The sequence below is a fragment of the Pseudomonas sp. P4_C4 genome, assembly GCF_056402055.1.
The window spans coordinates 1-56,005 of sequence record NZ_JBFUID010000037.1 but is presented as its reverse complement, the minus strand read 5'-3'; the positions used below and the strand labels follow the sequence as shown (position 1 = coordinate 56,005).

The 56,005-nt window shown below is 61.7% G+C and carries 53 protein-coding genes (1 of these 53 cut by a window edge); 25 read left to right on the top strand and 28 right to left on the bottom strand.

The genetic code is table 11. The features are described from left to right. Positions 1-190 carry the 3' end of an ATP-binding protein gene (locus AC1DXW_RS19615; RefSeq protein ID WP_477760345.1) on the top strand. The gene continues 1,295 nt to the left of window position 1, outside the view, so only the last 190 of its 1,485 coding nucleotides appear in the window; its start codon lies beyond the left edge, outside the window; it ends in the stop codon at positions 188-190. On the opposite strand, the gene AC1DXW_RS19610 is transcribed toward AC1DXW_RS19615, so the two are convergent. Further along, positions 155-2,959 carry an ATP-binding protein gene (locus AC1DXW_RS19610; RefSeq protein ID WP_477760344.1) on the bottom strand — a complete coding sequence of 935 codons (2,805 nt, stop codon included), beginning with the start codon at positions 2,957-2,959 and terminating at the stop codon, positions 155-157. The two genes, AC1DXW_RS19615 and AC1DXW_RS19610, sit on opposite strands and share 36 nt — an antisense overlap. Positions 2,960-3,244: 285 nt before the next feature. On the opposite strand from AC1DXW_RS19610, the gene AC1DXW_RS19605 reads away from it, so the two are divergent. Together AC1DXW_RS19605 and AC1DXW_RS19600 are read left to right on the top strand one after the other, a co-directional pair. Further along, positions 3,245-3,820 (top strand): flavodoxin family protein, encoded by a 576-nt coding sequence (locus tag AC1DXW_RS19605; protein ID WP_477756339.1) that lies wholly within the window; start codon positions 3,245-3,247, stop codon positions 3,818-3,820. Between the two features lie 35 nt (positions 3,821-3,855). Next, positions 3,856-4,680 (top strand): alpha/beta fold hydrolase, encoded by an 825-nt coding sequence (locus tag AC1DXW_RS19600; RefSeq protein ID WP_477756338.1) that lies wholly within the window; start codon positions 3,856-3,858, stop codon positions 4,678-4,680. Positions 4,681-4,716: 36 nt separating this feature from the next. On the opposite strand, the gene AC1DXW_RS19595 is transcribed toward AC1DXW_RS19600, so the two are convergent. Further along, positions 4,717-5,172: a helix-turn-helix domain-containing protein gene (locus AC1DXW_RS19595; protein ID WP_477756337.1), complete on the bottom strand. Its 456-nt coding sequence runs from the start codon at positions 5,170-5,172 to the stop codon at positions 4,717-4,719. Between the two features lie 261 nt (positions 5,173-5,433). On the opposite strand from AC1DXW_RS19595, the gene AC1DXW_RS19590 reads away from it, so the two are divergent. The 7 genes from AC1DXW_RS19590 (at position 5,434) to ycaC (ending at position 12,439) form a co-directional block, all read left to right on the top strand. After that, positions 5,434-6,423 (top strand): MBL fold metallo-hydrolase, encoded by a 990-nt coding sequence (locus AC1DXW_RS19590; protein WP_477760343.1) that lies wholly within the window; start codon positions 5,434-5,436, stop codon positions 6,421-6,423. Positions 6,424-6,470: 47 nt separating this feature from the next. Next, a complete protein-coding gene (locus tag AC1DXW_RS19585; RefSeq protein ID WP_477756851.1) occupies positions 6,471-7,388 on the top strand; it encodes a LysR family transcriptional regulator in 918 nt (305 codons plus the stop codon). A gap of 948 nt (positions 7,389-8,336) precedes the next feature. Beyond that, complete coding sequence (locus AC1DXW_RS19580) at positions 8,337-8,696, top strand: DUF6124 family protein (protein ID WP_477755081.1); 360 nt, start codon at positions 8,337-8,339, stop codon at positions 8,694-8,696. Positions 8,697-8,887: 191 nt separating this feature from the next. Beyond that, on the top strand, positions 8,888-9,304 hold the full coding sequence (locus AC1DXW_RS19575) for a DoxX family protein (RefSeq protein WP_477760342.1): 417 nt from the start codon (positions 8,888-8,890) through the stop codon (positions 9,302-9,304). Further along, a complete protein-coding gene (locus tag AC1DXW_RS19570; RefSeq protein WP_477755080.1) occupies positions 9,297-9,905 on the top strand; it encodes an antibiotic biosynthesis monooxygenase in 609 nt (202 codons plus the stop codon). Before AC1DXW_RS19575 ends, AC1DXW_RS19570 begins: the two co-directional genes overlap by 8 nt. Beyond that, entirely contained in the window at positions 9,905-11,743 is a 1,839-nt protein-coding gene (locus tag AC1DXW_RS19565) for an amidohydrolase (RefSeq protein WP_477755079.1), read from the top strand. The genes AC1DXW_RS19570 and AC1DXW_RS19565 overlap by 1 nt, the downstream gene beginning before the upstream one ends. 69 nt (positions 11,744-11,812) lie before the next feature. Next, positions 11,813-12,439, top strand: a complete 627-nt coding sequence (ycaC, locus tag AC1DXW_RS19560; protein WP_095942850.1) for an isochorismate family cysteine hydrolase YcaC — start codon at positions 11,813-11,815, stop codon at positions 12,437-12,439. Positions 12,440-12,574: 135 nt separating this feature from the next. Here ycaC and AC1DXW_RS19555 read toward each other — a convergent pair whose 3' ends face one another. Then, on the bottom strand, positions 12,575-14,548 hold the full coding sequence (locus tag AC1DXW_RS19555; protein ID WP_477755078.1) for an alkyl/aryl-sulfatase: 1,974 nt from the start codon (positions 14,546-14,548) through the stop codon (positions 12,575-12,577). A 137-nt stretch (positions 14,549-14,685) separates the two neighbouring features. On the opposite strand from AC1DXW_RS19555, the gene AC1DXW_RS19550 reads away from it, so the two are divergent. The 4 genes from AC1DXW_RS19550 (at position 14,686) to AC1DXW_RS19535 (ending at position 19,591) form a co-directional block, all read left to right on the top strand. Then, positions 14,686-15,354 carry an ABC transporter ATP-binding protein gene (locus tag AC1DXW_RS19550; protein ID WP_477755077.1) on the top strand — a complete coding sequence of 223 codons (669 nt, stop codon included), beginning with the start codon at positions 14,686-14,688 and terminating at the stop codon, positions 15,352-15,354. A 1-nt stretch (position 15,355) separates the two neighbouring features. Further along, on the top strand, positions 15,356-17,827 hold the full coding sequence (locus tag AC1DXW_RS19545; protein WP_477760341.1) for an ABC transporter permease: 2,472 nt from the start codon (positions 15,356-15,358) through the stop codon (positions 17,825-17,827). Next, on the top strand, positions 17,817-18,890 hold the full coding sequence (locus AC1DXW_RS19540) for a lipocalin-like domain-containing protein (RefSeq protein ID WP_477760340.1): 1,074 nt from the start codon (positions 17,817-17,819) through the stop codon (positions 18,888-18,890). The genes AC1DXW_RS19545 and AC1DXW_RS19540 overlap by 11 nt, the downstream gene beginning before the upstream one ends. Positions 18,891-19,012: 122 nt before the next feature. Next, entirely contained in the window at positions 19,013-19,591 is a 579-nt protein-coding gene (locus AC1DXW_RS19535; RefSeq protein ID WP_477755074.1) for a hypothetical protein, read from the top strand. A gap of 341 nt (positions 19,592-19,932) precedes the next feature. Here AC1DXW_RS19535 and hglS read toward each other — a convergent pair whose 3' ends face one another. The 3 genes from hglS to AC1DXW_RS19520 all read right to left on the bottom strand — a co-directional run bounded on the left by hglS (position 19,933) and on the right by AC1DXW_RS19520 (position 23,910). Continuing rightward, positions 19,933-21,339, bottom strand: coding sequence for a 2-oxoadipate dioxygenase/decarboxylase HglS (gene hglS, locus AC1DXW_RS19530; RefSeq protein WP_477760339.1), 1,407 nt, complete (start codon positions 21,337-21,339; stop codon positions 19,933-19,935). 137 nt (positions 21,340-21,476) lie between these two features. Beyond that, positions 21,477-22,433: an alpha/beta fold hydrolase gene (locus tag AC1DXW_RS19525; RefSeq protein WP_477756766.1), complete on the bottom strand. Its 957-nt coding sequence runs from the start codon at positions 22,431-22,433 to the stop codon at positions 21,477-21,479. Between the two features lie 22 nt (positions 22,434-22,455). After that, positions 22,456-23,910, bottom strand: coding sequence for a flavin-containing monooxygenase (locus AC1DXW_RS19520; protein ID WP_477760338.1), 1,455 nt, complete (start codon positions 23,908-23,910; stop codon positions 22,456-22,458). 198 nt (positions 23,911-24,108) lie between these two features. Here AC1DXW_RS19520 and AC1DXW_RS19515 point away from each other — a divergent pair, with 198 nt between their 5' ends. Further along, complete coding sequence (locus AC1DXW_RS19515; RefSeq protein ID WP_477760337.1) at positions 24,109-25,182, top strand: diguanylate cyclase; 1,074 nt, start codon at positions 24,109-24,111, stop codon at positions 25,180-25,182. Positions 25,183-25,393: 211 nt separating this feature from the next. On the opposite strand, the gene AC1DXW_RS19510 is transcribed toward AC1DXW_RS19515, so the two are convergent. The 3 genes from AC1DXW_RS19510 to AC1DXW_RS19500 form a co-directional block, all read right to left on the bottom strand. Then, the gene (locus AC1DXW_RS19510; RefSeq protein WP_477756347.1) at positions 25,394-26,263 is read right to left on the bottom strand and encodes an isocitrate lyase/PEP mutase family protein; all 870 of its coding nucleotides are present in this window, start codon (positions 26,261-26,263) and stop codon (positions 25,394-25,396) included. Positions 26,264-26,405: 142 nt separating this feature from the next. After that, positions 26,406-27,440 (bottom strand): arginine N-succinyltransferase, encoded by a 1,035-nt coding sequence (gene astA, locus AC1DXW_RS19505; protein ID WP_477756346.1) that lies wholly within the window; start codon positions 27,438-27,440, stop codon positions 26,406-26,408. A 52-nt stretch (positions 27,441-27,492) separates the two neighbouring features. Continuing rightward, positions 27,493-28,509 carry an arginine N-succinyltransferase gene (locus AC1DXW_RS19500; RefSeq protein WP_477760336.1) on the bottom strand — a complete coding sequence of 339 codons (1,017 nt, stop codon included), beginning with the start codon at positions 28,507-28,509 and terminating at the stop codon, positions 27,493-27,495. Between the two features lie 563 nt (positions 28,510-29,072). On the opposite strand from AC1DXW_RS19500, the gene AC1DXW_RS19495 reads away from it, so the two are divergent. Together AC1DXW_RS19495 and cobF are read left to right on the top strand one after the other, a co-directional pair. Beyond that, a complete protein-coding gene (locus AC1DXW_RS19495; protein WP_477756546.1) occupies positions 29,073-29,645 on the top strand; it encodes a histidine phosphatase family protein in 573 nt (190 codons plus the stop codon). After that, a complete protein-coding gene (cobF, locus tag AC1DXW_RS19490) occupies positions 29,645-30,400 on the top strand; it encodes a precorrin-6A synthase (deacetylating) (RefSeq protein ID WP_477756545.1) in 756 nt (251 codons plus the stop codon). The genes AC1DXW_RS19495 and cobF overlap by 1 nt, the downstream gene beginning before the upstream one ends. A 47-nt stretch (positions 30,401-30,447) precedes the next feature. Here the strand turns inward: cobF and ftrA are convergent, their stop codons facing one another. Next, positions 30,448-31,422, bottom strand: a complete 975-nt coding sequence (gene ftrA, locus AC1DXW_RS19485; protein ID WP_477760335.1) for a transcriptional regulator FtrA — start codon at positions 31,420-31,422, stop codon at positions 30,448-30,450. A 101-nt stretch (positions 31,423-31,523) separates the two neighbouring features. On the opposite strand from ftrA, the gene AC1DXW_RS19480 reads away from it, so the two are divergent. Further along, complete coding sequence (locus AC1DXW_RS19480) at positions 31,524-31,958, top strand: rhodanese-like domain-containing protein (RefSeq protein ID WP_477756973.1); 435 nt, start codon at positions 31,524-31,526, stop codon at positions 31,956-31,958. 92 nt (positions 31,959-32,050) lie between these two features. Here the strand turns inward: AC1DXW_RS19480 and AC1DXW_RS19475 are convergent, their stop codons facing one another. After that, on the bottom strand, positions 32,051-32,689 hold the full coding sequence (locus AC1DXW_RS19475; RefSeq protein WP_477756974.1) for a type 1 glutamine amidotransferase: 639 nt from the start codon (positions 32,687-32,689) through the stop codon (positions 32,051-32,053). 330 nt (positions 32,690-33,019) lie between these two features. Here AC1DXW_RS19475 and AC1DXW_RS19470 point away from each other — a divergent pair, with 330 nt between their 5' ends. The 3 genes from AC1DXW_RS19470 to AC1DXW_RS19460 all read left to right on the top strand — a co-directional run bounded on the left by AC1DXW_RS19470 (position 33,020) and on the right by AC1DXW_RS19460 (position 35,938). Then, on the top strand, positions 33,020-33,799 hold the full coding sequence (locus AC1DXW_RS19470) for an ABC transporter substrate-binding protein (protein WP_477760334.1): 780 nt from the start codon (positions 33,020-33,022) through the stop codon (positions 33,797-33,799). Positions 33,800-33,926: 127 nt separating this feature from the next. Further along, on the top strand, positions 33,927-35,039 hold the full coding sequence (locus AC1DXW_RS19465; protein ID WP_477756997.1) for a succinylglutamate desuccinylase/aspartoacylase family protein: 1,113 nt from the start codon (positions 33,927-33,929) through the stop codon (positions 35,037-35,039). Positions 35,040-35,221: 182 nt separating this feature from the next. Beyond that, positions 35,222-35,938: an alpha/beta hydrolase gene (locus tag AC1DXW_RS19460; RefSeq protein WP_477756906.1), complete on the top strand. Its 717-nt coding sequence runs from the start codon at positions 35,222-35,224 to the stop codon at positions 35,936-35,938. A gap of 3 nt (positions 35,939-35,941) precedes the next feature. On the opposite strand, the gene AC1DXW_RS19455 is transcribed toward AC1DXW_RS19460, so the two are convergent. From AC1DXW_RS19455 to AC1DXW_RS19435, 5 genes are all read right to left on the bottom strand, one after another. Then, positions 35,942-36,508, bottom strand: a complete 567-nt coding sequence (locus AC1DXW_RS19455; protein ID WP_477756905.1) for a DcrB/PsbP domain-containing protein — start codon at positions 36,506-36,508, stop codon at positions 35,942-35,944. 138 nt (positions 36,509-36,646) lie between these two features. Then, positions 36,647-37,441 (bottom strand): hypothetical protein, encoded by a 795-nt coding sequence (locus AC1DXW_RS19450; protein ID WP_477760333.1) that lies wholly within the window; start codon positions 37,439-37,441, stop codon positions 36,647-36,649. A 330-nt stretch (positions 37,442-37,771) separates the two neighbouring features. Next, entirely contained in the window at positions 37,772-38,953 is a 1,182-nt protein-coding gene (locus tag AC1DXW_RS19445; protein ID WP_477755921.1) for an acetyl-CoA C-acetyltransferase, read from the bottom strand. Between the two features lie 11 nt (positions 38,954-38,964). Beyond that, entirely contained in the window at positions 38,965-39,630 is a 666-nt protein-coding gene (locus AC1DXW_RS19440; RefSeq protein WP_008026717.1) for a CoA transferase subunit B, read from the bottom strand. Between the two features lie 36 nt (positions 39,631-39,666). After that, entirely contained in the window at positions 39,667-40,365 is a 699-nt protein-coding gene (locus AC1DXW_RS19435) for a CoA transferase subunit A (protein ID WP_046816298.1), read from the bottom strand. A gap of 210 nt (positions 40,366-40,575) precedes the next feature. Between AC1DXW_RS19435 and AC1DXW_RS19430 the strand changes: the two genes are divergently transcribed. Next, on the top strand, positions 40,576-41,472 hold the full coding sequence (locus tag AC1DXW_RS19430) for a LysR substrate-binding domain-containing protein (RefSeq protein WP_477755920.1): 897 nt from the start codon (positions 40,576-40,578) through the stop codon (positions 41,470-41,472). Positions 41,473-41,605: 133 nt separating this feature from the next. Here the strand turns inward: AC1DXW_RS19430 and AC1DXW_RS19425 are convergent, their stop codons facing one another. Next, on the bottom strand, positions 41,606-42,448 hold the full coding sequence (locus AC1DXW_RS19425) for an NAD-dependent protein deacetylase (protein ID WP_477760332.1): 843 nt from the start codon (positions 42,446-42,448) through the stop codon (positions 41,606-41,608). A gap of 140 nt (positions 42,449-42,588) precedes the next feature. Further along, entirely contained in the window at positions 42,589-43,635 is a 1,047-nt protein-coding gene (locus tag AC1DXW_RS19420) for a class I SAM-dependent methyltransferase (protein ID WP_477755918.1), read from the bottom strand. 434 nt (positions 43,636-44,069) lie between these two features. On the opposite strand from AC1DXW_RS19420, the gene AC1DXW_RS19415 reads away from it, so the two are divergent. Together AC1DXW_RS19415 and AC1DXW_RS19410 are read left to right on the top strand one after the other, a co-directional pair. After that, on the top strand, positions 44,070-44,900 hold the full coding sequence (locus tag AC1DXW_RS19415; protein ID WP_477755917.1) for an HvfB family MNIO-type RiPP peptide maturase: 831 nt from the start codon (positions 44,070-44,072) through the stop codon (positions 44,898-44,900). A 3-nt stretch (positions 44,901-44,903) separates the two neighbouring features. Continuing rightward, positions 44,904-45,659: an HvfC family RiPP maturation protein gene (locus AC1DXW_RS19410; RefSeq protein ID WP_477755916.1), complete on the top strand. Its 756-nt coding sequence runs from the start codon at positions 44,904-44,906 to the stop codon at positions 45,657-45,659. A 452-nt stretch (positions 45,660-46,111) separates the two neighbouring features. Here the strand turns inward: AC1DXW_RS19410 and AC1DXW_RS19405 are convergent, their stop codons facing one another. The 10 genes from AC1DXW_RS19405 to AC1DXW_RS19360 form a co-directional block, all read right to left on the bottom strand. Further along, the gene (locus AC1DXW_RS19405) at positions 46,112-46,675 is read right to left on the bottom strand and encodes an NUDIX hydrolase (protein ID WP_477755915.1); all 564 of its coding nucleotides are present in this window, start codon (positions 46,673-46,675) and stop codon (positions 46,112-46,114) included. 1 nt (position 46,676) lies between these two features. Then, positions 46,677-47,429, bottom strand: a complete 753-nt coding sequence (locus tag AC1DXW_RS19400; protein ID WP_477755914.1) for a GntR family transcriptional regulator — start codon at positions 47,427-47,429, stop codon at positions 46,677-46,679. Between the two features lie 88 nt (positions 47,430-47,517). Continuing rightward, positions 47,518-47,907: a carboxymuconolactone decarboxylase family protein gene (locus AC1DXW_RS19395; RefSeq protein WP_007991919.1), complete on the bottom strand. Its 390-nt coding sequence runs from the start codon at positions 47,905-47,907 to the stop codon at positions 47,518-47,520. Between the two features lie 19 nt (positions 47,908-47,926). Beyond that, positions 47,927-49,378 (bottom strand): NAD-dependent succinate-semialdehyde dehydrogenase, encoded by a 1,452-nt coding sequence (locus AC1DXW_RS19390; RefSeq protein ID WP_477756090.1) that lies wholly within the window; start codon positions 49,376-49,378, stop codon positions 47,927-47,929. A gap of 154 nt (positions 49,379-49,532) precedes the next feature. Next, positions 49,533-50,018 carry a flavin reductase family protein gene (locus AC1DXW_RS19385; protein ID WP_090456302.1) on the bottom strand — a complete coding sequence of 162 codons (486 nt, stop codon included), beginning with the start codon at positions 50,016-50,018 and terminating at the stop codon, positions 49,533-49,535. 12 nt (positions 50,019-50,030) lie between these two features. Beyond that, positions 50,031-51,512 (bottom strand): aldehyde dehydrogenase, encoded by a 1,482-nt coding sequence (locus AC1DXW_RS19380; RefSeq protein ID WP_477756091.1) that lies wholly within the window; start codon positions 51,510-51,512, stop codon positions 50,031-50,033. Then, positions 51,509-52,342, bottom strand: a complete 834-nt coding sequence (locus tag AC1DXW_RS19375; protein ID WP_477756092.1) for an alpha/beta fold hydrolase — start codon at positions 52,340-52,342, stop codon at positions 51,509-51,511. Before AC1DXW_RS19375 ends, AC1DXW_RS19380 begins: the two co-directional genes overlap by 4 nt. 44 nt (positions 52,343-52,386) lie before the next feature. Next, complete coding sequence (locus AC1DXW_RS19370; RefSeq protein WP_007978708.1) at positions 52,387-52,977, bottom strand: amino acid synthesis family protein; 591 nt, start codon at positions 52,975-52,977, stop codon at positions 52,387-52,389. Between the two features lie 151 nt (positions 52,978-53,128). Further along, positions 53,129-53,761 (bottom strand): response regulator, encoded by a 633-nt coding sequence (locus tag AC1DXW_RS19365; RefSeq protein WP_057396633.1) that lies wholly within the window; start codon positions 53,759-53,761, stop codon positions 53,129-53,131. Between the two features lie 36 nt (positions 53,762-53,797). Then, positions 53,798-55,162, bottom strand: coding sequence for a cache domain-containing protein (locus tag AC1DXW_RS19360; protein WP_477756684.1), 1,365 nt, complete (start codon positions 55,160-55,162; stop codon positions 53,798-53,800). 297 nt (positions 55,163-55,459) lie between these two features. On the opposite strand from AC1DXW_RS19360, the gene AC1DXW_RS19355 reads away from it, so the two are divergent. Further along, a partial coding sequence (locus AC1DXW_RS19355; RefSeq protein ID WP_477756683.1) for a carbon starvation CstA family protein occupies positions 55,460-56,005 on the top strand: 546 nt, incomplete at its 3' end.

Below are 56,005 nucleotides of genomic sequence, written 5' to 3'. Positions count from 1 at the left end.
GTCACTGCTGTCCCAGGAGCAGGGCGGCGGTGTTACCCGTTACCGCTTTCTCAACACCACCCGCACCTACGCACTGGAAAAACTCGAACTCAGTGGTCAATTGCGAACCCTTGAAATGCGTTATGCGGCATACATCAGTAAAACGTGCTGGTCTTCAGGTCGACAGGTGGCATTGCAACTCGTCGAGTAGCCGGCGAACCGTCATCAGGTCAGGCGTGGCAAAACCTTCGGTGAAACGCTCGTAGATCGGTGCCAGCAGGTCATACGCCCTTTGGCGGTGGCCTTGACGCTGCCACAGTTGCGCCAGCGAAGTGGCGCTGCGCAGCTCCCAGGCCAGGGCACCCTGGGCTTTTGCCACCTTGAGTGCCTTGAGCAGCACGGTTTCGGCCGTTGCTACATTGACCGGGCAATCCGTTGCCAGCAATGTCTTGGCCCTGGCCCGCAGAATCTCTGCCGTGCTCCAGCCCGACGCACCGTTTTGCGCGCGTTCGAGCAAACCATCGTCGACGTATGCCGTATCCAGCGTGACCATGATGTCTTTGATCAAACCGACACTTTGGCGGCCGGTCGGTCGAACATCGGTGCCGCCGATAACCTGCGCGTAGTGTTGCGCCCAGTGATAGAACAGTGGAACCGAGTGTTTCTGCGCCTGTTCCAGGAGCAGGCGCAGGAGTTCGCGGGCGCTGCGGGTGTCGCCGTTGTAGTAAGCGATCAGGCAGCCGGAGAGCGCCAGGGTGTAGCAGATCGATGTGCCGTGGTTGATCTGCAATGCGATGTCCAGTGCCTGCCGGGCCGCGCGCCAGGCCTGCTCCGGTTGGCCTTGCAGCCAGAGGATGCGCGCGTGGATGGTCAGCGCCGCAACGCTCTGGTCGTATTGCACGCCGAAACCATGGGTGAAACGGTTGAGATGACCGCTGTGGGCCATGCGTTGCAGCACCTGTTCGGCATGCTCCCGAGCCTGATGCTGGTCGCCGCAGAAGTGCAGGGCCAGTACCCGCAATCGATGCATGCTCAGGGACATCAGGGCGTCGTCATGCAGCCCCAGTTGATCGAATTGTCGGCTCTGCTCCTGGGCCATCCGGTAATGACCGCAACAGAGATTGACCGCCAGGTGACCGGAAATCGCCAGTAACTGGCCAGCCACATCGTTGCACTGTCGGGCCAGGCGGTGGGCGCTGACGAAGGCGCCGACGGTTTCGTCGGTACCCCCCTGCGCGTGATAACAGGCGCTGCCCAGGGCCAGCATGAGGGCCATCTTCAGGCGCGGGCAAGGCTCGGGTGACTGCTCGAGCAAGGCCAGGGCCTTGCGCACATAACCGCCGTGTTCCTTGAGTAGTGACAACTCCTGCCACAGGGGAGTGGACTTCGCGGCCAGGCGTATCGCCAGTGCCTGCGGCCCTTGCGCGTGCAAACCCCAATCGAGGGCTGCACGGATGTCCTCCAGAGCCCGGCCATAGCGCTCGATCCACAGGTCGGTCGAGGTTTTCTCCCAGTCGTCCTGCGCCTGTTGCATCAGCACCAGGCAGCGCTCGGCATGGCGTTCCCGCGTGCCGGGCAGGTCGGCGGTTTGCGCAAGTTTTTCCTGGGCGTAGCCGCGGGTGGTGTCGAGCAGACGGTAGTACACGTCTTCGTCGCCCACTTCCACGTTCAGCAACGACTTGGCGACCAGTTGCGTGATTGAACCGAACACCTCGCGCGGTTCTATATGTTCGCCGACAATCACCGCCGCTGCCGACTCCAGGGTGAAGCCAGCGCAAAACACACTCAGTCGGCGCAGGCAGGTCTTTTCGCAGGCAGTGAGCAGTTCAAAGCTCCAGTCCAATGTTGCACGCAGGGTCTGATGGCGTGCCAGGGGCGTCTGGCAGGACTGGTTCAGCAACCGGAAGCTGCTTTGCAACTGCGCCAGCAAGCCGTGCAATCCGAAGTTGCCGACTTGCGCCGCTGCCAGTTCGATGGCCAGCGGTATGCCGTCCAGTCGATGGCAAATGTCTATCAGCAGCGGCAGTTCATCATCAGTCAGTTCAAAGCTGTCATGACTGGCCATGGCCCGCTCGACAAACAGTTGCAGGGCGGAAAAGGTCATGGCCTGGGCGCGGTCGAGGACGGCGATGGGCGGCGGGCAGTCGAGTGACTCCAGACGCTGGACGAATTCCCCTTCGGCCCGCAGGCTCTCGCGGCTGGTGGCGAGGATGTGCACGTGCGGCGCACTGCGCAGAATGTCTTCGCTGAGCTGGGCAATGGCGTCGACCAAGTGTTCGCAGTTGTCGATGATCAGCAGCATGTGGCGATCGCGCAGAGAGTCTGCAAGTCCGCTCAGGGGAGCGTCGTCGTGCAGGGCCAGTTCGAGTAGCGTCGCCAGATGACCGTTAATCATCAGCGGGCAGTTGATCGGGGCCAGGTCCAGCAGGTGAATGCCGTCCCGGTAGCGACCGATCATTTGTTCGGCGACCCGCAGGGCTACGGTGGTCTTGCCGATGCCGCCGGGGCCGAGGAGGGTGATGAAGCGCTGGCGGGGCAGTTGTTCCATCAGGTTGTCGACCAGGGTCTGCCGGCCGATCATGCGCGTGCGGCGCACCGGCAGGTTATGCCGGCTCGACGCGGTACGTGCGGGCTCCGGCGCTTGCTCGGCCTGCTCCAGTGAATGCGGTGCGACGAAACTGTACCCGCGCTGGGCCACGGTGACGATGTAGCGCTGGCCGGCCTGACCGTCGCCGAGCGCCTTGCGCAACGCGGCCATGTGCACCCGCAGGTTGATGTCTTCGACCACGCTGCTGGGCCAGACCCGGGCGATCAGCTGCTGCTTGCTGACCACGTTGCCGGCGTGCTCAAGCAGGATCAACAGAATGTCCATGGCGCGCCGCCCCAGGCGCAAGGGCTGGTCGGCCTCCATCACCAGGCGTTGTCCGGGGTAGACCCGGTAGGGGCCGAAATGAACAGCCTGTTCGGGGGAAAGGGTCAACGAGTCGCTCCTGCTGCATCCGTCTAATACGCGGTTTTCGAGCATATTCCTCAGGTTTTTTACCCAGCGCAATGCGCCGCCCGGGTGACTGAAGGGGCAGGCATTGACTCTAACGTATCGGCCAATGGCTGTCGGTCCCGTGATCATTGGGCGCGACAGACGGACAGCAGTTGCCGAGGCTTTTTGCGCGCCATGGAAATTTAACAACGTTTAACTCGTCGCGCGTCCGGTCTGCGCCAAAAATCGGTCCTACAAAGGGATTCAATCCATCGCAAGGACAGAGCAATGAGCAACGTGGTGGTGGTCTATCACAGTGGCTACGGGCACACCCGGGTCATGGCCGAAGCCGTGGCCGGGGGCGTGGAACGGCATCTGGGCAGCACCTGCCAGTTGATTCCGGTCGAGGACGTGGACGAGCACTGGGAGCGGCTGCACAACGCCGACGCCATCATCTTCGGCGCGCCGACCTACATGGGCAGCGCCTCGGCGGCCTTCAAGGCATTCATGGAGGCCACGGCGGCGTTCTACCTGGCCCAGCCCTGGCGCGACAAACTGGCAGCCGGTTTCACCAATTCCGGCTGCCTGTGCGGCGACAAACTCAACACATTGCTGCAGATGGCCGTGTTCGCCGCCCAGCACTCGATGATCTGGGTCGGCCTCGACCTGCTGCCGGCGCGCTCCAGCAGCGGTGCGTTCAACGGCCAGCTCAATCGCCTGGGCAGCTCACTGGGCGCCATGGCCCAGTCGAATGTCGAACAATCCCCCGACGATGCCCCTCCGCCCGAGGATCGCTGCACCGCCGCGCACCTGGGCGAGCGTGTGGCGCGCCTGGCGGATCGCATGAACCCGCTACCGGTTTGATTCACACCCCAACCCTCGTTAAGGAGGCATCACCCATGAGCACCTTCACTACCCGCGACGGCGTCGAGATCTACTACAAGGACTGGGGCACCGGTCAGCCGATTGTCTTCAGTCACGGCTGGCCGCTGAACGCCGACAGCTGGGAGTCGCAGATGATTTTCCTGGCCTCCAGGGGCTACCGGGTCATCGCCCACGACCGTCGCGGTCATGGGCGTTCCAGCCAGCCGTGGTCGGGCAATGACATGGACCATTACGCCGACGATCTGGCGCAGTTGATCGAGCTGCTCGATCTGCAAAACGCCGTGCTGTTCGGCTTCTCCACCGGCGGTGGCGAGGTGGCACGTTACATCGGTCGCCACGGCACCGGGCGCGTGGCCAAGGCCGGGCTGATTTCCGCGGTGCCGCCCCTGATGCTCAAGACCGAAGCCAACCCCGGCGGCCTGCCGCTGGACGTGTTCGACGGCATCCGCCAGGCCTCGCTGGCCGACCGTTCGCAGCTGTACGTCGACCTCGCCAGCGGCCCGTTCTTCGGCTTCAACAAACCCGGCGCGAAACCGTCCCAGGGTATGATCGACTGGTTCTGGATGCAGGGCATGATGGCCGGGCACAAGAACGCCTATGACTGCATCAAGGCGTTCTCGGAAACCGACTTCACCGAAGACCTGAAGAAGTTCGACGTGCCGACCCTGGTGGTGCATGGCGACGCGGATCAGGTGGTGCCGTACGAAGCGGCGGGCGTCGCCTCCGCCAGGCTGGTGAAGGGCTCGACCCTGAAGATTTACCCGGGCGCCCCTCACGGTTTGACGGACACCCACAAGGATCAGCTCAACGCTGACCTGTTGGCGTTCTTGAAAGGTTAAAAAGCCGGATCAAAAGATCGCAGGCTTCGCCAGCTCCTACAGGGTTGCGTGCATGCCCGTAGGAGCTGCCGAAGGCTGCGATCTTTTGCTTTTAAGGCCAAGCACCACCTGACTGCGCCACGCAAACGGATTGATGCCTTCGCTGCGGGTGAAGATGTGGCAGAAGTGCGCCTGATCGCAGAAGCCGCATTCAAGGCTGATCTGCGTAAGGCTCATGTCGGTGTACTGGATCAATTGCTTGGCCAGGACAATGCGCTGCTGGCGAATCCAGTCCTGGGGCGAGAGGCCGGTGCTGCACTTGAACGCGCGGGAGAAGTGACTGCGCGAGAGGGCGCAGGCCTGTGCCAGTTCGCTGACTTCCAGGCTGTCGCCCAGGCGTTCGAGGATCAGTTGTTTGACCAGCCGTTCGCGCTGCGGGCTGAGGCCGCCGGTGTGGGTCTTGCGTGGTTCGCTGGCAAGTGCGCGGGCGGTGGTGTGCTGTGGGGAAGCCATGGCCATTGTCCGGTCGGGGGAGGAAAAGCACTGGCGCCCGGTTTGAGCGATCAGCACCGTTACTCTGGAAAAACAGTTCTGCGCTGAGGGCTTCATTGTTGGCGGCGCCCGCTGTGGCTGACGAGTTAAACGTTGTTAATTCCATGCCCGAGGTTGTGAACACAGCACATCGTTGCAAGTGCGGGCGACGTTGATGGGCACAAGATGCGCAATATGGAGCGGGCCACAACGGACCGTCGATTGGTTTGAAAAGGTGAACAGATGAAACGGACATGGCAGGGAACGCTGGGCACCATCGGCCTGGTTCTGATATCCGCCAACGCGCTGGCCCAGGCGCCTGTGCAGGTGGGCACGCAAGTACCCGGTTACTTCCGGCTGGCACTGGGGGATTATGAAGTGACGGCGCTGTTCGACGGCTATAACGACCTGTCGCCGAAGCTGTTGCAAGGCATGAGCCAGAGCCAGATCCGCGCGCTGTTGGCCCGTCGTTCGATTGAAACCCCGGGTGTGCAGACCGCCTTCAACGCCTTTCTGGTCAACACCGGTAAACAGCTTGTCCTGATTGATACCGGGGCAGGGCAGTGTATCGGTCCTACCGCCGGCCAGCTCCCGGCCAACCTTCAAGCGGCCGGCTACAAGCCCGAGCAGGTGGACGCCATCCTGATCACCCACCTGCACCTGGATCACGTCTGCGGTCTGGTGGATGGCCAGCAGCAACCGGTGTTCGCCAATGCCACGGTGTACGCGGCCAAGGCCGAAGCCGACTACTGGCTCGACCCGCAGGCGTTGGCCAAGGCACCGGAAGCGGCCAAGGGCTACTTCAAAATCGCCCAGGATTCCACTGCACCTTACGTGGCCGCCGGCCGATTCAAGACCTTCACCCCCGGCCAGTCGCCGCTGCCGGGCGTGGTCGAGGCGCAACTGGAAGCCGGACACACGCCGGGCAGCACCACGTACCGTTTCACCTCGCAAGGGCAAAGCATCCTGTTCATGGGCGACCTGGTGCACAACCTCGCTGTGCAATTCCTGCACCCTGAGGTATCGATCGGTTTCGACGTCGACAGCCAGCATGCGATCAAAAGCCGCAACCAGGTGTTCAGTGCCGCTGCCACCAGCAAGACCTGGGTGACGGCGGCGCACCTGCCATTCCCCGGCATCGGTCATATCACCGCCGAAGGCAAGCATTTCCAGTGGGTGCCGGTGGAATACGGACCGTACAAACGAGCGGCGAACGTGCCGTTGATCGAGTAAAGTCGGCAGTTCTCGCGCCTGGCCGACCACACAAGGAACCCGAGCCTATGAACCGTAACGATCTGCGTCGCGTCGACATGAACCTGCTGGTGATTTTCGAAGCCCTGATGTTCGAAAAGAACCTGACCCGCGTCGCCGAAAAACTGTTCATGGGTCAGCCGGCGGTGAGCGCCGCGTTGGGGCGTTTGCGCGATCTGTTCGACGACCCGTTGCTGTTGCGCAACGGTCGCGGCATGGAACCGACGGCGCGTGCGTTGGCGATTCTCAAGGAGTTGCAGCCGGCGATGGACACCATTTCCGGCGCGGTCAGCCGGGCCAAGGAATTCGATCCGGAGACCAGTTGCGATGTGTTCCGCATCGGTCTGTCGGACGATGCCGAGTTTGGTTTGTTTCCGCCGTTGCTGCGTCAGTTGCAAGAGGAAGCACCGGGCATCGTCGTGGTCGTGCGGCGGGCCAATTATCTGTTGATGCCGGCGCTGCTGGCGTCGGGGGAAATCTCGGTGGGCGTGAGTTACACCACGGATCTGCCGGCCAATGCCAAGCGCAAGAAGCTGCGCGATATTCCCTGCAAGGTGCTGCGCGGCGACACCCGGCCGGGGACGCTGACCCTGGATGAGTACTGCGAGCGGCCTCATGCGATGGTGTCGTTCTCGGGGGACTTGAGCGGCAATATCGATCTGGATCTGGCGAAGGTCGGGCGCTGTCGTCGTGTGGTGCTGGGGGTGCCACAGTTCAGTGGGTTGCGGGCGTTGCTCGCCGGGACCGAGATGATTGCCACCGTGCCGGATTATGCGGCGTGTGCGTTGGTGGAGGGGTGTGGGTTGCGTGCCGAGGATCCGCCGTTCGAGATTGAGGCGGCGCAGTTGTCGATGGCCTGGAGCGGGGTGCATGACAATGATCCGGCGGAGCGGTGGTTGCGGTCGCGGATCAGTCAGTTCATGTCGGTGACTTTGGATATTCCGTAGCTGTAGACCTTGGCGGCCTATGGGCCGACCAGGCTGCTTTTTTGATTGAGTACATATCCGTTTTTTCGGTAACGGCGGCTGGCGGTTTCGCCCTGACGGCGAGTCACTTTTTTTACAAGCGCCTAAAAAAAGTAACCAAAAAAACGCTCGCCCCGAACGTACGGCCCCTCGCTAAGGCTCGGCGTTCCTTCGCTCCGGTATTCATCCGGGGGCATTGCCCTCCGGTCGGCTTCGCTTCGACCTACATGCAATGAGTTCGACTGCGTCGAACGGCGCTGCGCGCCCATCCCCGGATGAACACCTCCACTCAGCCTGCCGAGGGGGCGGGTGGATCAAGATCAAGAGCTGCAGGCGAGCTAACGCTCGGCCTGATGAGTGGTGAGAAGCGTCTGTGTACGCCGATCAACTGTAGGAGCTGGCTTGCCAGCGAAGGCGGCCTGCCAGCCGACCAATCTCTCACAGACATACGCTGATCCACTGTAGGAGCGAGCCTGCTCGCGATAGCGGTGGATCAGTCAACACCAATGCCGGATGTAATGCCGCCATCGCGAGCAAGCTCGCTCCCACAGGGAATGTGCCGCGTTCTGACAGCCCTGTTCAAAAGCCGTCAGCCTCTATTCCTGAAAGCCACACCGCCTTGCGTCGTTGCCTACAACTACGCCAGAATCCGCCGGCTTGTGAGTCTTGTACTCGGTCTTTATCGTTTCCCTGTCGCTGTAACTTCAGCGACCGGGTTTAGCGACCCGACCAGGTATAAGCGCAACAAGGCTCCAGTCTCTATTGCACATATTCGTGTGTTTGCAATTTTCGACATGGTGGCTGTGCGCGGGAGACCTTCGGGTCTGCCGGGTCTTATACCTCCCGGTTCGCTAACCTGCGTACAGCTGCCACCCTTACTTGTTTAGCGACGGGTTTTGGTGGTTTTACCAGGTATAAAGGAGCTCCGCCATGTTCAAACCAACCCCGAATCCCCCGCAATCCGACGACGTTTCCCCCTACGATTCGCTCGACTCCAGAAAGCTCCACGAAGCCGCCGACCGCGCACTGGATCACTACCTCAATCCCCCGAAAGATCCGGCTCCATCGCACAAACCCAGCACGATGTTTGTCATCGCCCCCGACATCAATACCGAAACGCTATTGGCCCACGCCTGCGAATCCCTGGCCTCGGCCAGCATCATGGCCAGTGACCTTGCGGGATTTCTGCAAAGCCCTCATCGCAACGCGCTGCTGGGGATTGCGCAGATCATCATGCTTGGTGAGCTGGCGGTGAATCGGGCGCTGGATAATCTCGACCCGCAGGAATAACCCGGTAGAGGCAACAACAAATAAACCTGTGGGAGCAAGCTCGCTCCCACAGGGTTCCATGTCGTTTGGTCGATCTCGGTCTTCGCGCAAACAGAGCACGTACATTCAATTTTTCCTCCCCCCGTCCCGGCACTATCGAATCCAGTCCCGGCGCATCGGCGCCGGTGTTTTTTCATTTGTGCGGGTAGGCCATGGACGCTYCGCGACGCGATGATCGGGCGCAAGACTGGGGGCTGCTGTTCCTGCGGGTCAGCGGCGGGCTGTTCCTGTTGTGGGTGCACGGTTTGCCCAAGCTGCTGCACTACAGTGCCGAGTTGCAAAACATCGAAGACCCTTTCCACCTGGGCGCGAACCTGACGCTGGTGCTGGCGATTTTCGCCGAGGTCGTGTGCCCGCTGCTGATCGTCGGCGGGTTGCTGGCGCGGCTGGCATGTTTGCCTATTCTGTTTGTGCTGTGGGTGTCGATGTTGATCGTGCATCCGCAGTGGACCCTCTTCGAAGGCCAGTTCGGCTGGCTGTTGCTGATTGTCTTCACCAGCATTTTCATCGCCGGGCCGGGACGGCTGGCGCTCAATGTCCGTTTCGCCGGAGCCTTGCGTTATGTCTGAATCCAATCGCCGTGAGCCGGCAAGTCCCGGGCCTGATGAGGTGGTGACCCTGATCGTCAAACACCGGGTCAAGGCCGGTTTCGAAGTGCCTTATGAAGCCTGGCTGCGCAACATCGTCAAGGTGGCCGCACAGAACGTCGGGCACTTGGGCGTGGATGTGGTGCGTGGCAAGCACACCGGCCTCGATACCTACACCTGCGTGCTGCGTTTTTGCTCGACCGAAGCGATGCAGAACTGGCTCGATTCACCGCAACGCCAGGCACTGGTCGACGAAGCCGCGCCGATGCTCGCCGATGGCGACCAGACCGAAGTCAATCCGGTCAACGAGTTCTGGTTTTCGCCCCAGGCCGAAGCCGGGACGCCACCGCCGCGCTGGAAGCAAGCCGTGGTGACGCTGCTGGTGATCCTGCCGCACACCTTGCTGGTGCCGCTGCTCTGGGGGCCGTTGTTGCGGCTCAACGCCTTGCTCTCCAACTACGTGGTTGCCACGTTCCTGATCACCCTGACCATCGTGCTGTCGGTGGTTTACATCTTCATGCCCATGGCGACGCGTCTGTTTGCGCCCTGGCTGTCTCCCGCTACTTTGCACGAGGAACCGTGATGAACGCCGATCTGATTCTGTTCAATGGTCAATTCCACACCGTTGACCGCGAAAAACCGCTCGCCAGCGCCGTGGCGATCAGCGACGGTCGTTTTGTCGTGGTGGGCAGCGATGCCCAGGCCATGGCCCTGCGTGGTTCGAACACCCAGGTCATCGACCTCAAGGGCCGTTGTGTGGTTCCCGGGCTCAACGACTCGCACTTGCACCTGATCCGTGGTGGCTTGAACTACAACCTGGAACTGCGTTGGGAAGGTGTGCCGTCACTGGCCGATGCCTTGCGCATGCTCAAGGATCAGGCTGACCGCACGCCGACTCCGCAGTGGGTGCGGGTGGTCGGTGGCTGGAACGAATTCCAGTTCGCCGAGAAACGTATGCCAACGCTTGCAGAGCTCAATCAGGCCGCACCGGACACACCGGTGTTCGTCCTGCACCTGTACGACCGCGCCTTGCTCAACCGCGCCGCGTTGCGCGTAGCCGGTTACACCCGCGACACGCCGAACCCGCCGGGTGGCGAGATCGTGCGCGACGCCAACGGCGAGCCGACCGGCATGCTGGTGGCGCGGCCCAATGCGATGATTCTGTACTCGACGCTGGCCAAGGGGCCGAAGCTGCCGCTGGAGTATCAGGTCAACTCGACCCGCCAGTTCATGCGCGAACTCAATCGCCTGGGCCTGACCAGTGCCATTGATGCCGGCGGCGGTTTCCAGAATTACCCGGACGATTACCAGGTGATCGAACAGTTGGCGAAGGATGAGCAACTGACCGTGCGCATCGCCTACAACCTGTTCACCCAGAAGCCCAAGGAAGAGTTGACCGACTTCAAGAACTGGACCGGCAGCGTGAAGCTGCACCAGGGCGACGATTACCTGCGGCACAACGGTGCCGGGGAAATGCTGGTGTTCTCGGCGGCGGACTTCGAAGACTTCCTCGAACCGCGCCCGGACCTGCCGCAAACCATGGAAGCGGAACTGGAGCCGGTGGTGCGCCATCTCGTTGAGCAACGCTGGCCATTCCGCTTGCACGCCACCTACAACGAATCCATCAGCCGCATGCTCGACGTGTTCGAGAAGGTCAATCGCGACATTCCGTTCAACGGCTTGCCGTGGTTTTTCGACCACGCCGAAACCATCACCCCGCAGAACATCGAGCGGGTGAGGGCGCTGGGTGGCGGCATTGCGATTCAGGATCGCATGGCGTTCCAGGGCGAGTATTTCGTCGAGCGTTACGGCGCTAAAGCGGCCGAAGCCACGCCGCCGATCAAACGCATGCTGGCCGAGGGCGTACCGGTGGGCGCCGGTACCGACGCGACCCGGGTGTCGAGCTACAACCCGTGGACCTCGCTGTACTGGATGGTCAGCGGTCGCACCGTCGGCGGCATGGAGTTGCACGCCGAAGGCCTTTCGCGCCTGACTGCACTGGAACTGTTCACCCATGGCAGCGCCTGGTTCTCGTCGGAGCAAGGCAAGAAAGGCCAGATCAAGGTCGGGCAATTGGCCGACGTCGCGGCCCTCAGCGCGGACTTTTTCAGCGTCGACGAAGAGGCGATCAAGTGGATCGAGTCGGTGCTGACCGTGGTCGGCGGCAAGGTGGTGTACGGCGCCGGTGACTTCGAGAAGCTCGGGCCGGCCAGCGTACCGGTGCTGCCGGACTGGTCGCCGGTGGTGAAGGTCCCGGGCCACTGGCGCCCGACGTCGCCGATGCAGGCCCAGGTTCACCATTGCAGCGGCCCGTGCGCGGTGCATTCCCACAGTCATGAACGGGCGCGCCTGTCGAACGCGCCGGTCAGCGATTTCGCCGGTTTCTGGGGCGCCTTTGGCTGCTCGTGTTTTGCCTTCTGACCCATTTAAAAAAGCGCCGGCCCAACAGGTCGGCGTTGACTGCGACAACCATCCACCAAGGAGTTTCCAATGAGCAACGTACCTTACAAGCGCCTGAACAAAGACGATGCCGTGGTATTGCTGGTCGACCACCAGACCGGTCTGATCTCGCTGGTGCAGGATTTCTCGCCCAACGAGTTCAAGAACAACGTACTGGCCTTGGGTGACATCGCCAAGTTCTTCAAATTGCCGACCATCCTCACCACCAGTTTCGACAGCGGTCCGAACGGTCCGATCGTGCCGGAGCTCAAGGCGCAGTTCCCGGACGCGCCGTTCATTGCACGCCCGGGCCAGATCAACGCCTGGGACAACGAAGACTTCGTCAAGGCGATCAAGGCCACCGGACGCAAGCAACTGATCATCGCCGGTGTGGTGACCGACGTATGCGTGGCGTTCCCGACCCTGTCGGCCATTGCCGAAGGCTTTGAGGTGTTTGTGGTGACCGATGCTTCCGGCACCTTCAACACCACCGTGCAGCAAGCGGCCTGGGCACGCATGTCGGCCGCCGGTGCGCACCTGCTGAACTGGTTCTCTGTGGCCTGCGAGCTGCAAGGCGACTGGCGTAACGATATGGAAGGCCTGGCCAACCTGCTGTCTGAGCGCCTGCCGAACTATCGCAACCTGATCAATAGCTACACCAAATTTACGGCCAAATAAGACCCGTCAGTCGCTCCCACAAGGGATCCAGGCTGTTCACAGTATTTGTGAATGACACAGACCCAGTGTGGGAGCGACGGTGCGGCGATCCGACCCGCTCGAGATGGAGGCGACGCGGTTTGCCGCGTCACCGGTTCAAGGCGTGACGATATTGAACTGCGGCGCGAAGGTATCGAGGCTGCTCATCAACTCCCCAAGCTTCTTGCCATTGCCTTGCAACTTGATCAGGCCTTTCTGGATCGCCGCCGGGATATCCAGTTGCTTGAGGCTGATCTGTTCCAGGGTGGCCTTGCTCATGGTCACGCTGGCGTCCGCCTGGGGATTGAGCCCGGCACGGTGGGTCAGCACACCATTGCGCAGGGTCAGGTTGAAGTCCTTGTTCTGATCCTCGAAGGTCCAGTTCAGGGTCAGGTCATGGCCTACAGCCTTTTCACTGTCCAGGCGAACCGCCAGGAAGTCGAAGAACATCTGCGGGCTCATCGCCCGCACCATGTCCACCGATACCGACGTGCCCGCTTGGGGTGGCACGCCATCGCGCAGTTCCATGGCACCGGTCAGGTACATGTTGCGCCAGGTGGCGTTTTCACTTTGATAGCCCATTTGCTCCAGCGTCTGGGCCTGGGCTTTGCGCGCATCGCCGTTGTCCGGGTTGGCGAACAGCAACTGATTGCCCAGTTGCGCGGCCCAGCGGTATTCACCCTTGGCCATTGCCGCCTGCATTTTCCCCAGCACGGCCGCGTCGCCGCCCATGGCTTCGACCGAACGCTTGGCCGTTTCTACCGGTGGCAGTGGATTGAGGTTGGCCGGGTTACCGTCATAGAAACCCATGTAGCGCTGATACACCGCGCGGGTGTTGAAACTCAGCGAGCCGTAGTAGCCACGGGTGTACCACTTCTGGTCGAGGGTGCCAGGCAGTTTCTTGATCGAATCGGCGATTTCCAGCGACGTCAGGCCCTGATTCAGCAAGTGCAGGGTGCGGTCGTTGAGGAAGGCGTACATGTCGCGCTGGTCGGCGAGGAAGGTGCGGATGCGTTCGCCGCCCCAGGTCGGCCAGTTGTGCTGGGCGAACAACACATCGCTCTTGTCACCGTAACGCGCCAGGCTGCTGTCCAGGTACTCGGCCCAGGCCTTGGCGTCGCGCACTTGCGCGCCGCGCGGGGTGAGGATGTTGTGCATCATTTGCGTGGCGTTTTCTGCCATGCACAAGGCGCGCAACTGCGGCAGGTACAGGTTCATTTCCGCCGGTGCTTCGGTGCCCGGGGTCAACTGGAACTCCACGTCGAGGCCGGCGATGGTGCGGGTTTCCAGTTCCTTGTCGATCAGGTCGGTGGGCGGGATCAGGGTGACGGTGCCGCCGCTCGGCGTGCTCTTGCCCAGGCCGGCATCGACCTGGCCTTTTTCGCCACGGGGCAGCAGGCTGCCGAACTGGAACTGCGCGCGGCGGCTCATGGCGTTGCCGGCGTAGACGTTTTCGCTCATCACGTGTTCCATGAACCCGGCGGGGGCGAACACCTTGACCTTGCCGGCCTTGACGTCTGCCTCGTCGATGACCCCGCGCACACCACCGAAGTGGTCGACGTGGGTATGGCTGTAGATCACCGCCACCACCGGTTTGTGCGGGCGGTTCTGGTAGTACAGGTCCAGTGCTGCCTTGGCGGTTTCGGCCATGGTCAGCGGGTCGATGATGATCAGCCCGTCGTCGCCTTCGATGATGGTCATGTTGGCCAGGTCAAGACCGCGCACCTGATACAGCCGAGGGCTGACTTCGAACAGTCCGGCATGGGCGCTGAGTTGGGCCAGGCGCCAGAGGCTCGGGTTGACCGACTCCGGGGCCTGGTCCTTGCTGAGGAAGTCATAGGCCTGGATATCCCAGATGACCTTGCCCGAGGCGTCCTTGACCTGGCCCTTGAACGGCGCGATCAGGCCCTTGGTGACCGACTCGTAGTCGGTGCGGTCGGTGAAGGGCAGTTGTTGCAGCACGGCGGCGTTACTGGCCGTGGTTTGCGGGCTGGCCGCGACCGGTCCGTTGGCGGCGACCACCGATTGCGCAAGGCAGGCAGTGATCAGGCAAGCGAGCAGCCCACGAGGGCTCAAGGTGAAACGAGGCATGGCGTCTCCGTTTTTTATCGTTATGGTCAGACCAGCTTCGAGGGTAGGGCGGGGCTCGGGCAGGGCGATCATCAGCAACGGACAAAAAACATTCAGGGCCGCTATCCTTGGACCAGGCATATCCAGCAGGTTGACCCATGCTTGAAGTCCATGGCGTGTTCAAAAGCTACGCCACACCGCAGGGGCCGCTGCCGGTGCTGCAAGGCGTCGACCTGACGCTCAGGCCCGGCAGCAGCCTGGCGCTGATGGGCGAGTCGGGCAGTGGCAAAAGCACCTTGCTGCACCTGATCGCCGGGCTGGACAGGATCGATCGCGGCAGCATCCGCAGTGGCGAGCATCGTCTGGAACAGATGAATGAAGGGCAACTGGCGAACTGGCGCCGTACGGAAATCGGCCTGGTGTTCCAGCAATTCAACCTGATCGGCAGCCTGCGGGTCGAAGACAACCTGGCGATTCAGGCGCGTCTGGCCGGGCGCCATGACCCACACTGGCAGGCGCACCTGGTGCAGCGCCTGGGCTTGGGCGAGTTGCTGCGGCGCTACCCGGAGCAACTGTCCGGCGGCCAGCAGCAACGGGTCGCGCTGGGGCGGGCGCTGGCGTCGCGCCCGCAACTGCTGCTGGCCGACGAGCCCACCGGCAGCCTCGATGAAACCACCGGCGCCGAGGTGTTGCAGTTGCTGCTGGAATTGCTCGACGACAGTCCCACCAGCCTGTTGATGGTCACCCACAGTCCCGGCGTGGCGGCGCGGCTGGCGGAAAAAGCGCTGCTGTGCGGTGGTCGTCTTGCCGGTGTGGGGGCGCGCTGACATGCGCATTTTCGGCGAAACCCTGCGCGCCCTGCTCAGCCACTGGCGGCAGCACCCGGTACAGTTTTTCAGTGTGCTGACCGGGTTGTGGCTGGCCACCAGTCTGTTGACCGGCGTCCAGGCACTCAACAGCCAGGCCCGCGACAGTTATGCCCGCGCCAGTCGGTTGATCGGTGGCGAACCTCAGGCCAGCCTCAGTGCGCCCGGCGGCGGCACGTTCCCACAGCAATGGTTTATCGATCTGCGCCGAGCGGGGTGGCCGGTGTCACCGGTACTGCAAGGGCGAGTGACGCTCAAGGGCCATGAAGAGCAGCGCTTGCAGTTGATGGGCATCGAGCCGGTGTCGCTGCCGGCGGGCGCGGCGGTGGCCGGGCAGGCCCTGGCGATTGAACAGGTGGTCGATTTTTTCAGCCCGCCGGGCACTACCTGGATATCGTCGCAAACCTTGCAGGCACTGGATTTGCGTGAGGGTGACCGGCCCTTGAACCTGGCTGGCGCGGCACTGCCGCCGTTGCATGTGCAGGCTGATATGGCGCCCGGTGTGCTGCTGGTGGACATCGGTTTTGCCCAGCAGATTCTGGGGTTGCCGGATCAGTTGTCGCGTCTGCTGTTGCCGAAGGACTTCACTGCGCCGCTGCCGGATTCGCTCAAGGGGCAGCTGCAACTCAAGAGCGCCGATGAAGAAAACAACCTGGCGCGCCTGACCGAAAGCTTTCACCTGAACCTCGATGCCCTGGGGGTACTGTCGTTCGTTGTCGGCCTGTTTATCGTGCACGCCGCCATCGGGCTGGCGCTGGAGCAACGGCGAAGCCTGCTCCGGACCCTGCGTGCCTGCGGTGTGAGTGCGCGGATGCTGATCGCTTGTCTCGCCGTCGAATTGGGTGGATTGGCCCTGATCGGCGGTGTGGCCGGGGTGGTCAGCGGCTACCTGCTGGCCGGCGTGCTGTTGCCCGATGTCGCCGCCAGCCTGCGTGGCTTGTACGGCGCCGAAGTGGCGGGGCAGTTGAGCCTCAGCCTGTCGTGGTGGTTCAGCGGTATCGGCTTGAGCCTGATCGGCGCGTTGCTGGCCGGTGCCAGCAGCCTGCTGCGGGCGGCGCGCTTGCCCTTGCTGGCGCTGGCCGACCCGCAGGCCTGGCATCAGGCCCATGCCCGCTGGTTGCGACGCCAGGGCGGGGTGGCGGCAATGGCCGGGGTGATCGCGCTGCTGGCGTTGATTTTCGGTGACAGCCTGGTCATTGGCTTCGTGTTGATGGCGGCGCTGTTGATCGGTGCCGCACTGGCACTGCCGGTGGTGCTCAGTTCGCTGCTCAGTCTCGGTTCGCAGCGCAGTCGCTCGGTGCTCGGCCAGTGGTTTGTCGCCGATTGCCGTCAACAACTGCCGGCCCTGAGCCTGGCGTTGATGGCGCTGCTGCTGGCCATGGCGGCAAACATCGGTGCCGGCAGCATGACCGCGGGGTTCCGCCAAACCTTCAGCGACTGGCTCGAGCAACGGCTGACGGCCGAGCTTTACCTCAACCCACAGAACCCGGCGCAGGCCCGGGAACTGCAAAGCTGGCTCAACCAGCAACCGCAACTGGCGGCAGTGCTGCCCAACTGGCAGGTGTCGATCCAGTTGCAGGGCTGGCCGACGGACCTGTCCGGGATCATCGACCATCCGACCTATCGCCAGCACTGGCCGCTGCTCGAAGCTTTGGGCGACACCCCTTGGGAGCGGCTGGCCAAGGACGATGCGGTGATGCTCAGCGAGCAACTGGCCCGGCGCCTGCGCGTGCAGCTCGGCGATCACCTGACGCTGCCGACGCCAACCGGCCCGTGGTCGCCACGGATCGTCGGGATCTACGCCGACTACGGCAATCCCAAGGGCCACATTCTGGTCAATATCCATCAACTGCTGCGCGGCTGGCCGCAATTGGCACCGAGCCGCTTCAACCTGCGCATCGAGCCGGCGTCGATCCCTGCGTTCGTCGCGGCGTTACAGGCGCGTTTTACCCTCGACGACAGCCGCATCGTCGATCAGGCGCGGCTCAAGGGTTGGTCCACGCAAGTCTTCGAGCGCACTTTTGCCGCCACCGCCGCGCTCAATAGCCTGACGCTGTGCGTGGCCGGGGTGGCGCTGTTCATCAGTCTGTTGACCCAAAGCCAGAGCCGTCTCGGGCAACTGGCGCCGCTGTGGGCACTGGGGGTGACACGTCGGCATTTGATGTTGCTCAACCTCGGGCAAACCTGGTTGCTGGCGCTGCTGACCCTGGTGCTGGCGTTGCCACTGGGCATCGCCCTGGCGTGGTGCCTGGACACGGTGATCAACGTGCAGGCCTTTGGCTGGCGCCTGCCGTTGCGGGTGTTTCCATGGCAACTGTTGCAATTGATGGGGCTGGCGCTGGTGGCGACGCTGCTGGCTTCGGCCTGGCCGTTGTACCGTTTGTACCGCACGCAACCGGCGGACCTGCTGCGGACGTTCGCCCATGAAGATTAAGCTCGGCGTGTTGCTCCTGGCGCTGCTGGCGAGCGGTTGCGATCAACCGGCACCGGTAGAAAAGGGTTTTGCCGGGCTGGGCAACCAGGCCGCTGCGTTCACCAAGGTGGTGCCCGGTCGGGTGTTCAGCTTCCCGGCGGATCACGGCCCGCACGACGGCTTTCGCATCGAATGGTGGTACGTCACGGCCAACCTGAAGGACGATCAGGGGCATGAGTTCGGCGCGCAATGGACGTTGTTCCGCAGCGCCTTGAAGGCCACCCCCGAGGTGGCGGGTTGGCAGAATCAGACGATCTGGCTCGGCCACGCGGYGGTGACGTCGGCGACGGTGCATCACGCGGCTGAACGCTATGCCCGTGGTGGCGTCGGTCAGGCTGGTGTCAGCCTCACGCCGTTCAATGCGTGGATCGACGACTGGCAGTTGCGCAGTCAGGCGACTGCCGACGACCCTTTAGCCGATCTGCAACTCAGTGCTCGTGACCGGCGTTTCAGCTACCGGTTGCGGTTGACCTCGACAGGTCCGCTGGTGCTTCAGGGGGACCAGGGATTCAGCAGGAAATCCGAGCAGGGTCAGGCCTCGTATTACTACAGCCAGCCGTTTTTCCAGGCCAGCGGTACGCTGGACATCGACGGCCAAACCTTTCAGGTCAGTGGCCCGGCCTGGCTTGACCGCGAATGGAGCAGCCAGCCCCTGACAGGCAATCAGACCGGTTGGGACTGGTTCTCCCTGCACCTGGACAGCGGCGAGCAGGTGATGCTGTATCGCATGCGGCAAAAGGACGGCGAGCCTTACCTCATCGGCACCTGGATCGACGCCCGGGGCCAGACACAAATGCTGCACGCCAGCGACATCAGCCTCACGCCACAAGACACCGCGCGCGTGGCAGGACGCGAGATGCCCGTGCGCTGGTCGATCAAGATCCCCGCCAGACACCTCGATATCGCCATCACCGCGCTCAATCCCCAGGCCTGGATGGACTTGCGCATTGCGTATTGGGAAGGCCCGGTGCGCCTCAGTGGCAGCCATGCAGGGATCGGATATCTGGAAATGACCGGGTACTAGCCACGAAAATCAGAGGCCCGCGGCGACCACTCGCCGAACAGCGTCTATGCTCATCGCACACATGGCGTTGAGCCCGGTTTCAACGCCGTTTGTTGCCATCAATCACAGGGAAAGTACTGTCTATGAAACGCCACGCACTGACCAAAGCCATCACCCTCGCAACCTTGCTGTCTGCCGCCAGTTTTGGCGCAGTTGCCGCCGATATTCCGCTGTCCGAAGTCGTGGTGGCTGATCAGGTCACCACCACAGTCGTTTCGGTTGATACCGCGAATCATTCCGTGGTCCTTAAAGGTCCGCAGGGTAATGAGTTCCCTGTGCAACTGACCGACAAGGCGAAAAACCTCAAAAACCTCAAGGTCGGCGATACGGTCGATATCCGGGTTACCAGCGCCGTTGCGGCCTACCTCGACACCGATGTCGACAAAGGCCTGCCGGGCACCGCCGAAGCCACCGGTGAAATGCGCGCAGCGCCAGGTAGCGCCAACCCCGGTGGCGAAGCTTATCGTCAGGTGAAAGTGCAGTTGAAAATCACCCACATTGACGTGAAAAAGCACAAGGTGACCTTCGAAAACCCGGAAGGCCAGTCCAAGACCGTCGACGTCAAACGACCCGAGGTCCAGGCCAAACTCAAGGACTTGAAAGTCGGGCAAAGCGTGAATGTGGTTTATACCGATGTATTGACGGTGACCAGCAGGCACTGATATTGGCTCTGAACGGGTTGATTGTTTTTGTGCAGGTTTTGTATAGGAATAATCAACTCGTATGGTCGAACTGGTGRGTTTGTGGCTCGGTGCGGGATAGGATTTATATCGACATTTTATTACATATGGTGTCGATAAATTTCATCTTTACCGCACGGACATATTTAGCCACTTCTACTAAAATACTTTCCGTTCGCCCAGTGCAGGGCTCTTTACCAGTGCATGGATTGCCGAGGCCAGTGCACTGGGCGAACACTTTTTTGCTGTATTGAAAGTTTCGGATATATAAAAAACGGGCGACCAACAGGTCGCCCGTTTTTTATTGAGCGGTGAGACATCGTTCAGTCATGTTTGTTATTGACTTGAACAACATCGGCCAACGCCGCGAAACACTGCTCGATCGAACGCCGCTGGCTGTCGGCATACAGCTCCAGTTCATCGATCGTCGGCCGCCCCAGAGCCTGTTCGAAGGCTTGCTGGTTGGAGTGCACGCCGTAACGGGTCTGCGCCGCATCCCCAAGGTTCGACTGGAAAATCCCCGCCGCGCTGACCGGCAGGAAGTCTTCGTACACCAGCGGTTCAACCCGCAGGCAACCGCTGCCGAGCAGGTCTTCCAGGGCGGCGTTTGTCAGGTTACCCGCCGCCAGGCCTTGTTCCGTCACGAAGTAGCGGAAGTAAGCCAGGCCCTGTTGGCGCATGTCTTCCCAGGTGTCAGGGAATTCGTTGAAGTGCTGCGCCATGAGCGCGTTGTAACGCTCGGCGTTGGCTTCGTTGGGGAAGTCCTTGAGTTCGTCCCGCGCGGCATTGAGCAAGCGGTCGTACAGTGCCCGGCCTTTGGGCGTGAGGGCGGCACCGCGCTGTTCGATTTCGCCGAAACGGGCGCTGTGACTGCCGCGAGCCTGGTTTTGATCGGTGAAGGCAATCGGCTCGTCCAGGGCCTTGAAACTGGTCTGGCGCAACAGGATCGGGCATTGGCGGCGGGGCGGGCCTTCGATCACTGCCTTGGGGGTGATGCCATGGGCCGGCATTTGCGTCTGGACGATGTCGATGTCCAGGGTCCGTGGTGTCAGGTGGTTGATGTGCGGGCCCTTGAACGCCACCACATCGGCGATCAGACGATGCTGGGCGCTGAGTTGTCGATACTGCTCGGCAGTGACGGTGGCGCTGTGGTGCCAGCGAAACGTTTCCAGGGCCTGTTCGACGAACGCCAGGGCTTCCTGCTCGGTCAGGCCACCCCGGGATTCGGCACGTTCGATGAGGGAGAGGGCCGTGGGGGTGAAGATCGAGCGCTGGTCGAGCATCGACTGGGCGAACGCTCGCAGCTCCAGGTCTTCGATCAACTCCAGGCGCAACAGCGAGGTGAATACCCGAAACGGGCTGACCTGCAACGATGCTTCATGCACCGCGCGAAAAGCCGTGGAATGCACCGGCACGCCGGCCGGTGTCAGGTCGTAGTAACCCACCGGTTGCATGCCCATCACCGCGAACAGGCGGGCGAGAGTCGCCAGTTCAGCGGCCGTACCGACGCGGATCGCCCCATGACGCTCCAGGTCCAGGCGCTCGATTTCGCCGGTGCTCGTGAGCTGTTGTGCGACTTGCGAGTCGCTGTCCAGCACGCGGCGGTTGGTCTGTTCCACCAATTCCATCAACGCGCCGTACAACGGCACTTCCTCGCGATACATGTCGGACATCGCTTTGGAGAAGCGTTGGCGGATCAGGTCAGGGCTGACGAAGTTCGGGTGGTTCATGAACAGGATTCCTGGCGCGGTGACGTAAAGGATGGACGAAAGATCGCAGCCTTGCGCGACGCCGACAAACGAAGTTTCTGACGAACTTCATTCTGCAAAGGACTGCATGCCTAGGGGACACTAATTGAGAACGCTCCCTAGTGCAGTCGTTGATCCTGTGGGCTCTCCGAGCGCAGCGATGCCAAAAACTCCCGATACAGTCGCGCCGAACCGGTGGGGGCTTCCACCATGGGCATGTGCCCGACGGCGTCCCAGATATGCACGCGCAGGTCGGCGATGCCCTTGCTCCAGACCGCCACGCTGCTGACATCGATCAGCCGGTCCTTGCGCCCCCACAACAACAGGGCCGGGGCGGTGATGTCGGGCAGATGCGGTTCCATCGGCGGACTGGCGCGCATTTCGCGGAAGATTTCTTCCAGCTCCTCGCGGGACTGTTCATAGCGCTGGGCGACGGCATCGAGAACCAGCTTCGGTACCCAGGGTGGCGAAGCCATGGTCATGGCGTAGAAGCGCTGGAACTCTTCGCGCGAGTGAATCAGAAACGGGTTGTGGCCCTTGGCCAAATGCCGCTCGAGGTCACTGGGCTCGGGCGCGGTGACACCCGCCGGGTCGATCAGCGCCACGGACACAATGCGCTCGGGGTACGTGGCCGCGAGCCATGCGGCCATGTAGCCGCCCATGGAATTGCCGATGACATGGACTTTCTCCACCCCGCACACGTCCAGCAGCTGGATCATGCGCTTGGCCTGTAGCGGGATGTCATAGCCGCCGCCGGCCTTGAAGCCGGTTTCGCCATGGCCGGCGATGTCCGGGATGATCACCCGGTGGCTGCCGACAAAGTGCCGGGCGAAACGCAGCCAGAGGTTCTTGTCGGCGCTGAAGCCATGGAGCATCAGCACATTGCTGGTGGCCTCGTACGGTCCGCCTTGCCAGGTCGAGACGGTCATCTCGGGGATGGGCACGACGATTTTGTGCAGCCGGTACAACTTGGCCTCGGCCGCCATGTTCAAGTCATAGAGCCAGTAGCCGATGGCCGGGTAGGTCAGCCAGCTCCAGGCGACGAACACTGCGAGAACGACGAACAACAAAAGCATCACGCGTCTCCCTTGTATCTGCTCAGGACAAAATGTGATCGGCGGGTTTCAGCGCTCGGGTCAAGCGATGAAAGCTGAAGCTGAACCCCGGAAACATGGCAATCACATGACCGCTCCTGCTTTGATACCAACTGTGGCAACCACCGGACTTCCACACGGTGCGTTCCATTTCCCGGTGGATCATTTCAGTGTAGGTACGTTCCGCCTCATGGCGAACTTCGATGCTGCGTAAACCTTGATCCTTCAAGGTGCGAATGCAATCGAGGATGTAATTCATCTGGGATTCGATGATGAACAGCGCCGAGGTGTGGCCAATACCGGTGTTCGGCCCGGTGACGATGAACAGGTTGGGGAAGTCGGGCAGGGCGGTGCCAAGGTAGGCCCGCGGGTATTGCGCCCAGACCTCCTTGAGACATGTGCCGTTTTTGCCCGTTACCGGGTAGCAAATCACCCCGTCGGTGGCATCGTAGCCGGTGGACCAGACGATCAGGTCCACGTCGATGTGTTGACCCTCGAGGGTAACGATGCCGGTTTCGTCGATGGACGCGATACCTTGTTCGCGGCTGTGCAGCGTCACGTTGCTACGGGCCAGGGCCGGGTACAGCGTGCTGGACAGAATTACCCGTTTACAGCCGATGGTGTAGTCCGGCGTCAGCTGGCGCCGCAGTTCGGTGTCCGGCACCTGGTGTTTGAGAAAACGCAGGGCCTGGCGCTGGACCATGTGCACCGCCGGCTTCGAATACTTGAAGCCAAACACCCGGGTTTCGAATTGCCAGTAGATACCCCAGCGCAGCAACTTGTAGGCGGGTTTGAGCCCCAGCAGCCAGCGCTCGAAGCGGCCAAACCTGCGATCAGCCCGGGGCAATACCCAGTGGGGCGTGCGCTGGAACACATGCAAGTGCCCGACGTCCGGGGCAATGGCCGGAATGACCTGGGCCGCACTGGCGCCGCTGCCGACGATGGCCACGGATTTTTGCCGGTAGTCGTAGCCGTGATCCCAGTTGTTGGTGTGAAAAGTCTTGCCCTGAAAGCGTTCCTGTCCGTCGAAGTGCGGCACCACTGGTTGACTCAGCGGCCCGGTCGCGTTGATCAGGAACTGCGCGCAAAACGTGCCTTTGTCGGCGGTGTACAGCGTCCAGCGTTTGTTGGCGTCGTCCCATTCGACGCGCTCGACATTCGCGCTCAGTTCTACCTTGTCCCGCAGGCCGAAGTGTTCCACCACATGGCGGGTGTAGCGGCGCAGTTCGGCCTGTCCGGCGAACATTTGCGTCCAGCGATAAGGGGCGAAAGACAATGAGTAAAGCGGCGAGGGCACATCGACTGCCGCGCCGGGATAGGTGTTCTGGCACCAGGTGCCGCCGAAGAAATCCCGTCGTTCCAGCAGGCGGAAATCGTCGATGCCGGCCTTGAGCAGATTGATTGCAGCACATTGGCCGCCAAACCCGCTGCCGATGATCAATACTTGAAAGGTCTGCATGGGCCTCCTCTTATGGTCATTGATCAACCCTTCTTTCATGTATAGCCGTTTCTGGAGACGAGGCTTTTGCTTTTACACGAGCGTGATGTCGCGATATTCAGCCTGTCAGTTGGTGATGGCTATTTGATCTCACCCTGATAGACTCCAGCACACAGGCACAGGCTGTTTTCGCATTCCGTCGAGTGGCACAGAGGCCCTATGGCAAAATCGGGAGGAAAGGGGGTTTCATTGGCCAGGAGGCTCTATACATCGCGAATCCTCGGGTTGGCCCTGGGATTGGTGTGCGTGAGTGTGGCGATGTATCCACTCGATCCGGCGCCCTGGGTCTGGGGATTCATGTGGTTCAACGGCCTGGTCTGGCCGCACCTGGCTTACCAATGGACGCACCGGGCCAGGACGCCTTATCACGCCGAACACCGCAATCTGCTGATCGATGCCTTTCTCGGCGGTTTCTGGATTGCCGCGATGCATTTCAATCCACTGCCCAGCGCGACCACCATTTCCATGATGGCCATGAACAACGTGGCCATCGGCGGCCTGCGCTTCCTGCTGGCCGGGACGGCCGCGCAAGTGCTGGGCGTCGGTGTTGGCTTGCAGATGTTCGCCCCGGCGTTCATTCCTGCCACCAGCCCGGTGCAGCTCTATGCCTGTTTGCCATTGCTGTGCCTGTATCCGTTGGCGCTGGGCTGGATCTGCTTCCGCCAGGCCCATACCCTCGGCCGTCAGAAACGTGAACTGCTGGCACTGAGCCGCACCGACAGCCTGACGGGCCTGCTGAACCATGGCACCTGGAAGGACCAGCTGGAGGTCGAGTTCCAGCGTTGCAAACGTCAGCAAAAAGGCGGGGCGATTGCGCTGATCGATATCGACCATTTCAAAGCCATCAACGATACCTACGGCCATGTTGCCGGTGACATCGTCCTGCGTCAGTTGAGCAAAATGCTCGGGCACAGCCTGCGAGCGACCGATGTCGCAGGGCGCTACGGCGGTGACGAGTTCTGCGTGATCCTTCCGGACCTGCCCCTGAACCGCGCCGCCGCCGTCATGGAGGCCCTGCGCGATCGATTCGCCACCTTGGGGGACGAGCAGAACCCGGCGCTGGAAGTCAGCCTGAGCATTGGCCTGGCGTCATTCAACCCGGCCCACGCCGACGCGATGCTCTGGCTCAATGACGCCGACCATGCGCTATACGAAGCCAAGACCAGCGGGCGTAATCGAGTGATCTGTTGCGGCAATGGCAAACCCCATCGCGAACTGCTCGACTCGGTGTGACTGTCCACAGCAAGACCTGTGTGAGCGAGCTTGCTCCGGGCGGCGATCCGACGAAAGCGGCGTGTCAGGCGGCAGTGGTGTTGGATGTGCTGACCCCTTCGCGGGCAAGCCCGCTCCCACAAGGATCTTGGGTGAATACAAAATTTGTGTTCAACAAAAATCCACTGTGGGAGCGAGCTTGCTCGCGATGGCGGCGCGTCGGTTTAAACCGTCATTCCTTCACGCTCATGAACTCTTCCGCGTAGCGGATGTATTCCTCGGGTTGCGTGTAGGTGTGAGTCAGCTCGGTCGCGTTCAGGTCCGACGTCTGGGTGAGTATCTGGCGTTGCTCGCGCAGGCTGTCGTAGGTCGCCTTGATCGCGGCGAAGTAAGCGCCATGGCCGTCGATGGTCACGCGCACACCCAGTTCGGCCAGGCGCTTGTCATCGCGTAGCAGCGGGTTGCCGTAGGTCACCAGCATCAGCGGCACGCTCAGGTGCTCGGCGATCTGCTCCAGATGGTCGAAGTCCTTTACGCCCACCATGCAGATACCGTCGGCCCCGGCGCGCTGGTATTGCCGGGTGCGGCTGATGATTTCCTGCACCGGCAGAATCCCCGCATGGGTGCGGGCGATGATCGCCATTTCCTTATCGCAGCGGGCTTCCAGTGCCGCGCGGATCTTGCCGACACCTTCGGCGACCGTGATCAGGTCGGTGGATTTGCGGCCAAACTGCGCAGGCAGCAGGGTGTCTTCGATGGTCAGCGCGGCGACGCCGGCCCGTTCGAGTTCGACGATGGTGCGCATGACGTTGAGCGCGTTGCCGTAGCCGTGGTCGGCGTCAGCAATCACCGGCAACTGGGCGACACGGCCGATGCGGGTGGCCTGTTCAGCGAATTCGCTGAGGGTGATCAGGGCAAAGTCAGGGGCGCCCAGCACTTGCAACGAGGCGACCGAACCACCAAGGATCCCGACTTCGAAGCCCAGGTCGGCGGCGATGCGGGCCGACATCGGGTCGAAAACCGAGGCTGTGTGGTAGCAGGTGTCGGAGGCGAACAATTGGCGAAAATTGCGGCGCAAATCTTGATGGGAAAGCCTGGACATATGAGTTCCACCAATGGAATGGAGGGGCTTGAGCAAAAGTGTCAACGCCGAAGAAATAAAAGGCTAACACGCGCACAGGAGGAGAATGATGACGAATTTGCCGGGTCAGGCAGATTGACGTCGCAACGATGGAGCTGATAAGTCACGCCGCCTCGGCCTGTTGCCGTTGGTCAAGCAGCGGCACGGCGCGCACCGAGTCGCCGGGTTGCAGTTGCAAGCGCTTGGCGGTCAGGCGGTCAACCACCAGGCTGTTGCCCTCCTGTCGTGCCGGGGCGCAGGTAATGCGGCAGCTTTCCAGGCGGCGATTGTGGATCAGCCAGAGGGGCGCTTTATCGTCCGGCGAGCCGATGGCCAGTGACAGCGGTTGGCTGTCGCGCACGGTGCGGATCCCGGAAACCGGGGCTTCAAGGACCGGTCCGCCGTCGAAGATATCGATGTAGCCCTTGTGGGCAAACCCTTCGGCGCTGAGGATTTTCAGGGCCTGCTCGGTATTCGGGTGGGCCTTGCCGATCACCGCCTGGGCCTGTTCGGTCAGCAGGCAGGTGTACAGCGGCTGGCGCGGCATCAATTCGGCGATGAACGATTTGTTGCCCAGCCCGGACAAGTGATCGGTGTGGCTGAAGTCCATCTTGAAAAAGTGCCGGCCGAGGCTGTCCCAGAACGGCGAGCCACCTTGTTCGTCGGCACTGCCGCGTAACTCGGCGATGAACCGGTTGCCGAACAGCTGCGTAAACTCGGCCACAAACAACAAACGCCCGAGCGAAAGCAAACGGCCGTTGCTTCCCTGGCGCTGATCGGGGCGCAGGTACAGCGAGCAGACTTCCGATTGCCCGGTCAATTCATTGCTCAGGAACAGGGTCGGGATCTGGCGCTCGATACCCAGGTCCGGTGCCGCACTGACCGTCAGTCCGACCCGGTAGTTGTACCAGGGCTCGCGCAGGCCGACGCCACCCGTCAGGGCGCTGACGCCCACCACTTGCTGCTCGTCGTCCTCGAGCACGAACAGATAATCGGCATCGGCCCGATCGACCTGCCCGGCGAAAGTGCGTTGGGCCCAGCGGATCCGGTGGGCCAGGCGTTCTTCGTCGGCCGGCAGGCTGGTAAGTCCCGGAACGGCCTGACGCACCAGCGTGAACAGGGCGGGCAGATCGGTGATCTGGACCGGACGGACAATCATGCGGCTGTTCCTTGTTCGTGTGTGCTCGGGCGGTGACGTCGCGGGCGGCTATTCACAGGGCGATCAGCCTGATCGGGCTGCCCTCGGTCACCTTCAGCGCCTTGCACATGGCTGCGTCCAGCGTGACGGGTTGCCCGGTGATGTAATCAAGATCGGCGACGATGGCCCGGTAATCCTTCAAGGACTCGTTGCTCACCAGAAAGCTGCCGCGGGCATCGATCACAGGTCCCGGCCGCGTGATAGCGCACTGGCTGTGGGCGATGGAACGAATGCCCGACGTGCGCGCATACAGGGTCGGGCCTCCATCGAACAAATCGATGTAGCTGTTGGTTTCGAAGCCTTCACGCTCGAGGATATCGAAGGCTTCCTGGCCGTCGGGGTGGATGCTGCCGATACAGTCCTGTGCTGCCTGGGGCAGCATGGGCACGTAAATCGGATACTGCGGCATCAGTTCGGCGAGAAAGGTGCGGCTCTGCAGGCCGCAAAGCCGTTCGGCCTCGACGTAGGGCAAGTCGAAGAAATGCTTGCCCACGGCATCCCAAAATGGCGAGTGGCCTTCATCACTGCTGTAGCCGACGATTTCGGTGATCACCGTTTCGGAAAAACGCCGGGCGTGGGCGGCGATGAACAACAGGCGCGCCCGCGACAGTAGTTCGGAATGCGCGCTGCGCACACGCGCGGCATCGATATGGAAGCCCCGCAGCAAGGTGTGGCCACTGAGATCGTGACACAACGACAAGGCCGGTACGCCGTGCTCGATGTTCAGTTCCCTCGAGGCACTGGTGAAGTGCCGGTTGCGCAGGCTGTAGAACGGCTCGTTGAACCCCGCCGTGGCGAGGATTTCCGAGCAGCCGACCAGGTGCTGCGTCGTCAGGTCTTCGAGTACAAAGAAATAGTTTTCCGGGCCATGAACATCAACGTCCTTTTCGAACGACGCACACGAATCGAGGATTTTTCCGCGCAACCGTTCGCTATCGTCAGGCAGGGATGTAACGCCCACGAGGCTTTCACGAGCCAGCCTCTGCAACTGGGGCAGGTCGGCTGACTCGACTGGACGCAAGACCAGCATGGAGACACTCCTGTATTAAACGATTCGGCGGTTTGAGCCGAACCTGACTTTCACTGTCGGTTTTTCCACATATTCAATCGGTGGTCGTCTGAACGTTGTCAGGCGCCACTCTTTTTCTTGTCAGATGTTTTTTGGAATGGACCGGGTTAAACAAGAAACGGGCGATTCGGCCGCAGGCGATGCCTGGCCAGGCGCATTGATCGGGTATTCGAGAAAGGGCATCCGGGCTCCTGCTGGATGAGTGTGGAACATGTTTTAACAGTCCGTTGAAAGGAGTATTTAATTATCGCGTCCTGCCTGTCTAGTGAATTTTCGCGTGGTCTGGCCGTGCCCGAAAAAGGGGCGAAGTGCCTGTACCAAGGGACTACGCCGATGTCGTAAAGTCTTGTAGGTGATTGCCTTGGTTGCGGTCAGCCATAACAGAAAACCTGGCAGGAAATGACTGAAGGATCCGTTTCAGGCAGGAAAATTAAACACCACCCAGGGCTGCTTTGTTGCGGCACAATTGCGCGATGGCGGTCACCTGACGCCGTCGTTCCTTTCCATCTTTAGAGTGATTGCTGGTGCAGGCGACCCGTTTAACCCTGATTTGTCATGCTCGAACCGTCGCACAGAAATTGGCGCGTTTTCCTCTGGACGAGCCTTTGGAGATGGATTGGCAAGCGCTCAGGCTTTCCCGTGGCAATCAGTTCAAGGGCGCTCCACGCCTCGTCTGCGGCCCGGAGTTGCGCACTCGGCAAACCGCTGAACTGTTCGGCAGCGCATCGGAGATTGTTGACGCGTTGAAGGACTGCGACTTCGGGCGCTGGGGCGGTGAGCGCATCGGCGATCTGCAAAAAAACGATTCCGAAGCGCTCCAGCATTGGCTGGGCGACCCGGCTTCGGCACCCCACGGTGGCGAGTCGCTGGTGCAACTGGGCGAGCGCGTGGGCGCGTGGTTGACCACGTTGCAGTCGACGCCAGGGCACATCGTTGCCATTACCCATCCCTTCGTCATCCGCGCCGCACTCACGCAGGTGTTGCAAGGCGTATCGTCCGGCCTGATCGACGTCGAACCCCTGTCGGCGGTCGAGTTGAGATTCCATGGCCGCTGGCGGCTGCGCTTGCCGGGCACCGGGCCCGAGGACTTGCTGTGATGAAAAAGCTCCTGGTCATCGGTATCGGTGCTGGCAATCCCGACTACATCACAATGCAAGCGGTGAAGGCGCTGAATCAGGTCGACGTTTTTTTTCTCATGGACAAGGGCGAGAGCAAGAACAAACTCATCGATTTGCGCCGCGAAATCTGTTCACGCTACATCACCCACCACGCTTACCGTTTTGTCGAAGCCCACAACCCGGAGCGCGAGCGCGGTGAAGTGGACTACAAAACCAGTGTCGACGACCTGAACCTGGCCAGGCAGCAGACCTTCGAACGGCTGATCAACGATGAAATGTCCGACGGCCAGAGTGGTGGTTTTCTGGTGTGGGGCGATCCGGCGCTGTACGACAGCACCATTCGCATCTTGCAGGCGATCCAGGTCTCAGGCGCCTGTGCGTTCGAGTTCGAGGTGATCCCCGGCATTACCAGCGTCCAGGCGTTGGCGGCACAGCACAAGGTGCCGCTCAACCAGATTGGCCGCTCGGTTGAAATCACCACGGGCCGGCGTTTGGCGGCAGGGCAGGTGAGCGATGCCGACAGCCTGGTGGTGATGCTCGATGCCCAGGATGCTTACCATCAGGTGGTGGATCAGGACACCGAGATTTACTGGGGCGCCTATTTGGGGACGCCGGATGAAATCCTGATCAGCGGCAAGCTCAAGGATGTGGCGGATGACATCGAACGGGTGCGCAAGGCGGCGCGGCTGGCCAATGGCTGGATCATGGATACCTATTTGTTGCGAAAACCTTGAGCGGTAAGGTGACCGGGCTGACGTCTTCGCGGGCAAGTCGGATCGCCTCAAAAACCAGCACTGCCCCCACGCCCAAACCGCTCCCGATACACCGACGGCGGCACGCCAACCACCGTTCGAAAGGCCACCCGGAAGCTTTCCACCGAACGATAACCACAACGTTCGGCTATCTGCTCGGTGTTCTGGTCGCTGCTTTCCAGCAGTTCGCGGGCGCGGCCCAGACGTTCATGCTGCAACCAGGTTTTTGGTGACTGGCCACTGGCTTCGGTGAAGCGGCGCAGGAACGTGCGTTCGCTCATGGCGGCTTCGCTGGCCAGGTCGCGCACCTCCAGCGGCTCGTGCAAACGCTCACGTGCCCACTGCATGACGCGGGAAAGATCGCTGCGCGGTGTGGGACTGACCGGCGTCGGAATGAATTGCGCCTGGCCACCGCTGCGTTGCGGCGACGTGACCAGGCGTCGGGCCACGGAGTTGGCCACCTGCGTGCCGAAATCCCGTGCCACCAGATGCAGGCAGGCATCGATGCCTGCCGCGCTGCCGGCGGAGGTGATCAATTGGCCGGAATCGACATACAACACGTCCGGGTCCACCAGGATGCCGGGAAACCGCTCGGCCAGTTCCGAGGTATAGCGCCAGTGCGTGGTCGCGCCGCGCCCGTCGAGCAAGCCGGTGGCGGCGAGGACGAAAACACCGGAGCAGATCGACAGCAACCGCGCCCCCCGCGCATGGGCCTGGCGCAGTGCGGCGATCAACTCCACAGGCACTGCGGCGCTGCGGTCGCGCCAGCCGGGAATGATGATGGTCCGCGCGTCGGCGAGCATTTCCATGCCGCCATCGGCCAGGACCTGGATGCCGCCCATGGCACGCATCGGGCCTTGATCGACCGCGACGATATGATGCTCGTACCACGGAAAATCGAATTCAGGTCGTGGCAGGCCGAAGATCTCCACGGCAATGCCGAACTCGAACGTGCAGAGGCCGTCGTAGGCCAGAATCGCGACCGTTCCTGGGGTGGGGTGCATTTGGCGGAAAGTTCCCGGTTAGTGTCTTATGCGCCACTTTAGCCGCAAGTGGCTGGCGGATAAAGTCTTCCTGCACCCACCGATACCTTGGAGTACACAACATGACCAGCCTGGTTCGCGAAATTCCCGCCGCCCCATCGGCCATTGCCCTGATGCATTTCAGCAACCGTCTGACCTTCGAAACCGATTGTTCCGACGTCCACGCCAGCCAGCAGGGCGGTGCAGTCGATTTCGTTCTGGTGGATGTTCGTGGCCCGCTGGCGTTCGAACGCGGGCATGTGCCGGGAGCGATCAACCTTCCCGGTCGCTTGCTGACCGCCGAAGGTTTGGCCGGGTATCCGAAAAACAGCCTGTTTGTGATCTATTGCGCCGGGCCTCATTGCAACGGCGCCAACAAGGCGGCGGTGAAACTGGCGGCCCTGGGGTATCCGGTCAAGGAGATGATTGGCGGCGTGACCGGGTGGCTGGATGAAGGGTTTGAGTTGAGTGTCGGGGTACAGCGGCAAGCCAGCAGCGTGGTCGGTTGCGAGTGTTGATGTAATCGAAAAAGATCGCAGGCTGCGCCAGCTCCTACATTGGATTGCGGTGCCTGTAGGAGCTGGCGCAGCCTGCGATCTTTTGATCTTTTTTATTGATTTCCGGCCGCCCACCACTCATCCAGTGTCGCTTCCAACCACTTGGCCACCGCTGCGTAAGCCTCAGTCTCCTGCTCACCCCGTGGCAACGGCGACTCATCGCCAAAATGCGCATTGAGCAAGGCCACCGATTCGGCATTCCACTCTGGATGAAACTGCAACCCCAGCCGCGTCGGCCCGGCGCGGTACATCTGCTGCACACAGTGCTCGCTGCTGGCCAACAGCTGCGCGGCAGGCGGCAGGTCGATAGCGTCTTCGTGCCACTCCAGCACCTTCAGCGTTTGACCATCGATAAAGCTCACGGTGGTCCATCCGGTTTCGGTCCGGTCCATCCGCCGTACATTCCCGCCCAGGCTCAACGCCAGCAACTGTGCCCCCAGGCAAATGGCGAACACAGCCGCGTCTTGATCGAGACTGCCTGCGAGCCATTGCCGTTCGGCTTCCAGCCAGGCCGGACCGGCATTGGATTCATAAGGCCCGCCCAACAGGATCACGGGGTCGGCGCTGACGGACGGCAATTGGCCGAGGTCGGCGCGAAACACCTTCAGCGTCAGCCCTCGGGATTCGGCCCAGATGGCGATGGCTCCCGGGCCCTCGGCGGGGTGGTGCTGGATCAGGTTCAACGTGGGCATTACGCTAGTCTCGATGGGACGCAAGGGCACTCAATGTGCCGTAAAACATCCAGCATCGCCAGTCGGCTCATTCCGTCGGATGCAGCCGTAAACGCTGCAGGTTTGTGCTGAAAACGCGGCTTGTCTGACAGACTTTGCCCCGTCATGGCGCGTGCACCTCAATACCTCCATCCCGCCGCCACTTTTCTGTAAATATTTGTCGCCTCAGCGTAATTTGCCCTCCTGTCACCGCTCTAGACTGCCGGCCACTTCGGTTCCCGCTCACGAAGCGATAACCGAACGCTGCCAATCGAAGCTGCCAATAAAAGCCTCCGCACACAGGAGTTATCAATGAAGAAGCTAGTGATGTTCGGTGCCCTGGCACTGTCGATGTTGTCCCTGACCGCCGTGGCTGATGACGCCAAGCCGATCCGCATCGGCATCGAAGCCGGCTACCCGCCATTCTCGATGAAAACCCCTGATGGCAAACTCACCGGTTTCGACGTGGACATCGGCGACGCGCTGTGCGAGCAGATGAAAGTCAAGTGCACCTGGGTCGAGCAAGAGTTCGACGGCCTGATCCCTGCGCTGAAGGTCAAGAAAATCGACGCCATCCTGTCGTCCATGACCATCACTGACGACCGCAAGAAGAACGTCGATTTCACCATCAAGTACTACCACACCCCTGCGCGCTTCGTGATGAAGGAAGGCAGTGACGTCAAGGACCCGCTGACCGAGCTCAAGGGCAAGAAAGTCGGTGTCCTGCGCGCCAGTACCCACGACCGCTTCGCCACTGAAGTATTGCAACCGGCGGGGATTGTCCTGGTGCGTTACGGCTCCCAGCAGGAAGCCAACCTGGACATGGTCTCCGGCCGCATTGACGCGTTGCTGGCCGACTCGGTCAACCTGGACGACGGTTTCCTGAAAACCGATGCCGGTAAAGGTTTTGCCTTCGTCGGCCCTGAGTACAACGATCCGAAATACTTCGGTGGCGGCGCCGGCATTGCCGTGCGCAAGGGTGATAAGGAACTGGCGGACAAGTTCAACACCGCCATCACCGAAATCCGCGCCAACGGCAAGTACAAGCAAGTGCAGGACAAGTACTTCAAGTTTGACGTTTACGGCGAGTAAGCGAGCGGGTTGAAAAAGTGGCAACCGTTGGCGCGGTTGCCATTTTTTTTGTGCAATTTTTTCAGCGCAGAAGATACCTGTGGGAGCAAGCTCGCTCCCACAGGTTTCTCTGTTTTCAGGAGTTTTTATGCAACGCATCGACCACAAACTGCCCTGGAGTCACCTGGGCACCGAGCGCACCCTCAGCGTGTTTCGTTATGGCGCGGGGACGCGCAAGGTGTACATCCAGGCCAGCCTGCACGCCGACGAACTGCCGGGCATGCGCACGGCCTGGGAGTTGAAGAAACGCCTGACCGAACTTGAACAACAGGGACAATTGAACGCTGTGATCGAACTGGTGCCGGTGGCCAATCCCATTGGCCTCGATCAGCACCTGCAAGGCAGCCACATGGGGCGCTTCGAGCTGGGCAGCGGCAAGAACTTCAACCGCTCGTTCGTCGAACTCAGTGCGCCGGTGGCCGCGTTGATCGGTGATCGTCTCGGCAGCGATGCCCAGGCCAACATCGCGCTGATTCGCCAGGCCATGGGCCAGGTCCTTGACGGTTTGCCGGCCGCGACATCGCAGCTGGAGGCGATGCACCGTCTGTTGCTGCGCCATGCCTGCGACGCCGACATCACCCTCGACCTGCATTGCGACTTTGACGCCGCGATCCACATCTACGCGTTGCCGCAGCACTGGCCGCAATGGCAATCTCTGGCGGCGCGCCTGAAGGCCGGCGTGGCGCTGTTGTGTGAAGACTCCGGCGGAAGTTCGTTCGATGAATCCTGTTCTTCGCCATGGTTGCGCCTGGCCAGGGCGTTCCCGACGGCGGCGATTCCACCGGCCAACCTGGCGACCACGCTGGAGCTGGGCAGCATGGGAGACACCCGCGTCGATCAGGCCCAGGCCAATTGCGAGGCCATTCTCGGGTTCCTCGCCGAGCAGGGTTTCATCTCCGGCACCTGGCCGGCGGCACCGGCCGACTGCTGTGAAGGCATGCCATTCGAAGGTACCCAATACCTGTTCGCCCCGCATCACGGCGTGGTCAGCTTCCTGCGTGAGGCCGGGGAGTGGGTGGAAAAGGGCGATGCGCTGTTCGAGGTGGTCGACCCGTTGAACGACAAGGTCACCACCGTGCAGGCTGGTACCAGCGGCGTGCTGTTTGCCATCGACCGTGGGCGTTATACCCAGCCGGGGACCTGGCAGGCGAAAGTGGCGGGGCGCGAGGCGATTCGGGTGGGCAAGTTGATCAACGACTGAGCCGGAAATTTTCTTTGTCTGTACTGGCCTCATCGCGGGCAAGCCCGCTCCCACAGGGTTTGGATGATCCCTGTGGGAGCGGGCTTGCCCGCGAAGGCGGCATCCGCCACGCCCGAGATGTTCCTGCCTACTGACCAGTGTTAGGCTCTTCCCCGAATCCTGCATTCCGTGAAGGAAGACCCATGTTGAAGATTCTCGCGCTGCTTACGCTCCTGGCATCCACTGTCGTCCACGCCCAAACCCCGCTGCAAACCGACTTGCCGCTCAAATACCTGGAACAGGCCAACGCCGATTCGAACCATCAACCCCTGGTGATTTTCCTCCACGGTTACGGCAGTAACGAGCAGGACCTGTTCGATATCAAGGATGACTTGCCTGCGTCTTACACCTACCTGTCGGTACGGGCACCTTTGGTGATGGAGGCGGGCAGCTATCAGTGGTTCCGCAAGAAGGGCGAAGGGGCTTACAACGGCGAGACCGATGATCTGAAGTCCAGCGGCCAGTTACTGCTGGACTTCGTCGCACAGGCCGCGAAGAAATATCACACCGAACCCGAGAAGGTGTTCCTGGTGGGGTTCAGCCAGGGCGCGATCATGTCCTACGAAGTGGGTCTGCGGCATCCCGAGGCGCTCGGTGGGATCGCAGCGTTGAGCGGACGAATTCTGCCGGTGCTCAAGTCCGAGCTTGTACCGGATGAAAAACGCCAGTCGCTGGCGATCTTCATCGGTCATGGCGAGCAGGACAAACGCCTTCCCTACAGCGACGGCACCGAAGCCAACAGCCTGTTGCAGAGCGTGTCACTCGAACCCGAGTTCCACGGCTACCCCGGTGTCGGTCATAACATCAGCGCCGACGAGATACAGGATTTGAGCGCCTGGTTGCAGCGTCTCAACCCCTGAGCCTTATTTTCCGCTGACGATCTGTTTGACCAGGGTTTCGTGGGCCGCCATGTCACCTGGGCGGGAAATCACCTGGATCACCGCCATGCGAGTGCCGGATGCGGCCATCAGCGTGGTGGTGAGGGTCATGCCACCGCCCTGCGTTGCAGTGCCGTCGACCTGGCGCAGGCCCAACCCGGTTTTCTGGGTCAGGGCTTTCTCGCTGAGCTTGTTGTAGTCAGGCAGGGATTTGTGTTGCGCCGCATCGAAATCGGCCACGGTGCCGTCGAGGAACCTGCCGTCGTTATCCTTGACGCTGACACCGTTGGGCAGGGTGTTTTCAGCGGCGATCACTACGGTCTTGGTGGTTTCATTGCTGTACAGGGTGCCGCTCGCACCCTCCGGGCTGGCCGGCAGCGGGTTGGCGATGAAACCCTTGGGCAGGTTGAAGGTGAACTTGCTGCCGAGCATCGAGACTTTCTGGGCTGGCGCATCGCTGGAAGTGGCCTTGGCGGCCTGCGCATTCAAAGCCCCAAGGCCGGTAGCGGCTGCCAGCAGCAGGACAAGGGCTTTTTTATTCAACAAAGACATCGGGATCTCCAGGGGTGGGCGCGCGGTGGGGCGCGATCATCCCATGGAGGTTGTGATGCATTCCAGCGCGCTCTACCGAGCGGTCACCTTGGCCGAGCCCCCACCTGTGCTGAGGACAGCCCGGTGACCCGATGCAGCTTAGCGTTTGATGGCTGCTCCTCCAGTGTCCGTCGTCGGGCCGGCCGGCCGCGCCAGCAGGCGTTTGGTCACGCCCAGCATGGCCACGGATACCGCGATGCCCAGCACAAAAGCGTTCATTCCCATCGTCGGCAGGGCCAGCGCCAACACCAGGCAGAAGGCGGCGAACGAGTACATGCCGGTGGCGGTGGCGCGTAGCAACGCGGCGGTAAAGGCCGGGCCACGGGTTTGCTGGGAGAACACCGCCATCACGCTACCCAATACCGGGAACACCGCCAGCAGGCCGCTCCAGCGGTCGCCGACGGTGCTGGCCAGCAGCGTCACGACCAGCGTGAGCAATGCACCGGCCCCCATGCGCAGCAAGAGCTTGTCGGATTTCGGTGCCGGGCCGCTGAGCACCGGTTGCACGGTGGGGAACAGGTACGGCGCGGCGAGCAACGCGGTGGCGGCGGCGCACACCGAAAACACCAGGGATGCCGGAATCAGCGACAGGGCAATCGCCACCAGCGCCCAGACCGACAGCGAGATCAGCAACGCCAGCGGCCACCCGGCCCGTTGTGCGATCTGGGCGTAGGTCACGCAAAACGCAATCATCGCGAACATGGCCGACAGCGCAGCGGTGGCCGATTGCGCAGCGAACGCCTCGCCTTGTTCGAGGGCGAGGAACAACAGAATCGGCCCGACCACCACCGGCAACCCCGATAACCAGCCGGCCACGCTCGGCCCCCAGCGTTTACCAGCCAGGGAAATCAGTAGCAGGAAGCCTGGAATCACCAGCAGTTTAAGGATCAACACGCGCACGTCTCCGACCTGAGTGAGGTGGCAACGGTAACATTGCATCGGGTAGATTGCTTTATGTGTATGTGAATTTTGTATACAAAATTCGAGCCCTTTGGAAATTGTGCGAAAGGTCTTTGCGCATACGATTTTTTGGGCATCCCGCGATGGGGCCAATCCGCCATGGTTGATTCTGCAGTTTTTGGGGTGACAGATAGGGCCTAACGATAACGCGGTCCACCTGAAAAAACGCAGGCAAAAAAGAACCCGGTGCGACTTGCATCGCACCGGGTGTGTTGCCAGGCGGCGACGGATCTTCGTGGGTCCCCGCGCCGTCTGTTGAACGCTTTAAACCCGCTCGAGCGCCAGTGCCACGCCCTGACCACCACCGATACACAGGGTGGCGAGGCCTTTCTTGGCGTCACGCTTGAGCATTTCATGCAGCAGGGTCACCAGCACACGGCAACCCGAAGCCCCGATCGGGTGACCSAGGGCGATGGCGCCRCCGTTGACGTTGACCTTGTTCAAGTCCCATTCCAGGTCCTTGGCCACCGCCAGGGATTGCGCGGCGAAGGCTTCGTTGGCTTCAACCAGCTCAAGCTGGTCGATGTTCCAGCCGGCCTTGTCCAGGCAGCGGCGAGTGGCCGACACCGGGCCGATGCCCATGATCGCCGGGTCGACGCCTGCGTTGGCGTAGGCGGCGATTTTCGCCAGTACCGGCAGGCCGAGGGCCTTGGCTTTTTCGGCGCTCATCAGGATCACGGCCGCGGCACCGTCGTTCAGCGACGAAGCATTGCCGGCAGTCACCGAACCGTCCTTCTTGAAGGCTGGCTTGAGCTTGCCCAGGGATTCGGCGGTGGTGCCGGCCCGTGGCTGTTCGTCGGTGGCGAAGGACAGCGGATCGCCCTTGCGCTGCGGGATCAGGATCGGGGTGATTTCATCGACGAAGCGCCCGGCTTCGATGGCGGCCACGGCTTTCTGCTGCGAGGCGGCGGCGAACGCGTCCTGCTGCTCGCGAGTCAGGCTGTATTTCTCGGCCAGGTTCTCGGCGGTGATGCCCATGTGGTAATCGTTGAACGCGTCCCACAGGCCATCGCTGATCATGGTGTCGACGATTTGCCCGTTACCCATGCGCAGGCCGTTACGGGCACCGGGCATGACGTAGTTGGCCAGGCTCATGTTTTCCTGGCCACCGGCGATGATCACCTCGGCATCGCCGCAGCGAATCGCCTGGGCACCCAGGTGCAGGGCCTTGAGGCCGGAGCCGCAGACCTTGTTCAGGGTCATGGCTGGCACGGCGAAGGGCAGGCCGGCCTTGATCGCGGCCTGGCGCGCAGGGTTTTGCCCGGCGCCGGCGGTCAGCACCTGGCCCATGATCACCTCATCAACTTGCGCAGGGTCCAGGCCGGTTTGCGCCAGTAGCTGGCGAATCACCGCAGCGCCCAGGTCAACCGCGGACACATTGGCCAGTGAACCCTGGAAGCTGCCGATCGCGGTGCGCGTGGCGGCAACAATGACGACTTCTTGCATGGAATGATTCCTCACTGGGCAGCGAACTGCATTTCCGGAACGTGGTCCGGCACGATCAGTTTACCGGCAGTCTTGGCAACGATCTCTTCGACGCTGACACCCGGTGCACGCTCTTTCAAAATGAACGCGCCGTTTTCGATTTCCAGGTAAGCCAGATCAGTCAGTACGCGCTTGATACACCCGGCGCCGGTCAGCGGCAGGCTGCATTGGGACAACAGCTTGGACTCACCATCCTTGGACGCGTGGGTCATGATGACGATGATGTTGTCGGCGCCGGCAACCAGGTCCATTGCGCCGCCCATGCCCTTGACCAGTTTGCCGGGGATCATCCACGAGGCGATGTTGCCTTGCACGTCCACCTCAAAGGCGCCCAGCACGGTCAGGTCGACATGGCCACCGCGGATCATTGCGAAGGACTCGGCCGAGGAAAAAATCGACGCGCCGGTACGTGCGGTCACGGTTTGCTTGCCGGCGTTGATCATGTCGGCATCGATGGTTTCTTCAGTAGGAAACGGACCCATGCCCAGCAGGCCGTTTTCCGATTGCAGCATGACTTCCATGCCTTCGGGGATGTAGTTGGCGACCAGGGTCGGAATGCCGATGCCCAGGTTCACGTAGAAGCCGTCCTGCATTTCGCGGGCGACGCGTTGAGCCATTTGTTCGCGGGAAAGTGCCATTGTCGTTATTCCTTCATTCGGTCCGGGGGCAGGGGATCACTTACGCACGGTGCGCTGTTCGATGCGCTTTTCGAACGTGCCGCAGATGATCCGGTCGACGTAGATGCCAGGGGTGTGGATCTGCGCCGGGTCCAGCTCGCCGGGTTCGACGATTTCTTCGACTTCGACCACGGTGATCTTGCCGGCAGTGGCGGCCAGCGGGTTGAAGTTCTGGGCCGTGTGGCGATAGATCACGTTACCGAAATGGTCGGCTTTCCAGCCTTTGACGATGGCGAAGTCGCCGGTGATGGATTCTTCCATCAGGTACTTGCGGCCATGGAATTCGCGGACTTCCTTGCCTTCGGCAACTGGAGTGCCAACACCGGTGGCGGTAAAGAAGGCCGGGATGCCGGCACCGCCTGCACGCATTTTTTCAGCGAGGGTGCCTTGCGGGGTCAGGATGACTTCGATTTCGCCTTTGAGCAGTTGCTCTTCGAACAGCTTGTTTTCGCCGACGTAGGACGCCACCACTTTGCTGATCTGGCGGTCGGTCAGCAGTACGCCGAGGCCGAAACCGTCGACGCCGCAGTTGTTGGAAACCACCGTGAGGTCGCGAGTACCTTTGCGCTTGATCTCGTTGATCAGGTTTTCCGGGATCCCGCACAGGCCGAAGCCGCCGGCGATCACGGTCATGCCGTCTTCAAGACCTGCCAGGGCTTCCTCGTAGGAACTCACGCGCTTGTCGAAACCTGCCATATGCACCTCTTTTATTCTTTGTGGGCGGCTGGCTAGCCGAATGGGATGGAGTGTCTCGCCGGAGTATTCATTTGTTAAGTTGATTTTTAAGGTTAATTAATAGATAAAACTCAACAATCTGTAGGAGCTGCCGAAGGCTGCGATCTTTTGGATCAAGATCAAAAGATCGCAGCCTTCGGCAGCTCCTACAATACCCGGGAGAAATCGAGTATGACCGTCAAGCAGATCCGCGCCTTTCTGGCGGTGGCCCAGAGCCTGAGCTTTGCCGTGGCTTGCGAGCGCCTGCACCTGTCGCAGTCTGCCCTGAGCCTGACCATCAAGGCGCTGGAGGAGGGCCTGGGCGGGCGCTTGTTCACCCGCAACACGCGTAACGTGGCGCTCACCGCCGAAGGTGAATCCCTGGTGCCGCTCGCGCGCCGGTTGATCGCCGACTGGGACAATGCCGAAGATGAGTTGCGCCAGCGCTTTACCCTGCAGCGCGGACGCGTGACCCTGGCGGCGATGCCGTCGTTCGCCGGCAACCTGCTGCCGCCGATCCTCAAGACCTTCCGCGCCCGTTATCCGAACGTCAACGTGACGGTCAATGACGTGATCAACGAGCAGGTGCTGGAAATGGTCCGTGACCGCCAGGTTGAACTGGGGGTGGCGTTCGAGCCGACCATGAATTCGTCGCTGCAATTCACGCCGTTGTACATCGACCGATTCGTCGCAGTGGTGCCCCTGGATTCGGCGTTGGCCGCACTTGACGACATCGACTGGCAGACCTTGCTCAAGGAGCCGTTCATTACCTTGCAGCGTCCGTCGACGGTGCGCGTCATGCTGGAAGAACACTTGCAGGCCCGCGGCATGAAACTTCCGGTGGAGTTTGAAAGCCATCAACTGGCGACGGTCGGGCGGATGGTCGCCAGTGGCCTGGGCGTGAGCGCGGTGCCGGCCTTGTGTGCCGGGCAGATGCGTGAGCTGGGCGCGCGTTGCATTACCTTGCGCGATCCGGTGGTGGAGCGGGCGCTTGGGGTGCTGACGTTGCCTGGGGGAGAACTGTCGGCGGCGGCGCAGGCGTTGTTTGATGTGCTGAAAGAGGAAAACCTTGGGCAACGATTTTCTTGAATGTGCGCCGGACCCTGTGGGAGCGAGCTTGCTCGCGATGACGGTGGATCAGCCAACAAATTTTCTGAATGTGCTGGCCTCATCGTCGGAACGCCGCCCGGAGCAAGCTCGCTCCCACAGGGATCGGGTTTCGTCAGTTGCCAAGTAGCTTCGCCAATAACGGCAACAATCGCTCGCACCCCCCCTCGATCTTCAAATCCAGCATCTCATCCGCCCGGGTCTTGCCCAGGTTGATCGCAATCAACGGCTTGCCCTGATCCACCACCGCCCGGCACAAGCGAAACGCCGAATAGGCCATCAACGACGAGCCGACCACCAACAGCCCCGCAGCCTGTTCGACGGCCGCCATCGCCTTGGCTGCTGTGGCCTGCGCGACGTTCTCGCCAAAGAACACCACATCCGGCTTCATCCGTTCCCCGGCACAATGCGGGCAGTGCGGGACCTGGAAGCGTGCCTCGAAGGCCGGGTCTAGCAAGGTGTCGCCGTCCGGCGCCTGTACCGCGTCGACGCCGGCCAGGTACGGGTTCTGTGTTTCCATCAGGCGCTGGATCGAATCGCGCTCGCTGCGCCGACCGCAATCCAGGCACAAAACCCGGTGCAGACTGCCGTGGAGCTCGATCACGTCATGGCTGCCGGCCTGGTCGTGCAGCGTGTCGACGTTCTGGGTGATCAGCCCGCTGATCTGCCGCGTGCCTTGCAAACGGGCCAGGGTGTCGTGGGCCACGTTCGGCTGCGCCAGACGCACCCGTGGCCAGCCGAGCATCGCCCGCGCCCAATAGCGCCGCCGGGACTCCGGGGCCGAGAGAAATTCCTGATACATCATCGGCTGCCGGCCCCGGCGCACGCCCTGGTTGTCGCGATAATCCGGGATGCCCGAGGGCGTGCTGATACCGGCACCGGTCAGCACGGCAAACGGCTGATCCGCCATGAGCTGATGGAGTCGATCGAGTTGGTCACGGGTCTGGCGGTCGAGCATGCCGGTAAACCTGTAGGAGCGAGCTTGCTCGCGATGGTCGTCAACGATAACACTGTAAGCCTGATACCCAGCGGTGTGATCGCGTTTATCGTCGGAACGCCGCCCGGACCAAGCTAGCTCCTACAGGGATACGGCGGGGATTATTTACGCGCCTCCAGAATCAGGTTGAACGGCGTTTCCGTGGCCCGGCGGAAACGGCTGAATCCGGCCTCGCTGAACACCTTGCGCAACCGCGCTTCACCGGCCTGGGCACCGAGGCCGAGGCCGACTTCCTGGGACAGCGAGTTGGGCGTGCAGATGAAGGTCGAGGCCGCGTAGAACAGGCGTCCGACTGGGTTGACGTTGTCGTCGAGCAAGTCGTTGGCGTAGGGCTCGACCAGCAGCACCGTGCCGTCGTCCTTCAGCGATTCATAAGCATGTTTGGCCGCACCCACCGGGTCGCCCATGTCATGCAGGCAGTCGAAGTAGCAGACCAGGTCGTAGTCGCTGCCGGGGTAGCTTTTGGCCGTGCCCTGGAAGAACCTGGCCCGGCTGGACACACCGCCTTCTTCGGCGCGTTGGGTGGCGACGGTAACGGACGGCGCGTGGTAGTCGAAACCGACGAAGCGCGAATCCGGAAACGCCTGGGCCATGATCACCGTCGAGGCGCCATGGCCGCAGCCGATGTCCGCCACTTTGGCCCCGGCTTCCAGTTTGGCCACCACACCGTCGAGGGCCGGCAACCATTCGGCGACCAAATGGGCTTTGTAGCCAGGGCGGAAGAAGCGTTCGGTACCGCTGAACATGCACGGATGGTGATCGCCCCAGGGCAGGGCGCCGTTGCCGCGCATGGCGTTGACCAGCTTGTCCTTGTCGTGGAAAAACGACGCGACCACGCTGATCCCGCCCGCCACATAGACCGGTGAGTCTTCGTTTGCCAAAGCCATGGCTTGCTCTTCGGGCAGGCGGAATTGGCCGTCATGGTGTTCCATGTAGCCGGAGGCGGCATGGGCGCTGAGCCATTCGCGCAGCAGGCGGGTGTTGCAGCCGGTTTTCCCGGCAAGGGTTTCGGGGGTGATGGGCTGACTGTCGGCCATCGCCCGGTACAGGCCGAGCTCTTCACCGAGGATGACGTTGGCGAGCATCGCCGCGCCGCCCATGTCGTTTACCAGTTTGCCCATGAAATCGTTAAGTCTGGCCTCGTCCATCACGTGTGCTCCTTCAGCAGGATCACGGTCCAGAGGCATTGTATTGGCGAGGCGTTCGCCGCTGGGCGGTGGTCGTGGGAATGTGCAGGACGCCAAGCGGGCCCTGTGTGCGTTGAGTTTAGTCCGGGGCGTGTGTACTGCTGTCTCGAGCGACGAAAGCCCCCCTGACTGACACTAAACCCCTGTGGGAGCGAGCCTGCTCGCGAAGGCGGCGGATCAGCCACCATTAGCATTGAATGTAAATCCGCTATCGCGAGCAGGCTCGCTCCCACAAGGGATTTGAGTTGTGTATTCCATTGTGTCCAACCCCGGTTTCGATACACAGACACCCATTGTCGACCCCTTTCGAACACAGTCCTGATACACCCCTTCGATTAACTGTGTCTCAAGGCGGGCACCTGCCCGCAATCCTGGACACATGCGAGATCGACACCATGCAGACATCCATTGCCCCCGTAGCCAGGGCCAGCGCAGGGCTTGGCCTGCGTCGCGGTTTACTCAAAGAACTGCAAGCGGCCCCGGCCGGACATTTCGACTTTCTGGAAGTCGCGCCGGAGAACTGGATCGGCATCGGCGGTGCCCATGGTGCGGCGCTGCGGGCGCTGGCCGAGCGTTATCCGTTGTCCTGTCACGGCCTGTCCCTGTCCCTGGGCGGGACGTCGCCGCTGGACGTCGGGTTTTTGCAGGAAGTCCGGGGTTTTCTCGATCACTACAACGTGCCGCTGTACAGCGAGCATTTGAGCTATTGCAGCGATGACGGTCACCTGTACGACCTGTTGCCGTTGCCGTTTACCGAAGAAGCGGTGCACCACGTCGCCGCGCGTATCCGTCAGGCCCAGGACATCCTTGGCCGGCGCCTGGCGGTGGAAAACGTCTCCTGCTACGCCGCGCCCCAAGGGGACATGGACGAGGTCACGTTCACCAATGCGGTGTTGCGCGAGGCTGATTGCGACCTGCTGCTGGACGTCAACAATGTCTACGTCAACTCGATCAACCACGGTTTCGAGCCGCAGGCGTTTCTCGCGGGCATCGATGCGGGCCGGGTGGTGGCGATGCACATTGCCGGGCACTTCGACGAGTCCGATACCTTGAAGATCGACACCCACGGTGCCTCGGTGAAACCGGCGGTGTGGTCGTTGCTGGCCCAGGCCTACGCCCGGTTCGGTGTTCAGCCGACCTTGCTGGAGCGCGATTTCAATTTTCCGGCATTCGCCGAACTGGTGGCGGAGTTGCAGACCATTCGCCACCTGCAACAGGAGGTTTGAACCGTGGATAAACAATCGTTGCATCACCAGCAAAGCACCATGGGCCGGTACCTGCGTGATCCCGAGCATTTCGCGCCACCGGCCGAAATGGACCCTGCCCGGGCGCAAGTGTACCGCGACCTGGTGTTTGCCAATCTGTCGTCATTGCTCAGTGGCACCTTTCCGGTATTGCTGAAAATCCTGGGGGATGAGCACTGGCGTTCACTGGTACGGATTTTTCTGCGGGACTATCGCGCCCGCACGCCGAAGTTTGGTGAGATCGCCCAGGAGCTTGTCGAATTTCTCGCGACTGAGCCTCAAGCATTGAGCGATGGGCCGTGGCCACCGTTCATGGTGGAGCTGGCGCATTACGAGTGGGTGGAAATGGCCTTGCAACAGTCCGACGCCGAGCCTCTGGTTGCCGGTGATGCTGCGTTGCTGCTGGAGCGGCCGTTGCAGGTGTCGGTGCTGGCCTGGCCGTTGGCGTATGCCTGGCCGGTGCAGCGGGTGGGGCCGGATCATCAGCCGGACGCTTTGCCTGATCAGCCGACATTGCTGCTGGTGCAGCGGGCGGAGGACTGGAGTGTGAGGTTTTCTGAATTGAGTCCGTTGGCGTGGCGGTTGTTGCAGAGAATTGACGAGTTTCCCGAAGTGACCGGGCGTGAACAGTTGCAAGGATTGGCGGTCGAGGCGGGGCAGGTTGGTTCATCGGCGTTTTTCGAGGGTGGTCTGAGGTTGTTGCGGCAGATGCATGGGGATGGGGTTGTTGGAGTTGTTTGATCTTGGCGGCCGGTCAGCCGATCTGATTTCGCGGATGTATCACGTCGTAGGAGCTGCCGAAGGCTGCGATCTTTTGATCTTGATTGTCAGTAATACAGCCAAAAGATCGCAGCCTCGTTGCACTCGACAGCTCCTACCAGCTCCTACCAGCTCCTACTGGGCAATGCGTACGCATGACGAACCAGGCCGGCCGGTAGGCCGCCTCGGGCGCTGTTGCGGTGTACGCCCCTCGTGAGGCCGAACGTCAGGGGCAAGAGCCCTTGGTTACTTGGGGCCGGGCGGCGTTCCGCTCTTCCAAGTGACCCGCCGTACGGGCGGAACCAATAGCGGCCGTGACCGCAGCAACGGATATGTACACCCACAAAACAATCATCACCTGACACAAAGCCATCGTCGGAACGCCGCCCGGACCAAGCTTGCTCCCACAGGTGGCAGGTCAAAACCCACAACTATCAGCGAATAAAGTGAATCTTCCCGCTGTCGTCATTGCCCATGTAGATGCCATACACCCCAGCCTGACGTTCCTCGATATAACGTTCAAGGATCTGCCGGATCGCCGGGTAGTAGATGCTGTCCCAGGGAATCTCCTCAGGCGCGAAGAATTGGTAGTCGAGGGTTTCCGGGCCGTACTGCCCGGTAATCTCCAGCGCGATGGCGCGGAAGATTATGTACACCTCGCTGATCTTGGGCACGCTGAAGATCGAATAGGGCGAGACGATTTCCGCACGCACGCCGCTTTCTTCCCAGACTTCCCGCAGCGCGGCCTGCTCGGTGGTCTCGCCGCTTTCCATGAAGCCCGCCGGCAGGGTCCAGGTGCCGGGGCGCGGTGGAATCGCGCGCTGGCACAACAGGTACTTGCCGTCCTGCTCGATGATGCAGCCGGCAATGATCTTCGGATTGACGTAATGGATGTAGCCGCAGCCGCGGCACATCAGGCGCTCGTGCGTATCGCCCGGCGGTAACTGTGACTTAAGGTCTGCGCTGCCACACTTGGGGCAAAAGCTCGGGCTGAACATTTCAGCGACCTATGCGCGGTTCTTTCAGCGCGATGGGCAGGGTGATCTGCGGCGTGGCGCCGGTTTCTTCCTGTTTGCGCTTGAGGTAGTCCAGGGCCACGGCAGCGGCCGCTCGCACGTGGTCGACGCACGCCTGGTGGGCGGCCAGCGGGTCACCGCCCTTGATCGCTTCGACCATGCGTTCCATTTCCTGGTTACTGGCGCTGCGACGGTTTTGCTGGGACACCGAGGTCGCGCGCAGGTAGCTGATGCGTGCCTGCAACTGGCGCAGTTGAGTGGCCGCGACATGATTGCCCGAACCTTCGAGCAGCACATCGTAGAAACCCTGGACCGAGTCGATGACCTGTTGCAGTTCGCCGTCCTTCAGCGCCTTGCGGTTTTCTTCCAGGGCTTTTTCCAGGGCCTTGATGTCCTTGGCCTTGGCGCGCAGGGTGAACAGTTGCACGATCAGCCCTTCGAGTACGCAGCGCAGCTCGTAGATGTCCACGGCATCGGCCAGGGTGATGATCGCGACCCGTGGGCCCTTGGCGTCGGCGAATTCCACCAGGCCTTCGGATTCCAGGTGACGCAAGGCTTCGCGCACGGAAGTACGGCTGACGCCCAGGCGATCGCACAGATCGCGTTCGACCAGACGGTCTCCCGGCAGGAGCTGGAAGTTCATGATGGCGCTTCGCAGTTTATCCAGCACGATTTCGCGCAGGGTAACGGGGTTGCGATTGACCTTGAAGCTGTCGTCGAGTGGCAGGCGTTTCATGGGGTCCGCTCTGATTGTGGCTGTCCATGCAAAAAGAGCACTTCGATTACGGGAATCTGGGTGCCCGGTCAGATCAAACAGCCAAGGGTTAACTGGAGGCCTCGGCATCGGCTTCGGCGAAGGCTTCACGGGCGAGCCGGAAACTGTCTACGGCAGCGGGGACACCGCAGTAAATGCCGACCTGAAGCAGTATTTCGCGTATTTGCTCACGACTCAGGCCGTTACGCAAGGCGCCGCGCACATGCAGCTTGAGTTCATGCGGCCGGTTGAGGGCCGAGATCATCGCCAGGTTGATCATGCTGCGCTCCTTGAGCGACAAACCCTCACGACCCCAGACATGACCCCAACAATATTCGGTGACCATTTCCTGCAATGGCCGGGTGAAGTCGTCGGCGTTCTCGATGGAGCGATTGACGTAGGCTTCGCCCAGCACCTGGGTGCGGATCTTCAGGCCTTTTTCGTATTTTTCGTTGTTCATTTGCGTAGCTCCCGTGGGCTCAGAGGCCGCCCATCAAGGTGTATTTGAGTTCCAGGTAATCCTCGATGCCGTACTTCGACCCTTCACGGCCCAGCCCCGAGGACTTGATGCCGCCAAATGGCGCGACCTCGGTGGAAATCAGCCCTTCGTTGATCCCGACCATGCCGTACTCCAGCGCCTCGCTCATGCGCCAGGCGCGGCCCAGGTCGCGGGTGTAGCAGTAGGCGGCGAGGCCGAATTCGGTGTCGTTGGCCATCTCGACGGCCTGGGCCTCGGTGTCGAAACGGAACACGGCGGCCAGTGGGCCGAAGGTTTCTTCCTGGGCGACTTTCATTTGCGGGGTAACGCCTGCCAACACGGTTGGCTGGAAGAACCCATTGCCCAACGCATGACGTTCGCCGCCGCACAGCAATTGTGCGCCGTTTGCCAGGGCGTCTTGCACATGGTCTTCCACCTTGGCCACGGCACGCTCATTGATCAACGGCCCTTGGGTGATGCCATCATCGAAACCGCTGCCGACCTTGAGTTGCGAAACCCGTTCGGCCAGGCGCGCGACAAAGGCGTCGTGGATGCCGTCCTGCACCAGGAAGCGGTTGACGCAGACGCAGGTCTGCCCGGCGTTGCGGAATTTGGCGATCAGCGCACCGTCAACGGCGCGCTCCAGATCGGCGTCGTCGAAGACAATGAACGGCGCGTTGCCGCCCAGCTCCAGCGAGACTTTTTTCAGCGTCGGCGCGCACTGGGCCATCAGCAATTTGCCGATGGCCGTGGAACCGGTGAATGACAGTTTGCGCACCTGCGGGCTGGCCGTCAGCTCACCGCCAATGGCGATGGCGTCGCCGGTGATGACGTTGAAGATGCCCGCTGGAATGCCGGCCTGTTCCGCCAGTGCGGCCATGGCCAGTGCCGAGAACGGTGTTTCCGGGGCCGGTTTGACGATGCACGGGCAACCGGCCGCCAGCGCCGGACCGGCCTTGCGGGTGATCATCGCCGCCGGGAAATTCCACGGCGTGATGGCCGCGACGACGCCAATCGGTTCCTTGCTGACCACGATGCGCGCATCGCCCTTGTGACTGGGAATGGTGTCGCCGTAGATGCGCTTGGCCTCTTCGGCAAACCACTCGATGAAGCTCGCGGCGTAGAGGATTTCGCCCTTGGCCTCAGTCAGTGGCTTGCCCTGTTCGAGGGTGAGGATTTGTGCCAGGGCGTCGGCGTTTTCCAGCATCAAGGCATGCCAGCGCTTGAGCGTATTGCTGCGCTCCTTGGCGGTCAGCGCGCGCCAGGCCGGCCAGGCTTTGTTGGCGGCCTCGATAGCCAGGCGCGCGTGTTCGGCGCCGAGGTTCGGCACCCGGCCGATGAGTTCACCGGTGGCCGGATTGAAGATGTCCTGACAGGCGCCATCCGGCGCGTCCAGCCATTGGCCATTGATGTAGGCCTGTTGGCGGAACAGTTGCGAGGCTGCTGGGCTCATGCCGGCTCCTGGGAAAATTATAGGTGGCTGCTGTGCTCTACCTGTAGGAGCGAGCTTGCTCGCGATGAACTTCAAGGCGACGCTTGTTTCCAGGCAGCACGCGTTATCGTTCACGACCATCGCGAGCAAGCTCGCTCCTACAGGAAGCAATGCATCAGGCCAGTGTGGGCAACGGCCCCAGCTTGCCTTTGTGGTAGATCATCGGCGTGACCGGTTGCGCGGGCAGGATCAGGTTCTTCACCGCGCCGACGATGATCGCGTGATCGCCGCCGTCGTATTCGCGCCACAGTTCGCACTCGATGATCGCCGTCGCCTTGGCAAGAATCGGGTTGCCCAGTTCGCTCAAGTGCCACTCGATGCCTTTGGCCTTGTCTTTGCCTTTACCGGCGAAGGCATAGGCTTCGGCGGTCTGGTCGGCGGACARCAGGTGAATCGCGAACTGCTTGCTGTCGCGCAGCACCGGGTAGGTGTCGGAGCCGTAGTTGGGGCAGAACAGCACCAGTGCCGGGTCGATCGACAGCGCACTGAAGGCGCTGGCGGTGATGCCGACGATGCCGCCGTCCGGGTCCAGGGTGGTGACCACCGTGACCCCGGACGGGAACGAGCTCATCACGTCTTTGTAAATGCCGGGTTCGATCATTTTCCAGGACTCCTAGCGCATCACGAATGGATCAGGCATCGGTGCCTGGGACAGGTTGATCCACACCGTTTTCAGCTCGGTGTAGGCCAGCACCGAATCGATGCCGCTTTCGCGTCCATAGCCACTGTTCTTGAAGCCGCCGATCGGCGCCATGGCCGAGACCGCGCGGTAGGTGTTGACCCAGATGATCCCCGAACGCACGTCCCGGGCCAGGCGATGGGCGCGGCCCAGGTCACGGGTCCAGATGCCGGCGGCGAGGCCGAACTGCGAGTCGTTGGCAATCGCCAGCGCTTCGGCTTCGTCTTTGAAACGGATGACCGAGGCCACCGGGCCAAAGACTTCTTCCTGCATGATCTTCATCGAGTTGCGGTCGCACTCGAACAGCGTCGGCTCGTAGAACCAGCCGTCGCCCAGATTCTGCGGACGCTTGCCGCCCAGGCGCAGACGCGCACCTTCGGCAATCGCGTCGGCCACCAGGCCTTCGACCACGGCCAGTTGCTGCGCGGTGGCCATCGGGCCCATTTCGCTGCTGTCGTCCTGGGGGTTGCCGATGCGGATGCGCCGGGCGCGTTCCACCAAACGGCCGACGAACTCGTCGTAGATCTCGTCCTGCACCAGCAAGCGCGAACCGGAGACGCAGCTCTGCCCGGAGGCGGCATAGATCCCGGCGATGGCACCGTTGATCGCGCTGTCGAGGTCGGCGTCGGCGAAGATGATGTTCGGCGATTTGCCCCCCAGCTCCAGCGACAGTTTGGCGAAGTTCTCGGCGCTGCTGCGCACCACATGCCGCGCCGTGGCCGCGCCGCCGGTGAAGGCGATCTTGCGCACCAGGGGATGACGGGTGAGGGCGGCACCGGTGCTTGGGCCGTAACCGGTGACGACGTTGACCACCCCCGGCGGAATCCCGGCTTCCAGCGCCAGGCGCGCGAGTTCGAGGATGGTCGCCGAGGCGTGTTCCGACGGCTTGATCACGATGGTGTTGCCCGCGGCGAGGGCCGGGGCCAATTTGATCGCCGTCAGGTACAGCGGGCTGTTCCACGGAATGATCGCCGCGACCACGCCCATGGCTTCGTGCACGGTGTAGGCAAACAGGTCCGGCTTGTCCAGCGGCAGGGTGCCGCCTTCGAGCTTGTCCGCCAGGCCTGCGGTGTAGTGGAAGAACTCCGGCAGATAACCAACCTGGCCACGGGTTTCGCGGATCAGCTTGCCGTTGTCGCGGCTTTCCAGCTGCGCCAGTTGTTCCTTGTTCTCGGCGATCAGGTCGCCCAGGCGTCGCAGCAATTTGCCGCGAGCGGTGGCGGTCAAACCGCGCCATGCCGGGCTGTCGAAAGCCGTCTGTGCCGCCTGCACGGCGCGTTCGACATCGGCTTCGTCGGCATCGGGCAATTCGGCCCAAGGCTCGGCCAGCGCCGGGTTGAGGCTTTCGAAGGTCTTGCCGGACAGGGCATCGACCCATTCACCGCCGATGCACATCTGGAAGCGTGCGAGTGTCATGCAACGATCCCCTTGATCTGGTTTTGTTTGGAGTGCGCGGTCTGCAGAAACTCCAGCAACAGCTGGTTGACCAGGCGCGGAGACTCTACGGGCATCATATGCCGTTGCTCGGCGAGCACGGCAACGGTCGCACCGGGAATGCGTTCGGCCAGTTGCCGGGCCATTTCCGGGGTCGAGCCGGGGTCCAGTTCGCCGGTGGCGATCAGCGTCGGTACCTGGATGCTGGCCAGGTCGTCGGCGCGGTACATGTCCTGGGTGGCGAACAGTTCGTAAGTGGTCAGGTAACCCTGAGGGTCATTGCCGGCCAGGGTCTGGCGAATCGCGGCGATCTGCGCCGGGTTCGCGGCCTGGTATTCACGGCTGAACCAGCGTGACAGCGCCGCTTCGGCATTGGCGTCCGGGCCGTGTTCGGCGGCCTGGCTGGTGCGGGCGATGACCCCGGCGCGCTGTTCGGCGCTGCGGTTGAAAACACTGTTGAGCACCACCAGGCCTTCCAGGCGTTGCGGGTAGTGCAGGGCAAACGCCCGCGCCACCAGCCCGCCCATGGAAAAACCGATCGCCGTTGCCTTGGGCAATTGCAGGTGGTCGAGCAGCTCCAGCAACTGGTCGGCATAGCCGAGCAGCGGCGTGCCGCTTTCCGGGCGCGGGCTGGCGCCATGGCCGAGCATGTCGTAGGCGATGACGCGGTACTTCGTGGCCAGGCCAACGATCTGGCCGCCCCACATTTCTTTGTTCAGGCCCACGCCGTGGATCAAGACCACGGGCTGGCCTTGGCCGGTCGCCAGGTAACTGGTGCCAGCCGGGGTGAGTTCAGCGGTGAGCCGAATCATGGAGCGCTCCTGCAATGCCTTCTTGTTGTCGTTCTGCTGGCCGGTTACTGGGCTTTTTCGGCTGCCAGTTCTTCCAGGTCGATGTAGCGGTTGCCGATGCGCGGGTGCAGGCGGCCGCCGTCGGCGCAACCAAGGACCACAACGATTTCGTCGGCACGCGGGGCGTCTTCGATCTGCATTTCCAGGGTGATGTAGTGCGAACGCAGGCCTTCGTCGTCCTTGTGCATCATCGGGATCTGGATCGAGGTGCCCGGGCCGCCGCGCTTGTTGGTGAAGCTCAGGTAGCTCTTGGCCTTGACCGCTTCGCGGTAATGGTTGCCGAAGCGCAGGGTGTGGATCACCGCCGAAGCGTGCTCGATCTCGCCGTCGGCACCGACCACCGCAGCCTTGCCGTAAGCCTCGATTTTCTCGGCACCGCCGATGATGCCCACCAGGCGCTCGACCATCAGTGCGCCGAGGTCGGAGCAGTTGGCGCGGATCTGTGGTTTCAGGTCTTCGACGAAACCGTTGCCCAGCCAGGGGTTCTTCATAACCACGGCCAGACCGACCATGGTCACGGGCTTATCGGTGGCTTTGCCGCCTTCAATAAAGGTTTCTTCGACATAGCTGACGATCTTGCGGATTTCGAAACTCATGAGCTGCTCCATAGGAGGTTTTGGGTGTCTGTGCGTCTGATGGTATACCATAATACCGATGACGCAAGTCCCTTGAGTGAGTTTCTCGTCGGGTGGTAGGGAGGAAAGAAATTTTCGGCCGTACGAAACCTGTAGGAGCTGGAGGGAGGGGTTAGCGGGAAATCAGCCCGTGATCGATGGCGTACTTGACCAGTGCCGCCGGCTTGTCGATGTTGAGCTTGCGCCGAATGCTCAAGCGGTGTGTCTCCACCGTGCGCACGCTGATGTCCAGTTCCCGGGCCATTTCCTTGTTGTTCAACCCTTGCGCCATCTTCGACAGCACCTGGCTTTCCCTCGGGGTCAGTTCGTTGTCGGTGTTCCTGTCGGCGATCAGCCGCTGGGCGATTTCGGCGCTGTAGAAGGTTCCGCCGCTGCTGATGGCCTCGATGGCGGCGATGATTTCACGTGACGGGGCGTTCTTCAGCACGTAGCCGCTGGCGCCGGAGCGCACCGATTCACTGACGTATTCGTAATTGTCGTACATGCTCAGCACCAGCACCTTGAGCGACGGGTATTGGCTGCGCAGCACGCGGGTCAGTTCCAGGCCGTTCATGTCCGGCAGGCTGATGTCGACCAGCAGCAGGTCCGGCTGGCAACGTCCGACCATCTCGATGGCCTCGGCGCCGTTTTCCGCTTCGCCGACCATTTCCAGGGGCGACATCACGGCCAGCAGCGCCTTGATGCCGTCGCGGACCAGGGAGTGATCGTCGACCAGGGCGACGCGGATCGGGGAGGGCAGGTTCATCGCAGCTGTTCACTCTTGTAGTTTTTTGGGGCCGGATCAGCGCTTTGCGCCAGGTTTCATCGGCAGCAGCACGTCTAGTTCGCTTCTGCCCGGCATCGAGATCAAATCGAAGCGTCCGCCAAAATGTTCGACGCGTTCGCGGATGTTACGCAAACCAATGCCGGCCTGACGACGTTCGACCTGGGCGACGTTGAAACCGATACCGTCATCGACCACGGTCAGTCGCACCGATTGTTCGCAGCCGCGCAGGGTAATGGACACGTTCTTCGCCTGCGCATGGCGTTCAATATTGGTCAGGCCTTCCTGGACGATGCGGAACAGTGCAACAGCGGCGCCGTCGACCAGTTGGCAGTCGAATTCATTTTCGTCATAGGTCACGCTCAGCCCGCTGCGCTGCTCGAATTCGGCGGCCAATTGGCCGATGGCCGCTGGCAGGCCAAGGGTGTCGAGCAAGGATGAGCGCAGGTCGTGGGATAGACTGCGGACTTCGCCGATGGCATCGCCCAGGCGCTCGGTGGCTTCTTTTAATGTATTCAAGCCCTTGTCGTTGGCTTGTCCGCGTTCCAGCAGATGGCTGGCCAGTTCGAACTGAAACTTGATCGAAACCAGCACCTGGCTGATGCCGTCGTGCAACTCGCGGGACACCCGTGATCGTTCCTCCTCCTGCAGGCTGACAATGCGCTGGGTCAGGCGCTGCAGTTTCTTGTCTGCCAGTCGATGCTCACTGACATTGAGGGTCATGCCGGTGGCGAACACGAACAGCACCGCGACCAGGGCGACCACGGCAATCGCCATCATGGTCTTGCGGATGCCCATGGCCACTTCGGCACGGGCCTGCTGGGTGGCGCGCTCGACGTCTTCGAGGTAGATGCCGGTGCCGAGCATCCAGCCCCAGCGATCGAGCATCACCACATAGGCGAGTTTGTCGGTCACTTGGCCGGAGGAGGGTTTGTTCCAGGCGTAGCGTTGAAAACCTTCGCCCGATTGCGCACTTTTCAGCAGCGCCTGAATCACCGGCAGGCCGTGGGGGTCTTTCATGTCCCACAGGTATTGGCCCACCAGTTCCGACTGGCGGGCATGCATCAGGCTGCGGCCTTCGTGGTCGTAGACGAAGAAGTAGCCGTTGATGCCGAAGCTGAGCTTGCGCAGTTCTTCCAGCACTTGTTGCTGGGCGTGGGCATCACCGTGGCCGTCGTCGTACAGCGGCTCGATCAGGCTCTGGGCCATTTCCACGTAGTTTTTCAGCTCCGCGCGCTTGCTCGCCAGAATGCTGTCTTCGATCAGTTGCGCCTGTTGGTCGCCCAATTGGCGGTTGAGGGATATCACCAGCGCGCAGATGACGGCAATGGCCAGCACCAGCGGCAGAATCCCGAGGGCGACGATCTTGTGTTTGAGCTGCATGTTGACTCCTGCCCGCGCGAAGGCTCGGGATCATATGCCAAAGAGGCGCCTTGTAGGAGCGAGCTTGCTCGCGACGGTATTCCAGGCGCTGAGTGGCGTCGGCTGTACCTTTTTCGCGAGCAAGCTCGCTCCTACAAGGGGTGGGGCGTGTTCTACGTAGAACTACGTAGACACCACGTACGTAGTAACGCGGATTTATTTGTGGACGCCATGCGCAGATATTGGGCCAGCTCCGCACCGCGGACACAATTATAAAAATTACCGCCGCAGTCACTGGCTGTCGGCAGGAGACACGCTATGCCCCGTCTGGCTAAACACCTCGCCTGGTTTGCCGTGGCTGTCCTGGGAGCGATTGCGCTGAGTGTCGTGGCCCTGCGCCGCGGCGAAGCGATCAACGCCCTGTGGATCGTAGTCGCAGCCGTCGCCATCTACCTTGTTGCCTACCGCTACTACAGCCTGTTCATCGCCAATAAAGTGATGCAGCTCGATCCCAATCGGGCCACTCCGGCTGTGCTCAACAACGATGGTCTGGACTACGTGCCGACCAACAAACACGTACTCTTCGGTCACCACTTTGCGGCCATCGCTGGCGCAGGTCCGCTGGTCGGTCCGGTGCTGGCGGCGCAGATGGGCTACTTGCCCGGCACGCTGTGGCTGATTGCTGGCGTGGTGCTGGCCGGTGCGGTGCAGGACTTCATGGTCCTGTTCATGTCCACCCGCCGCAACGGCCGTTCGCTGGGCGACATGGTCCGTGAGGAAATGGGCCGCATCCCCGGGACCATCGCGCTGTTCGGTTGCTTCCTGATCATGATCATCATCCTCGCGGTGCTGGCGTTGATCGTG

What these genes read in the sequence shown, in the direction of transcription:
- AC1DXW_RS19545 (WP_477760341.1), top strand. Translation starts at nt 15,356, where the DNA reads ATGCGCATTTTCGGCGAAACCCTGCGCGCCCTGCTCAGCCACTGGCGG.
- AC1DXW_RS19595 (WP_477756337.1), bottom strand. Translation starts at nt 5,172, where the DNA reads ATGGCTTCCCCACAGCACACCACCGCCCGCGCACTTGCCAGCGAACCA.
- cobF (WP_477756545.1), top strand. Translation starts at nt 29,645, where the DNA reads ATGAAAAAGCTCCTGGTCATCGGTATCGGTGCTGGCAATCCCGACTAC.
- AC1DXW_RS19425 (WP_477760332.1), bottom strand. Translation starts at nt 42,448, where the DNA reads ATGCTCGACCGCCAGACCCGTGACCAACTCGATCGACTCCATCAGCTC.
- astA (WP_477756346.1), bottom strand. Translation starts at nt 27,440, where the DNA reads ATGATTGTCCGTCCGGTCCAGATCACCGATCTGCCCGCCCTGTTCACG.
- AC1DXW_RS19525 (WP_477756766.1), bottom strand. Translation starts at nt 22,433, where the DNA reads ATGCTTTTGTTGTTCGTCGTTCTCGCAGTGTTCGTCGCCTGGAGCTGG.
- AC1DXW_RS19600 (WP_477756338.1), top strand. Translation starts at nt 3,856, where the DNA reads ATGAGCACCTTCACTACCCGCGACGGCGTCGAGATCTACTACAAGGAC.
- AC1DXW_RS19415 (WP_477755917.1), top strand. Translation starts at nt 44,070, where the DNA reads ATGCAGACATCCATTGCCCCCGTAGCCAGGGCCAGCGCAGGGCTTGGC.
- AC1DXW_RS19500 (WP_477760336.1), bottom strand. Translation starts at nt 28,509, where the DNA reads ATGCTGGTCTTGCGTCCAGTCGAGTCAGCCGACCTGCCCCAGTTGCAG.
- AC1DXW_RS19585 (WP_477756851.1), top strand. Translation starts at nt 6,471, where the DNA reads ATGAACCGTAACGATCTGCGTCGCGTCGACATGAACCTGCTGGTGATT.
- AC1DXW_RS19390 (WP_477756090.1), bottom strand. Translation starts at nt 49,378, where the DNA reads ATGAGCCCAGCAGCCTCGCAACTGTTCCGCCAACAGGCCTACATCAAT.
- AC1DXW_RS19565 (WP_477755079.1), top strand. Translation starts at nt 9,905, where the DNA reads ATGAACGCCGATCTGATTCTGTTCAATGGTCAATTCCACACCGTTGAC.
- AC1DXW_RS19365 (WP_057396633.1), bottom strand. Translation starts at nt 53,761, where the DNA reads ATGAACCTGCCCTCCCCGATCCGCGTCGCCCTGGTCGACGATCACTCC.
- AC1DXW_RS19380 (WP_477756091.1), bottom strand. Translation starts at nt 51,512, where the DNA reads ATGACACTCGCACGCTTCCAGATGTGCATCGGCGGTGAATGGGTCGAT.
- AC1DXW_RS19465 (WP_477756997.1), top strand. Translation starts at nt 33,927, where the DNA reads ATGCAACGCATCGACCACAAACTGCCCTGGAGTCACCTGGGCACCGAG.
- AC1DXW_RS19430 (WP_477755920.1), top strand. Translation starts at nt 40,576, where the DNA reads ATGACCGTCAAGCAGATCCGCGCCTTTCTGGCGGTGGCCCAGAGCCTG.
- AC1DXW_RS19435 (WP_046816298.1), bottom strand. Translation starts at nt 40,365, where the DNA reads ATGGCAGGTTTCGACAAGCGCGTGAGTTCCTACGAGGAAGCCCTGGCA.
- AC1DXW_RS19590 (WP_477760343.1), top strand. Translation starts at nt 5,434, where the DNA reads ATGAAACGGACATGGCAGGGAACGCTGGGCACCATCGGCCTGGTTCTG.
- AC1DXW_RS19440 (WP_008026717.1), bottom strand. Translation starts at nt 39,630, where the DNA reads ATGGCACTTTCCCGCGAACAAATGGCTCAACGCGTCGCCCGCGAAATG.
- AC1DXW_RS19400 (WP_477755914.1), bottom strand. Translation starts at nt 47,429, where the DNA reads ATGAAACGCCTGCCACTCGACGACAGCTTCAAGGTCAATCGCAACCCC.
- AC1DXW_RS19510 (WP_477756347.1), bottom strand. Translation starts at nt 26,263, where the DNA reads ATGTCCAGGCTTTCCCATCAAGATTTGCGCCGCAATTTTCGCCAATTG.
- hglS (WP_477760339.1), bottom strand. Translation starts at nt 21,339, where the DNA reads ATGAACCACCCGAACTTCGTCAGCCCTGACCTGATCCGCCAACGCTTC.
- ycaC (WP_095942850.1), top strand. Translation starts at nt 11,813, where the DNA reads ATGAGCAACGTACCTTACAAGCGCCTGAACAAAGACGATGCCGTGGTA.
- AC1DXW_RS19475 (WP_477756974.1), bottom strand. Translation starts at nt 32,689, where the DNA reads ATGCCCACGTTGAACCTGATCCAGCACCACCCCGCCGAGGGCCCGGGA.
- AC1DXW_RS19395 (WP_007991919.1), bottom strand. Translation starts at nt 47,907, where the DNA reads ATGAACAACGAAAAATACGAAAAAGGCCTGAAGATCCGCACCCAGGTG.
- AC1DXW_RS19420 (WP_477755918.1), bottom strand. Translation starts at nt 43,635, where the DNA reads ATGGACGAGGCCAGACTTAACGATTTCATGGGCAAACTGGTAAACGAC.
- AC1DXW_RS19375 (WP_477756092.1), bottom strand. Translation starts at nt 52,342, where the DNA reads ATGATTCGGCTCACCGCTGAACTCACCCCGGCTGGCACCAGTTACCTG.
- AC1DXW_RS19550 (WP_477755077.1), top strand. Translation starts at nt 14,686, where the DNA reads ATGCTTGAAGTCCATGGCGTGTTCAAAAGCTACGCCACACCGCAGGGG.
- AC1DXW_RS19515 (WP_477760337.1), top strand. Translation starts at nt 24,109, where the DNA reads ATGGCAAAATCGGGAGGAAAGGGGGTTTCATTGGCCAGGAGGCTCTAT.
- AC1DXW_RS19370 (WP_007978708.1), bottom strand. Translation starts at nt 52,977, where the DNA reads ATGAGTTTCGAAATCCGCAAGATCGTCAGCTATGTCGAAGAAACCTTT.
- AC1DXW_RS19360 (WP_477756684.1), bottom strand. Translation starts at nt 55,162, where the DNA reads ATGCAGCTCAAACACAAGATCGTCGCCCTCGGGATTCTGCCGCTGGTG.
- AC1DXW_RS19470 (WP_477760334.1), top strand. Translation starts at nt 33,020, where the DNA reads ATGAAGAAGCTAGTGATGTTCGGTGCCCTGGCACTGTCGATGTTGTCC.
- AC1DXW_RS19455 (WP_477756905.1), bottom strand. Translation starts at nt 36,508, where the DNA reads ATGTCTTTGTTGAATAAAAAAGCCCTTGTCCTGCTGCTGGCAGCCGCT.
- AC1DXW_RS19580 (WP_477755081.1), top strand. Translation starts at nt 8,337, where the DNA reads ATGTTCAAACCAACCCCGAATCCCCCGCAATCCGACGACGTTTCCCCC.
- ftrA (WP_477760335.1), bottom strand. Translation starts at nt 31,422, where the DNA reads ATGCACCCCACCCCAGGAACGGTCGCGATTCTGGCCTACGACGGCCTC.
- AC1DXW_RS19405 (WP_477755915.1), bottom strand. Translation starts at nt 46,675, where the DNA reads ATGTTCAGCCCGAGCTTTTGCCCCAAGTGTGGCAGCGCAGACCTTAAG.
- AC1DXW_RS19555 (WP_477755078.1), bottom strand. Translation starts at nt 14,548, where the DNA reads ATGCCTCGTTTCACCTTGAGCCCTCGTGGGCTGCTCGCTTGCCTGATC.
- AC1DXW_RS19480 (WP_477756973.1), top strand. Translation starts at nt 31,524, where the DNA reads ATGACCAGCCTGGTTCGCGAAATTCCCGCCGCCCCATCGGCCATTGCC.
- AC1DXW_RS19605 (WP_477756339.1), top strand. Translation starts at nt 3,245, where the DNA reads ATGAGCAACGTGGTGGTGGTCTATCACAGTGGCTACGGGCACACCCGG.
- AC1DXW_RS19520 (WP_477760338.1), bottom strand. Translation starts at nt 23,910, where the DNA reads ATGCAGACCTTTCAAGTATTGATCATCGGCAGCGGGTTTGGCGGCCAA.
- AC1DXW_RS19535 (WP_477755074.1), top strand. Translation starts at nt 19,013, where the DNA reads ATGAAACGCCACGCACTGACCAAAGCCATCACCCTCGCAACCTTGCTG.
- AC1DXW_RS19570 (WP_477755080.1), top strand. Translation starts at nt 9,297, where the DNA reads ATGTCTGAATCCAATCGCCGTGAGCCGGCAAGTCCCGGGCCTGATGAG.
- AC1DXW_RS19460 (WP_477756906.1), top strand. Translation starts at nt 35,222, where the DNA reads ATGTTGAAGATTCTCGCGCTGCTTACGCTCCTGGCATCCACTGTCGTC.